Source organism: Woronichinia naegeliana WA131 (assembly GCA_025370055.1).
Lineage (GTDB): Bacteria > Cyanobacteriota > Cyanobacteriia > Cyanobacteriales > Microcystaceae > Woronichinia > Woronichinia naegeliana.
On sequence record CP073041.1, the window covers coordinates 5,132,761 to 5,190,431 of the forward strand.

The following is a 57,671-nucleotide window of genomic DNA, read 5'->3' on the forward strand; positions in this document are numbered from 1 at the left end:
TGGACTTAACGGGAAAAGTCAGGATGCGACTTGTACACCAGCAGATATAAAATATCCAACGGATATAGGAATATTGAATGATGCCAGAGAAAAAACAGAAAAAATAATAGATAAGCTGTATGAAGAAATAAAAGAGAAAAGGAAAGAAAAGCCGAGGACTTATAGGGAAGTGGCAAGAAAAGAGTACTTAGCCATAGCAAAAAAACGTCGTGTGTCAAAAAAAGAAAGAAGAAAAGGAACAAAAAAACAACTAGGATATATAAAAAGAAACTTGTCTCATATAGAAAAAATGATAGAAGAGGGAGCAAAGTTAGAAAAACTAACGAAAAAAGAGCAAGAAGAGCTTGTAACGATAGGAAAAGTGTATGAGCAACAGTTAGAAATGTATGAAAAAAAGACAAATAAAGTAGAAAACAGAATTGTGAGTGTAAGCCAACCTCACGTGCGTCCAATAGTGCGTGGAAAAGCGGGAAAAGCAGTAGAGTTTGGAGCTAAAATATCGGCAAGTAATGTGAATGGCTTTGTCTTCTTAGACAAATTAAGTTGGGATAATTACAACGAATCGGGAGATTTACAAGCGCGAATAGAAGAATATAAAAGGGAAACAGGATGTTATCCGGAATCGGTTCATGTGGATAAAATCTATCGAACAAAAGCGAATCGAGCTTATTGTAAAGAAAGGGATATAAGAATGAGTGGTCCCCGATTGGGAAGACCGCCGAAAGAGGTGAGCAAAGAAAAAAAGAAAGAGGCACGCTCAGATGAAAGAGTGCGTAATGCCATTGAGGGTAAATTCGGACAGGGAAAGAGGAAATTTAGTCTTGGTCGAGTGATGGCCAAACTACCTGAGACCTCGGAAACGGTAATTGCGATGAACTTTTTGGTAATGAATCTTTCTACTCTACTTCAGAAGACAAAAAGTAAAAAGTTGTAGAGTCGTTTTTCTTGTGAAAAATGGTGTTAATTTTCCTCTCTTTTGTGAGGAGTGATTTGTGTTGACCTTTTTAGACAGAAAGGAACAATAGATTAAACAAAATCTGTATTTTGATTTGTTTCCATAAGGATAAGTTATCTATGCTTTTTCAGTCCATACTTCCCTAACCCACATTTCTTTCGTTTTTTGACTTTTTCAGCAAGCCCTAAATAGTTCTGGCTCTTGGCTGCTGATACTAGTAGTCTAAGGCGTAAGTTAAGATACTATTATTAGGCAACCGATAAAAAGATAAATATAGGTATATAGGAGAAAAAGTCATGCCCCGATTAGCCCCCAAAGAGTTAAAGTTGGAAGCAAAAAAACGAGAACATCTAGAAAAACTGATAAATCGTCATACAACAGAGCAGCAAATTGCCTTAAGGGCAAAAATAGTGCTTCTGGCAGATGAGGGGGGAGCATCTCACTTATGCAATAAGTATTAATACTTATGGGCAGAAAAATAAGACTTTGAACTTTATCGAACTTTATCAAAAAAAGAAATGAGAGTATAATAGTCGAGACCCACTTTCCAAAATCTATCCCAATTGAGGAACAATCTCATGTTATCAGTGTTATCAGAAAATGAAAAAAGGATTCAAGAGTTATGTCAAGAGTTGGGAGAATGTCTCTATCAACAATCTCAAGTTAAAACATTTAATAATTTGGGAGAAATAGAGGAGACTGTCAGAGACTTAATGATTCAGTATGTCAACCCAGAAATAGGTATTTTTTTGTCAAAACAAGTACCGAGGAAACCACAGGTCGGATACGAACAGTAAAAAGTATGGCTCTCCCCTTGTCTGTGTGTAATGTTATGTTACGAGTTAAAGCAAGCTAACAATTTAAGCCGTAGATGCTCAAAATTAGCAAATCCATAACTTTTCCTTTTTATTAATTTAATTTTTGTATTCATCCCTTCCGTTAATCCATTAGTTGTATGGTTTTCAAAATAATTGCATATACCTGTCAAATGAGTTTTCAGCATACCCACACTTTTTTTATAGAATAGGCTCGCTGTTCTCATCCATTTTTCAAATTTTCTCCTTGCACCATTTGTCGTTCTTGAATGCTCATAAATATCTCTAATCTCTTCCTTCATTTCATACGCTATTCCTAAACAAGGATACATTTTCAATATCTCTTCTAACTCTTCTCTTTTTTCTTCTTTTAACTCTTCTTTATTTTTCCATAATAGGTATGTTAAACCCTTTTTATGGATATTCATTTTCTTTCTCAATTTATTTAATTCTTCATTTATATTTTTCATTACATGAAATCTATCATAGACGATTTTAGCATTTACAAATAACTCCTTTATTGCTGACGTAAATCCCTCCCACATATCCACACTTACTTCCTTTACATGGGTGCGACCTTTAGTTGATAAAAGCTGTTGTAATCAGGGTTCTACAGGGAACCCATATTGATCAAGTTTTGCCCAAAATTGACTCCATCGTTCCTTGGTCAATACCAAAGCTCGTAGGCTCAAAATAATTCCTGCTCCTTTTTCCTTCCATCGCATCCCTGAACAACATAATCGTTGTTTGACCAACGTCTTACAAGCTGCTTCCGTAACACCTGAACCAATCGGATACTTTTTCTCTAAGTATTCAGCATAATCCATTTGATGCTGATGATTCTCGTAATAAGTAATCGCCGCTTGTAGTTTCTCGGTAAGATTCTTAGAATGACTTTTTTCTTCTTTGACTTCTTTCATCAGATTTAGCAGTTCTCCTGCTTTTCCTTTTTCATGCTTGAGTTCTCGACAATTTTCAGTCAACCATTCTTTTTGTTTTGACACTGTATTAGGATGCAACGCTTCTGCCAAGGCACCTAAGTAACCAGAGGCATGATAGAAATCTAATATCTGTTCTTCCGTTTGCTTTTCTAAAAACTTCCAATTTGATTCTGCCCCGTCTGCTATCCCGACCAATGTTGCCTCTGGATAACGGTTTTTCGCTCGCTCAATTTCTCTTTCTAATCTAATCAAATCATTAAAATCATTAAGGGATAACGTTGATCGAGGTTTTGCCCGTATCCCCTGCACTTCAAAATAATTAATCTCAAATAGCAAAAAACTCCAGTATCCTAGAAGGTATCTTACGCCAACCAAATACTCGGAGTTTTTGTGCCTGACCAACTCAATATCGGTCAAAAATCTAATGTTCCCATTGTATCTTTTATTCATCAAGATGGATATACATTCTTAGAATCCCTCTCTGAAAAAGATAAGCCTTGGGATAAGCATCGGAAAAATGCCGACATCATCTCTAATTATTACAAGCAAGGGGGAATGGATTCTCACGCCGAGAGGGTTTCCCTTTGCTCTCAATTACTAGAATTCAAACTGGTTCCCGATAATAAGACAGGTCAACAGAGGTTAAAGTTGGCTTCTGCTAAATTCTGTCGGGTTCGCCATTGTCCGATCTGTCAGTGGAGACGATCGCTCCGTTGGAAGGCAAAAGCCTACGAGAATCTACCAAAGGTAGTTACTGATTATCCTGATGGGCGTTGGATTTTTCTGACGTTGACCATGAAAAATTGTGAGTTGACCGATTTAAGAGAGACATTGCATCATCTTAATCAGTCTTTTAGACGGTTAACCCAGTTGAAGGCATTCCCTGGGATAGGTTGGATAAAGTCGGTTGAGATTACAAGGGGACGCGATGGGCAATCAGCACATCCTCATCTCCATTGTCTAATCCTGTTGAAGGATAGCTATTACAAGGAAGATTATCTATCCAAGACTGATTGGATCGCTTTATGGAAGCAATGCCTTCGAGTTGATTATTCTCCAATTCTGGACGTAAAAGCTGTTCAGGCTGAAAGTTCACCAGTGGGGTTGATTGCGGAAATCTTAAAGTACCAGTGCAAGGAAAGTGACCTTGTGGCTGATTGTGATTGGTTTTTGGAGTATGTTAAACAGGTACATGGTACAAGAGCAGTCGGGGTTGGCGGTGTTCTTCGGGACTATTTCAGAGAATTAGAAGAGGAGCCAGAGGATTTAATTGGCCATGATGAGGAATCAACGGAAGAGACTGAAGGCCCGTCTCTCTATTTTCGATGGAATAGGAAAATCAAAAAATATGTCATGGTTACGGCGACCGCGATAGGGATTGTCTGTAAGATTCCCGAAAAGGGATATGACGACACCACCTAACACCACTAAAACATGACTCTTTCTATACTCTAAACGGCTAAAAAATGGACTTATAAAAAAGGACTAAAATCCATTGCTAATAAGGCTTTTAGCCATTTTGAAAAAGTTAAGTTCTAACCCGTTCAGAGTATAACACTGGCTTTATCCATGTATTTCATGGATAATTTTTGCTATACTTTACCATGTATTACATGACATTTTCCATTACTTATGATAATGATGGTGTAACATAGTCAATATAGGAGAAAGAAAATGCCTAGAGGTGGTAAGCGTGTTGGCGCAGGAGGAAAGTTTAAGTGGAATCACGGGAAAACAAGAGTTATCAGGGTTCCCGATTCACTCGCTAATGATATTTTGGAGTTCGCTAGGCGATTAGACGCAAGCGACTATGATTGTGTTACAGAGACAAAAATCATTGATTTGTCAGGGGTGTCAGTTTTCACAAAGAATGGCAAGTCCTGTATATTTCTCAGTGATCTACTATTTTTGGGTTATGAGATTAAGCCAGATAAATTAACGGAAAGAATTATCTCTGAAGCTTATAAAGACCAGTTAATCAAAGGAATTTAGAGTATGAACACTAGAATTAAGACTATAGAGCGCAAAATTGAGGGAATTGCCATATATCAGCGAGAAACAGATGGATATGTCAATGCAACCCAGATATGTAGGGCTTGCTGAAAAAGTCAAAAAACGAAAGAAATGTGGGTTAGGGAAGTATGGACTGAAAAAGCATAGATAACTTATCCTTATGGAAACAAATCAAAATACAGATTTTGTTTAATCTATTGTTCCTTTCTGTCTAAAAAGGTCAACACAAATCACTCCTCACAAAAGAGAGGAAAATTAACACCATTTTTCACAAGAAAAACGACTCTACAACTTTTTACTTTTTGTCTTCTGAAGTAGAGTAGAAAGATTCATTACCAAAAAGTTCATCGCAATTACCGTTTCCGAGGTCTCAGGTAGTTTGGCCATCACTCGACCAAGACTAAATTTCCTCTTTCCCTGTCCGAATTTACCCTCAATGGCATTACGCACTCTTTCATCTGAGCGTGCCTCTTTCTTTTTTTCTTTGCTCACCTCTTTCGGCGGTCTTCCCAATCGGGGACCACTCATTCTTATATCCCTTTCTTTACAATAAGCTCGATTCGCTTTTGTTCGATAGATTTTATCCACATGAACCGATTCCGGATAACATCCTGTTTCCCTTTTATATTCTTCTATTCGCGCTTGTAAATCTCCCGATTCGTTGTAATTATCCCAACTTAATTTGTCTAAGAAGACAAAGCCATTCACATTACTTGCCGATATTTTAGCTCCAAACTCTACTGCTTTTCCCGCTTTTCCACGCACTATTGGACGCACGTGAGGTTGGCTTACACTCACAATTCTGTTTTCTACTTTATTTGTCTTTTTTTCATACATTTCTAACTGTTGCTCATACACTTTTCCTATCGTTACAAGCTCTTCTTGCTCTTTTTTCGTTAGTTTTTCTAACTTTGCTCCCTCTTCTATCATTTTTTCTATATGAGACAAGTTTCTTTTTATATATCCTAGTTGTTTTTTTGTTCCTTTTCTTCTTTCTTTTTTTGACACACGACGTTTTTTTGCTATGGCTAAGTACTCTTTTCTTGCCACTTCCCTATAAGTCCTCGGCTTTTCTTTCCTTTTCTCTTTTATTTCTTCATACAGCTTATCTATTATTTTTTCTGTTTTTTCTCTGGCATCATTCAATATTCCTATATCCGTTGGATATTTTATATCTGCTGGTGTACAAGTCGCATCTAACAATAACTTTCCTTCATTTTCTTTTTTTTCTGACGCTACACCCGTCGCTTTTTTTTCTATTTCTTTATTAATTTTATTTAGGGCTTGCTGAAAAAAGCTGAAACCTTTACGGAGAAAAATAGTAGGCGAATTAAGAACCGCTAGAATGCACGAAAATAGGGTAGAATGCCTCAAAACCATTGCATTAAGAAGAGAGAAAGCAGATGTACCGAAAGCAACAGTACTCAATTGAAACACCAGAAAACTTGAAAAATCTGTTCGGCGGGCAGTTAGACGAAGAAAATCGTTGGATAGAAATGTCAAAAATGATTCCCTGGGAAGAATATGAGGAAGAATATGCAAAAAACTTCACAGAAAAAAAAGGAGCCCCAGCCAAATCATTTAGAATGGCATTAGGAGCATTAATTAGGGCTTGCTGAAAAAAGCTGAAACCTTTACGGAGAAAAATAGTAGGCGAATTAAGAACCGCTAGAATGCACGAAAATAGGGTAGAATGCCTCAAAACCATTGCATTAAGAAGAGAGAAAGCAGATGTACCGAAAGCAACAGTACTCAATTGAAACACCAGAAAACTTGAAAAATCTGTTCGGCGGGCAGTTAGACGAAGAAAATCGTTGGATAGAAATGTCAAAAATGATTCCCTGGGAAGAATATGAGGAAGAATATGCAAAAAACTTCACAGAAAAAAAAGGAGCCCCAGCCAAATCATTTAGAATGGCATTAGGAGCATTAATTATCAAAGAAATTTCAGGAAAAAGTGACAGAGAAACAGTAGAACAAATAAAAGAGAACCCTTATTTACAGTACTTTATAGGAATGGAAAGCTATAGTAGCAAAGAAGCATTTAATGCGTCAATGATGGTTCATTTTCGTAAAAAAATAGGAATGGAATAAATAAATAAATAAAATTAATAAACTGGACAGTGGGAAGTTCTCGAGGCGTGTAAGTGGAGAAAAGAAAATCGGACATCCGATACAAAAGAGTGCCGTTATGTCCGAAACTGGCTGATATAAGAAAATCGATAGCCAGTGCTATCTATCAATTATGCAACTATGTCAGCGACTAGAGCAAATCCTAGAGAATCTCCGTCCAGCCTTTAGCCGAGAAGCAACGTTCCAATGGTTTATCCTGTTAGTCTGGGGGGGTGCGACCTTTAGTTGATAAAAGCTGTTGTAATCAGGGTTCTACAGGGAACCCATATTGATCAAGTTTTGCCCAAAATTGACTCCATCGTTCCTTCGTCAATACCAAAGCTCGTAGGCTCAAAATAATTCCTGCTCCTTTTTCCTTCCATCGCATCCCTGAACAACATAATCGTTGTTTGACCAACGTCTTACAAGCTGCTTCCGTAACACCTGAACCAATCGGATACTTTTTCTCTAAGTATTCAGCATAATCCATTTGATGCTGATGATTCTCGTAATAAGTAATCGCCGCTTGTAGTTTCTCGGTAAGATTCTTAGAATGACTTTTTTCTTCTTTGACTTCTTTCATCAGATTTAGCAGTTCTCCTGCTTTTCCTTTTTCATGCTTGAGTTCTCGACAATTTTCAGTCAACCATTCTTTTTGTTTTGACACGGTATTCGGATGCAACGCTTCTGCCAAGGCACCTAAGTAACCAGAGGCATGATAGAAATCTAATATCTGTTCTTCCGTTTGCTTTTCTAAAAACTTCCAATTTGATTCTGCCCCGTCTGCTATCCCGACCAATGTTGCCTCTGGATAACGTTTTTTCGCTCGCTCAATTTCTCTTTCTAATCTTTCTAGAAAACTCTTTTTTCCATACTCTGGTGCCGCACCTAGATAGATTGTATGTTGACGTTCGCCTTCACTATCGTATAGGGAAACGGTTCCCACCATTGCTTCACGGTAGCCATCCTCACACATCAGCATACAGGTTCCATCTAATCCTATTCCCACTGTTGCAATTTGGCTATCCTCCTTGGGCGGGGCATAACTCCACGCTTCTTCTTTTGCCTGTACCACACTTCCTACTGCTTCACTCAATCTTTGGATATAGGATAGCGCTACTTTTCTACCATGATTTTCTAATAAATCATTTTTCGCCTCTTTGCCTGCCATCCCTGACATTTTTGAGGATACCTGTTTTGCCAATAATGGCGTTGATGTTATGATTATCCTTGCTTCTCTTTCTAAGGGGCAATACGTTTTTCCTCAAAGGTGAACGCTGATATACATGACGATTCACTATAACCTCACCATAAGGTGTTTGATATTCTTTCGGTTGCTCTCCCTTACTCTTCCAGATTTCTTCACCGATTTTTAAGGGTGAACCATCTGTATCTAAATATTTCAAGGCTTCTTTGCTGGCGATGCAACCTACTTCGTTTAAGCCTTTTTGAATATTTATTTCTGTATCCAACATTGAACGACTGAGTTCTAATGTTAGTTCTATTTTTATCTTTGAACCCTCTACATTAATTAGTTTTGCTGTCATCATTGTTTCCTCTTTGTCACTTTTCATCTCATGTTAACACTTGTCTTTTCCTTCATCAACTAAAGGTCACACCCGTCTGGGGAGTAGTGCTCAACAGCCAACCCAGCGCAATAACTAGCTATGTCAATGCCATTGGCTGAACAGAGAGCTACTACAATCAGGCTCTACATTGGTTTGATTCCAAGGCGTTTAGGGTCGAAGGACTAACTTTACAATGGTCAAAGTGGCTAAGTCAGCATGAAAGTCTATACAGAATTAAAGGGAAACGGGTGTATGTGGGTGATGGCATCAAAGTGGGGAAAGAAGGACGCAAGATGCCAGGTGTAAAACGACTACACCAAGAATCGGAAGATGTGTCCAAGCCAGAGTGGATAAGGGGTCATTACTTCAATGCCTTGAGTATTTTGGTGGGAGTAGGGAAAGCCTGCTTTGCCTTGCCCTTAGTGTTGCGGCTAGACGATGGCATCAAGTCCAAAGCAACCGAGAAGGGGGAGGGAAAAGGCAAAAAAAAGGTGAAGACGAGCCTGGTGACAAAAATGGCTGACCTTTGTGTTACTGGGTGCGACCTTTAGTTGATAAAAGCTGTTGTAATCAGGGTTCTACAGGGAACCCATATTGATCAAGTTTTGCCCAAAATTGACTCCATCGTTCCTTGGTCAATACCAAAGCTCGTAGGCTCAAAATAATTCCTGCTCCTTTTTCCTTCCATCGCATCCCTGAACAACATAATCGTTGTTTGACCAACGTCTTACAAGCTGCTTCCGTAACACCTGAACCAATCGGATACTTTTTCTCTAAGTATTCAGCATAATCCATTTGATGCTGATGATTCTCGTAATAAGTAATCGCCGCTTGTAGTTTCTCGGTAAGATTCTTAGAATGACTTTTTTCTTCTTTGACTTCTTTCATCAGATTTAGCAGTTCTCCTGCTTTTCCTTTTTCATGCTTGAGTTCTCGACAATTTTCAGTCAACCATTCTTTTTGTTTTGACACGGTATTCGGATGCAACGCTTCTGCCAAGGCACCTAAGTAACCAGAGGCATGATAGAAATCTAATATCTGTTCTTCCGTTTGCTTTTCTAAAAACTTCCAATTTGATTCTGCCCCGTCTGCTATCCCGACCAATGTTGCCTCTGGATAACGGTTTTTCGCTCGCTCAATTTCTCTTTCTAATCTTTCTAGAAAACTCTTTTTTCCATACTCTGGTGCCGCACCTAGATAGATTGTAGGTTGACGTTCGCCTTCACTATCGTATAGGGAAACGGTTCCCACCATTGCTTCACGGTAGCCATCCTCACACATCAGCATACAGGTTCCATCTAATCCTATTCCCACTGTTGCAATTTGGCTATCCTCCTTGGGCGGGGCATAACTCCACGCTTCTTCTTTTGCCTGTACCACACTTCCTACTGCTTCACTCAATCTTTGGATATAGGATAGCGCTACTTTTCTACCATGATTTTCTAATAAATCATTTTTCACCTCTTTGCCTGCCATCCCTGACATTTTTGAGGATACCTGTTTTGCCAATAATGGCGTTGATGTTATGATTATCCTTGCTTCTCTTTCTAAGGGGCAATACGTTTTTCCTCAAAGGTGAACGCTGATATACATGACGATTCACTATAACCTCACCATAAGGTGTTTGATATTCTTTCGGTTGCTCTCCCTTACTCTTCCAGATTTCTTCACCGATTTTTAAGGGTGAACCATCTGTATCTAAATATTTCAAGGCTTCTTTGCTGGCGATGCAACCTACTTCGTTTAAGCCTTTTTGAATATTTATTTCTGTATCCAACATTGAACGACTGAGTTCTAATGTTAGTTCTATTTTTATCTTTGAACCCTCTACATTAATTAGTTTTGCTGTCATCATTGTTTCCTCTTTGTCACTTTTCATCCCATGTTAACACTTTTCTTTTCCTTCATCAACTAAAGGTCACACCCGTGTTACTTACGCAGAGGCAGGGAGTTATGTAATTTTGGATGCTTATTTTGCTTGCGAACCAGTGCTCAAAAGTTTTCGCCAGAACGCCTTGCATCTAATCACAAGAGTGCGTTGCTCCACCGTCGCCTATGCCCCCTTTTGTTCCGTGCCGACGCTGACGGGGAGAGGACGACCACGGATTTGGGGGAGTTCGATAAAACTAGAAAAGCTGTTCGCTCTGGCGGCGGACTTTCCGACAGCTAAAGTCTGGCTCTATGGTCAACAAGTCACGGTTTCTTATCAGTGCTTTGAGTTCCACTGGGATAGTCCCCATCAGCTCGTCAAGTTTGTTCTGACCCAATTGCCTAACGGACGACGACTGATTCTGCTTTCTACTGATCTCTGTTTGACTGGACCTGAGATTATTGCCGCTTACGGTCTCCGATTTAAGATTGAAGTCACTTTTCGTCAATTAGTCCATCTTTTGGGCAGCTTTGCCTATCGTTTTTGGCTTAAGAGTCTTCCTACTTTACCTACCTGGCCCAGCAATCTTATCCTCAGTGACTATCCACAAGCTGTTCAGACTCAGATTTTAAACAAGGTAGAAGCCTTTGAGCGTTTTGTTAACCTTAATGCCATTGCTTTAGGGCTACTTCAAATTCTCGCCTTAGAGTTACCCCAGGGGATTTGGGCTAATTTTCCTCGATGGTTTCGGACATTACCATCCCATGGCTACCCTAGTGAACGGATTGCTCAACTAGCCCTTCAACATCAAGCCCAAATGATTTTTCCTCAAAGTCCACCCAGTCTGCTTTTGCCTAAATTCCTTACCGCTAAACTTGCCTCTTCCTCAAGCCCTGATATGCTTACTTTCGTCGCATAGTCATTACCTTATCTGGCATCCATAAACTTCCCACTGTCCAGTTAATAAAGAAATAGAAAAAAAAGCGACGGGTGTAGCGTCAGAAAAAAAAGAAAATGAAGGAAAGTTATTGTTAGATGCGACTTGTACACCAGCAGATATAAAATATCCAACGGATATAGGAATATTGAATGATGCCAGAGAAAAAACAGAAAAAATAATAGATAAGCTGTATGAAGAAATAAAAGAGAAAAGGAAAGAAAAGCCGAGGACTTATAGGGAAGTGGCAAGAAAAGAGTACTTAGCCATAGCAAAAAAACGTCGTGTGTCAAAAAAAGAAAGAAGAAAAGGAACAAAAAAACAACTAGGATATATAAAAAGAAACTTGTCTGATATAGAAAAAATGATAGAAGAGGGAGCAAAGTTAGAAAAACTAACGAAAAAAGAGCAAGAAGAGCTTGTAACGATAGGAAAAGTGTATGAGCAACAGTTAGAAATGTATGAAAAAAAGACAAATAAAGTAGAAAACAGAATTGTGAGTGTAAGCCAACCTCACGTGCGTCCAATAGTGCGTGGAAAAGCGGGAAAAGCAGTAGAGTTTGGAGCTAAAATATCGGCAAGTAATGTGAATGGCTTTGTCTTCTTAGACAAATTAAGTTGGGATAATTACAACGAATCGGGAGATTTACAAGCGCGAATAGAAGAATATAAAAGGGAAACAGGATGTTATCCGGAATCGGTTCATGTGGATAAAATCTATCGAACAAAAGCGAATCGAGCTTATTGTAAAGAAAGGGATATAAGAATGAGTGGTCCCCGATTGGGAAGACCGCCGAAAGAGGTGAGCAAAGAAAAAAAGAAAGAGGCACGCTCAGATGAAAGAGTGCGTAATGCCATTGAGGGTAAATTCGGACAGGGAAAGAGGAAATTTAGTCTTGGTCGAGTGATGGCCAAACTACCTGAGACCTCGGAAACGGTAATTGCGATGAACTTTTTGGTAATGAATCTTTCTACTCTACTTCAGAAGACAAAAAGTAAAAAGTTGTAGAGTCGTTTTTCTTGTGAAAAATGGTGTTAATTTTCCTCTCTTTTGTGAGGAGTGATTTGTGTTGACCTTTTTAGACAGAAAGGAACAATAGATTAAACAAAATCTGTATTTTGATTTGTTTCCATAAGGATAAGTTATCTATGCTTTTTCAGTCCATACTTCCCTAACCCACATTTCTTTCGTTTTTTGACTTTTTCAGCAAGCCCTATTTATTAATTCCATTCCTATTTTTTTACGAAAATGAACCATCATTGACGCATTAAATGCTTCTTTGCTACTATAGCTTTCCATTCCTATAAAGTACTGTAAATAAGGGTTCTCTTTTATTTGTTCTACTGTTTCTCTGTCACTTTTTCCTGAAATTTCTTTGATAATTAATGCTCCTAATGCCATTCTAAATGATTTGGCTGGGGCTCCTTTTTTTTCTGTGAAGTTTTTTGCATATTCTTCCTCATATTCTTCCCAGGGAATCATTTTTGACATTTCTATCCAACGATTTTCTTCGTCTAACTGCCCGCCGAACAGATTTTTCAAGTTTTCTGGTGTTTCAATTGAGTACTGTTGCTTTCGGTACATCTGCTTTCTCTCTTCTTAATGCAATGGTTTTGAGGCATTCTACCCTATTTTCGTGCATTCTAGCGGTTCTTAATTCGCCTACTATTTTTCTCCGTAAAGGTTTCAGCTTTTTTCAGCAAGCCCTATGTAAGGCACATCTGGAGATAACGGGAGAGAGAAAAGATACGTCCAATTGGCTACAAACAAAAATGGTACAGTCCGCCATCAATAAGCTTTCTCTCGTTACAGGAATTCCTGTAACGGAATTAATAGAGGTAAAGCAAGGTGGCAAATATCAGGGGACATGGATACATCCCCGTCTTGCTGTTCGTTTTACGATGTGGGTCAACGATGATTTTTCTTTGTTCGTAGAAGACTGGATTCATTCTTGGTTGGGTTCTGGCTATACTCCTGCTCAGATGGAAGCAGATATAGACAGGATTGCTATGCGCGATAAATTGAAAAATTCTAGCAGGACAGCACTGACAGATCAGGTAAAGTCGTTTTTAGAGGCATCCAACCAATACAACCCACGTTCTAAAGAAACAGGGATATTCTTTGGACGAGTCCACAACGAAGTCAATCTTGTTCTTACAGGAGAGAAGGCTTCTGACATGAGGCAAAGGCTGGAGTCTTCTTTAGGTAAGCCTGTTAGTGAAAATGAATTACTTCGTGATTATTTTCCTATTACTGATTTGGCTGATTATGCTGCGATTTGTCAGACAGCAGCAAACAACATAGAAAACGGGATGCACCCCATAAACGCCATAAAAATGGCCGCCAAGCAAGTTTTGCCTCCGAACCATGTTCCAAATCCAATTGACTTTACTGAAAAAATAAGTTTTGCAAGGTATCGCTTAGAGCAAGCTAGACGAGGACGGTTCTATCTTGAAGATGAAAAATAATAAATAATCAAGTAATACATGGATAGTGCTATCCTTTCGGTAATCAATCCTCTGACTTTCATGTATTACTCGGTATGACCCGCATTCGTGGTGACAACGGTAAATTTATTCAAAAGTCTAATGAGCTTCGTCCTGTCAGAAGCATTCGGGCGACAGATTCAACATGGGAAATGCTAGGAAATATAGCCGACAAACAGCGTATTACAAGGGCAGATTTGATTGAACATTTTGCATTAAACCATGTATTACATGAGAGTTTGGAAAAAGAAAACGAGAAACTGAAAGACGAGATGGCAGTATTGCGACTTCAGCTATCGGACATGGAGGGTAAGACTTCTTTCTCTAATCATGGAAATCCTCAACAACTAGATATGTTTTCAGGTATTAAGCAACTTGATCGTGATCTGCTACATCAGCTTCGAGATCGGGTTCTTGGGATGAAGATTTTGTCGGTTGGGGAACAATCCAAGTATTACAAGGAGACCGTAAAGGTGCTTAATAAGTTTATTAGCCTCCTGTTGAAAGAACTCTAGCCTTTTGCCATGTCTCTTTGATGCGGATCGAGACCTGTTTAAGTAGTTCGTTTCTCGTAGTCAAGGGAGTGTTGTAGTGAAGTCCTAGACCTTCAAAAGTCTATTCTGGTAGTCGCCAAGCTCTGTACTTCCCCCGATATGTCGGTTGGAAAACTCATTCAGGAATCTGCGATAATCAGGACAATACGCTCTGGTGGAGACCAACGTAGGAACCGACATAGAGCCTCCATAGTCCGTAGCCACTCGGCAGGAGGCTTGTCAATATTTGCTTCTTTACCGCCAAATTTACACCGCATTTGGCGGCCTTTAGAGCGTCAGCGCGACTAGAAAGATTAGAAAGATTAGAAAGAGAAATTGAGCGAGCGAAAAAACGTTATCCAGAGGCAACATTGGTCGGGATAGCAGACGGGGCAGAATCAAATTGGAAGTTTTTAGAAAAGCAAACGGAAGAACAGATATTAGATTTCTATCATGCCTCTGGTTACTTAGGTGCCTTGGCAGAAGCGTTGCATCCGAATACAGTGTCAAAACAAAAAGAATGGTTGACTGAAAATTGTCGAGAACTCAAGCATGAAAAAGGAAAAGCAGGAGAACTGCTAAATCTGATGAAAGAAGTCAAAGAAGAAAAAAGTCATTCTAAGAATCTTACCGAGAAACTACAAGCGGCGATTACTTATTACGAGAATCATCAGCATCAAATGGATTATGCTGAATACTTAGAGAAAAAGTATCCGATTGGTTCAGGTGTTACGGAAGCAGCTTGTAAGACGTTGGTCAAACAACGATTATGTTGTTCAGGAATGCGATGGAAGGAAAAAGGAGCAGGAATTATTTTGAGCCTACGAGCTTTGGTATTGACCAAGGAACGATGGAGTCAATTTTGGGCAAAACTTGATCAATATGGGTTCCCTGTAGAACCCTGATTACAACAGCTTTTATCAACTAAAGGTCGCACCCACTGGAAGAAGCAGATATTAAACCTCATCAGTCAGGATACTGGCTGAATCCCCCCCCTGACCCAAATTTTGAAGAAAAAGTGAGTGATATCTGTCAAGTCTATGAGAGTGCAATTTTAGGAGAGGAAAAGGGAGAAAAGACTATTTGTCTAGACGAGATGACGGGAATTCAATCATTAGAGCGGAAAGCACCAGGCCGTCCGATGTCTCAGGGGAAGATTCAAGGTCGAGAATTTGAATATATTCGTCACGGCACTCAAACGTTAATAGCCAGTTTTGATGTGGCCAAGGGTCAAGTAATCTGCTCTACAGTCGGAAATACTCGCACAGAGGCAGACTATTTAGGGCTTGCTGAAAAAGTCAAAAAACGAAAGAAATGTGGGTTAGGGAAGTATGGACTGAAAAAGCATAGATAACTTATCCTTATGGAAACAAATCAAAATACAGATTTTGTTTAATCTATTGTTCCTTTCTGTCTAAAAAGGTCAACACAAATCACTCCTCACAAAAGAGAGGAAAATTAACACCATTTTTCACAAGAAAAACGACTCTACAACTTTTTACTTTTTGTCTTCTGAAGTAGAGTAGAAAGATTCATTACCAAAAAGTTCATCGCAATTACCGTTTCCGAGGTCTCAGGTAGTTTGGCCATCACTCGACCAAGACTAAATTTCCTCTTTCCCTGTCCGAATTTACCCTCAATGGCATTACGCACTCTTTCATCTGAGCGTGCCTCTTTCTTTTTTTCTTTGCTCACCTCTTTCGGCGGTCTTCCCAATCGGGGACCACTCATTCTTATATCCCTTTCTTTACAATAAGCTCGATTCGCTTTTGTTCGATAGATTTTATCCACATGAACCGATTCCGGATAACATCCTGTTTCCCTTTTATATTGGGTGCGACCTTTAGTTGATAAAAGCTGTTGTAATCAGGGTTCTACAGGGAACCCATATTGATCAAGTTTTGCCCAAAATTGACTCCATCGTTCCTTGGTCAATACCAAAGCTCGTAGGCTCAAAATAATTCCTGCTCCTTTTTCCTTCCATCGCATTCCTGAACAACATAATCGTTGTTTGACCAACGTCTTACAAGCTGCTTCCGTAACACCTGAACCAATCGGATACTTTTTCTCTAAGTATTCAGCATAATCCATTTGATGCTGATGATTCTCGTAATAAGTAATCGCCGCTTGTAGTTTCTCGGTAAGATTCTTAGAATGACTTTTTTCTTCTTTGACTTCTTTCATCAGATTTAGCAGTTCTCCTGCTTTTCCTTTTTCATGCTTGAGTTCTCGACAATTTTCAGTCAACCATTCTTTTTGTTTTGACACTGTATTCGGATGCAACGCTTCTGCCAAGGCACCTAAGTAACCAGAGGCATGATAGAAATCTAATATCTGTTCTTCCGTCTGCTTTTCTAAAAACTTCCAATTTGATTCTGCACCATCTGCTATACCGACAAATTTTGCCTCTGGATAACGGTTTTTCGCTCGCTCAATTTCTCTTTCCAATCTTTCTAGAAAACTCTTTTTTCCGTACTCTGGTGCCGCACCTAGATAGATTGTCTGTTGACGTTCTCCCTCACTATCGTATAGGGAAACGGTTCCCACCATTGCTTCACGGTAGCCATCCTCACACATCAGCATACAGGTTCCATCTAATCCTATTCCCACTGTTGCAATTTGGCTATCCTCCTTGGGCGGGGCATAACTCCACGCTTCTTCTTTTGCCTGTACCACACTTCCTACTGCTTCACTCAATCTTTGGATATAGGATAGCGCTACTTTTCTACCATGATTTTCTAATAAATCATTTTTCACCTCTTTGCCTGCCATCCCTGACATTTTTGAGGATACCTGTTTTGCCAATAATGGCGTTGATGTTATGATTATCCTTGCTTCTCTTTCTAAGGGGCAATACGTTTTTCCTCAAAGGTGAACGCTGATATACATGACGATTCACTATAACCTCACCATAAGGTGTTTGATATTCTTTCGGTTGCTCTCCCTTACTCTTCCAGATTTCTTCACCGATTTTTAAGGGTGAACCATCTGTATCTAAATATTTCAAGGCTTCTTTGCTGGCGATGCAACCTACTTCGTTTAAGCCTTTTTGAATATTTATTTCTGTATCCAACATTGAACGACTGAGTTCTAATGTTAGTTCTATTTTTATCTTTGAACCCTCTACATTAATTAGTTTTGCTGTCATCATTGTTTCCTCTTTGTCACTTTTCATCTCATGTTAACACTTTTCTTTTCCTTCATCAACTAAAGGTCACACCCTTTATATTCTTCTATTCGCGCTTGTAAATCTCCCGATTCGTTGTAATTATCCCAACTTAATTTGTCTAAGAAGACAAAGCCATTCACATTACTTGCCGATATTTTAGCTCCAAACTCTACTGCTTTTCCCGCTTTTCCACGCACTATTGGACGCACGTGAGGTTGGCTTACACTCACAATTCTGTTTTCTACTTTATTTGTCTTTTTTTCATACATTTCTAACTGTTGCTCATACACTTTTCCTATCGTTACAAGCTCTTCTTGCTCTTTTTTCGTTAGTTTTTCTAACTTTGCTCCCTCTTCTATCATTTTTTCTATATCAGACAAGTTTCTTTTTATATATCCTAGTTGTTTTTTTGTTCCTTTTCTTCTTTCTTTTTTTGACACACGACGTTTTTTTGCTATGGCTAAGTACTCTTTTCTTGCCACTTCCCTATAAGTCCTCGGCTTTTCTTTCCTTTTCTCTTTTATTTCTTCATACAGCTTATCTATTATTTTTTCTGTTTTTTCTCTGGCATCATTCAATATTCCTATATCCGTTGGATATTTTATATCTGCTGGTGTACAAGTCGCATCTAACAATAACTTTCCTTCATTTTCTTTTTTTTCTGACGCTACACCCGTCGCTTTTTTTTCTATTTCTTTATTAATTTTATTTATTAATTCCATTCCTATTTTTTTACGAAAATGAACCATCATTGACGCATTAAATGCTTCTTTGCTACTATAGCTTTCCATTCCTATAAAGTACTGTAAATAAGGGTTCTCTTTTATTTGTTCTACTGTTTCTCTGTCACTTTTTCCTGAAATTTCTTTGATAATTAATGCTCCTAATGCCATTCTAAATGATTTGGCTGGGGCTCCTTTTTTTTCTGTGAAGTTTTTTGCATATTCTTCCTCATATTCTTCCCAAAGAATCATTTTTGACATTTCTATCCAACGATTTTCTTCGTCTAACTGCCCGCCGAACAGATTTTTCAAGTTTTCTGGTGTTTCAATTGAGTACTGTTGCTTTCGGTACATCTGCTTTCTCTCTTCTTAATGCAATGGTTTTGAGGCATTCTACCCTATTTTCGTGCATTCTAGCGGTTCTTAATTCGCCTACTATTTTTCTCCGTAAAGGTTTCAGCTTTTTTCAGCAAGCCCTATTTAAGCCATATCCAAAAAACCATTGCCACCAGCCCTGATGTAGCAAAATGGCACTTGAGCATGGATTGCCTAAATACCCATCAGTCAGAATCTTTGGTTCGCTATGTAGCAGAATTTGAGGGACTTAATCTTGAATTAGGAGAGAAGGGCAAGAGTGGCATCCTTCAATCAATGGCGAGTAGAGCAACTTTTCTCAGTGACCCCAATCATCGAATTGTTTTTCACTTCACACCGAAGCATTGTTCATGGCTCAATCAAATTGAGATTTGGTTTGGTATTTTAATGCGTAAGTTACTGAAACGAGGAAATTTTCTCAGTCAAGATGATCTAAGAACGCAAATTCTTGAATTCATCGACTATTTTAACCGCACTATGGCGCATCCGTGTCAACTTAAAGGAATGGGTTCCCAAATTTGTTGATTGAGAGCGGCCTTTTCTCGATGTCGCTTTCTCTCAGCTTTGACCAAACCAAATAACTTAGCACGTTCAGCCAGATAGGTTACTGTATCAGGCTTTTCTCCTCTAGCAATAGCCTTCGCTACATAGTATAGACTCCGAAACACCATCTCTACTGAGATTTTTTCTTTCGGTTGATTTAGAGCAATCGCCACTTCCCCTACCAATTGATTTAAGACCGTATAGAAAATCAAAGTGCAAATAATCTGGATTTGGACACCATTCTTATTCCCTACCCATAAATAGGCTAGTCCTAAAAGTCTTTTCGTTAATAAAAAGGCTTCTTCGATTGTCCATCGTCTTCGATATAAATCACAGACCTCTTCGGCGGACAGTTGTTCGGGAGACAACACATTTGTTAAATACTGATACCAGATTGTTCCCCATAATACTGAGACTAATCTCACCGGATGCTTGCAAGGATTAGAACGGTAATTTCCCATAATGATAATCTCATCTCTGTAATGACTACCTTGAGACAATACTTGTTTGGTTTTGTAAGATGTACCCGCTCTAAATCTGGTTAGAAAAAACTTTTTAGCTTCTGTTAACAAATCAAACCACACAAAGCTAAAAAATCCCATATCTACGAGAATTAAACCATTTTCTGGTAATTTAGCTGCCAATTCTTCACACCATATTTTATCATTTGATTTATCATTTTCTGTGTACCATAAAGTAACGGGTCTTTGGGTAAAGGCTTCCACTACCATCATTATTTTACCCCCCAATTTACTCTTTTCTTCTTTACTTATTTTCATATTTTTCCTTATCTGCTCTAGCGTTTAGCCATCTGCTATCCACACTGCACTAAACTTTTCTCTTATTTTTTCCCATTTTTCTCCTACTTGGAGCTTCTTCCCTTTTTCGGCTGCTTTTTCTAACACTCCTTTTAGTAATATTGCAAATATTTCGGCTGGCACATTCATCATTCTTTTTGATACTGCCTGTTTGCTTACTTTTAATGATGCTACCCATAGCAATCCCTCTTCCTCTAACAGTCTTACCGCTTCACTTATACCCGCTATTTGACGATACACTATACTTAACACTAATGCCACCATTACTGGTAAATTTAGCACCCTATCTCTCATCATTTTCTCATGAGTTCCCTGTAAATATTTTAATGGTGTAAACATTGTGGGTTCTAGTAATTCAAACAACTCTTTTGTTATTTCAGGGATTTCTACCCCTGGCTGATTTGTCTTACGACGTAAGTCTGGGTTTCCTTTTCTCCGAGGATGTTGTCTTGCCATTTGTTTTTTGCTCACTTTTTTATATACTAACCTTTTTTTCAGCCTACTCTTACTTCCGCCTGCTTTTAGGCTAATCTTTTGTGAGTAGGCATTTTGGCTTAAGTTGACACCAATGACTATGGCGAAGCCCTTTCGATGGACGTATCGGGGGAAGGTTTTGGCTGCTTAAATTTTATAGCACCCAAACTTACGCCTTGGACTACTGGACTACTAGCCATTTGTTGGATTCCTTTTCCTCTATTGGTAGTTTCTGGTAGTTTCTTTCCTCCTTACTGGGGCGCGATTCTTCACGATTCCACAATTGCACCGAACTTATTCCCAAGGGAAAGCCATTTTCGCCATTTAGTACTAGCGTCGGATGCAGAAAAAAGCCTATGTCTCGGTTATTTCCCACTACTCCCTGCCCTTCTGTCTTCAGTCGTCCTCTGTGTGCCTCCAAGTTAATTTCACTCGTATCATTTACTGCTAATACGTGTAAGCCTTCTACTTGCTGCTCACAATGCTCTGATAAGCTTTGTATTAGCTCTGATACTGTCACCTTGTCATTCTCCAAAAAGCGGTAGTAACCTACTTGCTCGGCACGGTTTTTGCTCATTTGACGGATGTTTACCGATTGCTTCCGTAACATTGCGACCTACAATTCCGCCCCCTTTTTACTAAGCGTGGGTCTCCAAATGCTTTTCCTTTTGCCTGTTCAGCGTGAATGAGTATCGGGTTGGTCATTTTTCAGTCCTCTTTTTAGTGGTTTTTCCCTTTTTCTAGTTTACACTCGACTTGTGTGTACACAGTAGCCCCAAAGGAAGGGAAAAAAGGCACAAAAAAAGAGAAGACTACTCTGGTCACCAAAATGGCGGACCTTTGCGTTACCTACGCGGAGGCAGGGAGCTATGTAATTTTGGATGCTTATTTCGCTTGCAAACCAGTGCTCAAAAGTTTTCGCCCAGCAATTCCAAATTCAAATGGTATAAATAGAGACAGAAAAACTTTGACCTATAGGAAGTTATGAATAAAGAGAAAAGTGTCTACTGATTTTGCAGAGAGAAAGATGGAAGTAAACGACCTAAGTTTTGACGGAATCGTTCACTGTTTAAACGAGGTCATTGGGAAGATAGATGACCCCCGTTCGGTTAGTAATGCAACGAAATATAGTCTAAGAGAGGCGATACTGGGGGCATTTGCCGCCTTTTTTATGCAAAATGAGTCATTTTTAGAGTACCAACGTCAGCTTAACAGCCGTTGTGGGCGAGATAATGCTCAGAGCTTGTTTGGACTAGAAAAAATACCAACAGTAGAACAGATTCGCAACATTGTGGATGGGGTAGCAGCGAGTAGTCTATTCCCTTTGTTTGGGTTAATTTACCAAGCATTGAGGAGCATGGGATTCTTGAAAGCCTATGAAATATTGAGGGGAAATCTTCTAGTAAGCTGTCATCAGTTTAACTTGCAATAATACTTGAGCCCTTGTTTTTGATTTTACGTCCCCAACATATTGTCAATCCACCTTCATTAAGAAGTTTATGGATGAGAGATTCTAATTCTTCAATTGATTTGAATAATTTATTTGCAATATATTCTTTTGCTGAATGCCATACCAATTCCATTAAATTATAATCGGGACTATAGGGGGGTAAAAACTCCAAAATAATGTTTGGCATTTCTTCCGTGCTCTCGTCTAGAATTTCTTGCTTTTTGTGGAAGCTCGCATTATCTAAAATAATCACAATCTTCGGACCATTCTTTTCAAAGTCTTCTTTTTTATTTCCTTGTTCTATCCATTCTCTTTGTATGTCTTTGTAAAATTTTAATAATACACTCTTGAAGTTCTGAGAGTTACCAGTGGGAATCAAATCAACCCACCGTTTTTTGTCAGTATATCTAATACCACCCATTACATTGACTCTTCCTTTTCTTCTATCTCCCCTCACTTTTTTACGCTTTCCTTTTTTTGTCCAATGTTTTCTCCGTATTACTCTTAAGCTGAAGCCACTTTCATCCCAAAACCATATCTGGATTGATTCTGGCTTTTCTTTCAAAAGCTTCTTGTACTCTTCAACTTTCTTTCTAAATTCCTCTCTTTTTTGCTCATCTTTTTTATCTTCTAGACTATATTTTGCCCAGATGTAGACAAATCGCTTTTTTTTAAGCATATTTCTAAGTTGTGTATTTCCTAACAATATACCCGTTTCTTTTTCCATATGAGTTGATAGTCTTGCTACTGTCCAACGTCCAAATTCATATCCAAACTCTTCAGGCTCTTTGATTATTATCTCCGTCAATTTCTCTATGTATTCTTCTGTTACTTTCCTGTGATTTCCTTTTTTTCTTTTGTCTCTTAAGCTTTCTATCTCTTTCGGATTTCCATTATTGCACCAGTACCACACTTGTCGTTTGCAACATCCTAATAATCCTGATATTTCATCATACGTTTTTCCTTCATTTCTCAGTAACATAATCAATATTCTCTCTCTTGTAACTGCGTGCTCTTCCGTTTTAAGGGCTTTTTGTAGCTCTTTCTTGGTCTTTTGGTCTAAGAAGTTTAACGTCAGCATAGTCATACAAAAAAGTAAGTCTATATATTCTACCTTATATCCACTTAGAGTGATGACAGCTTAGCAATGGATGGGACAAATTACTACAGTTCGGAAAAAGTAAATTGTCCATGCTGTTCAACCAAAACGTCAAAACAGGGAAAAGTCACCTACTTCCATCAGGCATTATTGCCCGTGATTGTTTCCCCAGACCATGAATCAGTTTTTTCCTTACCCCCTGAATTTATTACCCCTCAAGACGGGTCTGAAAAGCAAGATTGTGAGCAAAATGCGGCGAAACGTTGGATAAGTAACCATGCTAGTTTGTTTGCGGGACAGAAGATAACTCTGCTAGGGGATGACTTGTACAGTCGTCAGCCCACTTGTCAGCACTGTCTCGACCACAATTTCAACTTTATCTTCGTCTGTTTACCGACTTCTCATCCCACACTCTATGAATGGTTAAACTATTTAGAAGCTAATGGAGAAGTCAAAACCACTCAACACCGACGTTGGAATGGGAAGTATTTCGAGATTTGGGGTCGTGTTCTAAACCTGTGGAAAAGAGTAATAATAAATAGGGCTTGCTGAAAAAGTCAAAAAACGAAAGAAATGTGGGTTAGGGAAGTATGGACTGAAAAAGCATAGATAACTTATCCTTATAGAAACAAATCAAAATACAGATTTTGTTTAATCTATTGTTCCTTTCTGTCTAAAAAGGTCAACACAAATCACTCCTCACAAAAGAGAGGAAAATTAACACCATTTTTCACAAGAAAAACGACTCTACAACTTTTTACTTTTTGTTTTCTTTTTTGTCTTCTGAAGTAGAGTAGAAAGATTCATTACCAAAAAGTTCATCGCAATTACCGTTTCCGAGGTCTCAGGTAGTTTGGCCATCACTCGACCAAGACTAAATTTCCTCTTTCCCTGTCCGAATTTACCCTCAATGGCATTACGCACTCTTTCATCTGAGCGTGCCTCTTTCTTTTTTTCTTTGCTCACCTCTTTCGGCGGTCTTCCCAATCGGGGACCACTCATTCTTATATCCCTTTCTTTACAATAAGCTCGATTCGCTTTTGTTCGATAGATTTTATCCACATGAACCGATTCCGGATAACATCCTGTTTCCCTTTTATATTCTTCTATTCGCGCTTGTAAATCTCCCGATTCGTTGTAATTATCCCAACTTAATTTGTCTAAGAAGACAAAGCCATTCACATTACTTGCCGATATTTTAGCTCCAAACTCTACTGCTTTTCCCGCTTTTCCACGCACTATTGGACGCACGTGAGGTTGGCTTACACTCACGATTCTGTTTTCTACTTTATTTGTCTTTTTTTCATACATTTCTAACTGTTGCTCATACACTTTTCCTATCGTTACAAGCTCTTCTTGCTCTTTTTTCGTTAGTTTTTCTAACTTTGCTCCCTCTTCTATCATTTTTTCTATATGAGACAAGTTTCTTTTTATATATCCTAGTTGTTTTTTTGTTCCTTTTCTTCTTTCTTTTTTTGACACACGACGTTTTTTTGCTATGGCTAAGTACTCTTTTCTTGCCACTTCCCTATAAGTCCTCGGCTTTTCTTTCCTTTTCTCTTTTATTTCTTCATATCGCTTATCTATCTGGAGAGTGCGAAGTTCTCTGTCAGACATTTTGACAAAATGCCTAAAAGCCTTGCATTGAAAGCCTTTCAGCGATTGTGAGTCTGGAAGAGGGGTGAAGGACGTTAGGGGCTGAAACCCTAGTAAACTCGTTGATTTTCCTAGAACTTCGCACTGTCCAGTTATCTATTATTTTTTCTGTTTTTTCTCTTGCATCATTCAATATTCCTATATCCGTTGGATATTTTATATCTGCTGGTGTACAAGTCGCATCTAACAATAACTTTCCTTCATTTTCTTTTTTTCTGACGCTACACCCGTCGCTTTTTTTTCTATTTCTTTATTAATTTTATTTATTAATTCCATTCCTATTTTTTTACGAAAATGAACCATCATTGACGCATTAAATGCTTCTTTGCTACTATAGCTTTCCATTCCTATAAAGTACTGTAAATAAGGGTTCTCTTTTATTTGTTCTACTGTTTCTCTGTCACTTTTTCCTGAAATTTCTTTGATAATTAATGCTCCTAATGCCATTCTAAATGATTTGGCTGGGGCTCCTTTTTTTTCTGTGAAGTTTTTTGCATATTCTTCCTCATATTCTTCCCAAAGAATCATTTTTGACATTTCTATCCAACGATTTTCTTCGTCTAACTGCCCGCCGAACAGATTTTTCAAGTTTTCTGGTGTTTCAATTGAGTACTGTTGCTTTCGGTACATCTGCTTTCTCTCTTCTTAATGCAATGGTTTTGAGGCATTCTACCCTATTTTCGTGCATTCTAGCAGTTCTTAATTCGCCTACTATTTTTCTCCGTAAAGGTTTCAGCTTTTTTCAGCAAGCCCTAAATAAATGTAAATCTTAAAATTGGTGTGCCATGCTATTCAAAGCAATTGTTTGCCCAAGTTGTCAAAGTACGGATATTGTGAAACACGGCCCCTCTGGGGAGGGGAAAGAGCGTTACAGATGTCGTAATACAGAATGTAAGCGTTGCACATTTATCTTAAACTATACTTATAAAGGTTATTTGCCAGAAGTAAAGGAAAAGATTGCCGAAATGGCAATGAATGGTAGTGGCATAAGGGATACAGCCCGTGTGCTGAGGATTAGTCCATCAACAGTGATTAGTGAACTAAAAAAAAGAGTCTAGTTTAGTATTCGTCAACGAAAAAAAACTAGCAGAACTGGAACCCAGTCAGAGTATTGTAACGCTCTGCCAATGGAATGACGTGGAAGCAGAACTCGACGAAATGTGGGGTTTTGTGAAGAGCAAAAAAGAGCAAAGATGGTTATGGCACGCTATTGCTCATAAGACAGGTGAGATATTAGCTTATGTTTTGTCTGGTCACAAAGACGAAGCATTTCTAAGGCTAAAAGAGTTGTTAGAACCTTTTGGTATTACTCAATATTATACAGATGGATGGGGGGCTTACGAACGACATATTGAGCCAGCATTGCATGAGGTGGGTAAGTATAATACTCAAAAAATCGAACGAAAGCACTTGACATTGAGAACTCGAATAAAGAGATTAGCGAGAAAAACGATTTGTTTCTCCAAATCTATTGTGATGCACGATATTGTCCTTGGATTATTTATCAATCGCTTTGAATTTGGATGTCTTATTTAGATGTGCTTCCACAGATTCAGAACACTACCCAATCAGATTCCCCTGCGAGACCAACAGCCTGCTTTGTTGGTTAACTGGTGTGAGCTAAAAATCTACCGCGAATCCGATGCTCAACTTCTTTATCACAATAGTTGGATTACCAATCATTTTCTCACCCCTCACATCGTTCTTGATGTCTGTCGTGCTGGACGGACTCGTTGGCGTACTGAGAACGAGAATCACAATATTCTCAAAAATCGAGGCTATCACTTAGAGCATAATTTTGGGCATGGTAAACAACACCTCGCCTCTGTTTTGCTTACCCTGAATTTGCTGGCTTTTCTCTTGCACACGGTTTTAGGTTTGGTTGATGAACGTTACCAGAGAATTCGCGTCCAACGCGGCACTCGTAAGGGATTCTTTCAAGATATTCTCTCTTTGACCAAATATCTGTTCTTTGAAAGCTGGCATCATCTTTTAGAATCAATGTAATGCTCTATTTAGTGATTGATCAAGTTTGTTTGCAGGTTACTGACTCTCTAAGAGACCGAGATTGGAGGAGGGAATGCAAAAAAACTCAGAGATTAGGTTAATATCTCTTGTATCCATAAAAACAAGATCATGTCTGTATCCTATGTTACCGTTTGAATTTGGAATTGCTGATTGATGACACGCCCTAGGTCGTTTACTTCCATCTTTCTCTCTGCAAAATCAGTAGACACTTTTCTCTTTATTCATAACTTCCTATAGGTCAAAGTTTTTCTGTCTCTATTTATCCCATTTGAATTTGGAATTGCTGAATCTCAAGAGCAACCAGTTCAAGCCTTATAATAGGAGCTTAGTTTCCATTTATTATGCTGAAAATTTAAGGACTGGGATCATGGGCATTGAAAGCTTAAAAGGACGGGATATATTGGCGATCGCCGATCTCAGTGCCTCGGAGATTGCTGATATTTTACAATTGGCGGCTCAGTTAAAAAGTGGTGAGAAGACCCCCCATTGCCGAAAAATCCTGGGGTTACTGTTCTATAAGGCTTCCACTCGTACCCGTGTTTCTTTTACGGCGGCAATGTATCAGTTAGGCGGTCAAGTCTTGGATCTTAATCCCAGTGTGACCCAGGTAGGACGCGGCGAACCCATTAAAGACACAGCTAGAGTCTTAGATCGTTACATTGATATTTTGGCGGTGCGAACCTTTAAACAAGCTGACCTGCAAACTTTTGCTGAGTATGCCAAGATTCCGATTATCAATGCTCTCAGTGATCTAGAGCATCCCTGTCAAATTTTGGCCGATTTACAAACCATTCAAGAATGTTTCGGTCAAGTTTCTGGTCTCACTGTCACCTATTTAGGCGATGGCAATAATGTGGCCCATTCTTTAATCCTGGGTGGGGCTATGATGGGCATGAAGGTACGAGTGGCGACTCCCGATGATTACAAACCCGATGCGGCGATCGTGGCCTTAGCAGAAAAATTAGCGGCTCCAGGGGCGGAAATTGTTTTAACGGATGATCCGGTGGCGGCGGTAAAAGGTTCCCATGTTCTTTATACCGATGTGTGGGCCAGTATGGGACAGGAAGATTTAGCCGATGCTCGTATTCCCATTTTCCAACCCTATCAACTCAATCAAACCCTCTTAGAGCACGCTGATCCTGATGCCATTGTTCTACACTGTTTACCCGCCCATCGCGGCGAAGAAATTACGGAAGAGGTGATTGAAGGTTCCCATTCACGGGTCTGGGATCAAGCAGAAAATCGGATGCACGCTCAAAAAGCCTTGATGGCCAGTTTGTTAGGGATTGACTAATTTTCCAAAGCTCATGAGCATCCCAAATATTCAAAAGGGCCTGTTACTATACTGCCAATTTTATGAGGTTGGGGATGAAATCCATCTAGAGAATATTTCGTCCTATATTGTTCAACCCACTTCCCTGCGACAACCGACTGTTCGAGTCCGACGAGCCGAAAGTATCCAGATTGCGAAACCGCCTGTCCAAGTTGAATTGGGTTTTCTCGCTTTGCCCGAACTAAGTATTGCCCTTGAGGGACGGTTACGGGCAACTATCTATGATTTGGGCGCGATCGCCTTAACTTTAGAAATTCTGTTAGAGAATCCCACTCATTGGACAAAAATTGCTTCTCTCATGGCCATGTTACAGGATACGCCCGTCCCCTTAAAAAGCAGTTTTGCTAAACAACTTGAGGCATTAGAAAAGGTTATTTATCCCCTGATCAAAAAGCCCAATCGCTCAACCATTGTGGAAGATTACAGCATCTTAGTAATCGAAGCACTAGCCGATTCCCCTATTGAGATAACCGAATTAGGACAACATCCTTTGGTTTTGGCGGCTTTATTAGGAGAACAGGAACCTTTAAGTGAAAATGCAGCTGGATTAATCAGTCAGATGAGTTATTATCCTCAAGATTTGGCCCTATTAAGTTGGAATGGAGCTTTACTGATCGAACCCGATAGACAAGCAACGGCAACCGTTTTAGCCTTACTCGAATTTGCGAATGTAGAGCTATTGTTAATGCGTTCTTATGATGCAGCACTAGAGACAGAACTATCTTCCTTCTATCGACGTTTACCCAAACAACCACCCCGATTTACTTTTCCGTTAGTGCGACGTTATAGTCATCTGCTCTATGATTTACAGCGATTAGTGGCAGAATTTACGGAATTTACAGAGCGGGTTGATAATGGGTGCATCCCACTTAAGATAATACATTGACACTCAAAAGAGGAGAGTGATTGAGATAAGCACATCGTAGCCGAAGAATACGAGAAACATTATGAAGATGCCAACGTGCTCCCGACAATTTAACCCTAGCTCCCACCTGTTTAATCTTAGACTCCACATCACCAGAACCAATCACAATACCAAGCTGTTGATAGTATTGGTAATCAGGGATACGCTGATAATGCTTCGTCAAATAGGCTTGAAAATTCTTTGCCCTCTTGCTTTTGACTCCATCAAACGCATCTATTGCCTTGTTCACAAAACCCCGCCACAGTAAATGCTCCACTGCTTCTAGCCGTTTGAGAGAGCCACCCACTTTGAACAGATTCTCCTTGAGATGATACCAATCCAACACCTCTCGTCGTATCAGCCACGATTGAGTGGCGAAACTCTCTACCGCATTCCAGATTCCGGGATGACCATCTCCCAAAAAGGTCACTATTGGGGACAAAGGTTGAACATTGCTCCAATTCTTTAAGCCCTCTGGGTCTTGGAAAAAGGCTTCACAGACATTGCCATGAAGAGGTACACAGAAAACGGAGTTAACCGAAGTTAAACAGCGTCAACTGCTTTATATTCGCTCCCTGATTGACCGTTAGAGGCTTGCGCTTCCTTGGTTCTAGGGTCTGGGACTTGCCTTTGTCCGTTTTCGCCTCGAATAATTGGCCCTGTAAAGGAGTCAAATTATCCAGAAACTTCCGAGTTCGTTCTAGTAATATTTCCTTTGCCTTTTTATAGCTAAGGAAACGGGGGATTTCAACATCCTCCATTCTTGCTAGAATGTTGTCAGCCGCGTTGATGTCCGAGTGTAATACGACCCCATCATGTCCGATAAACCGATCCCCCGAACGAGTCCCTGTGAGAGTCCCGAACCGAGAATCGAGTTGTGACGTATAGGCACTATTAACAGCAACAATCGCGCAACCTACGCGAGTTGAAACCTGATTAAGAGCATCGGCAACAATGCCTTTACACCAAGAAGAAACGTTTCTTTTCATTCGTTTTGTTCTTGGTTTTTTATTGCAAATTTGCTCTGTCAAATCTTCAAAGGCTATCTTAACTGCATTTTGCATGAGTTGATGGGTAGCGGTAAAGACAAGGGTTTTAATCTGTCCCTTGAAACGGGATTCTCGTTTGTCCCATTTCTGTTTACCCAAATTGTTACGATTAATTCTATCTGCCTTAGCGGTATCTCCTTTTTGGATTGCTTTATCAGCAACAGATTTTAATTTGTTGCGCTTAACTTGTTTGGCTGTACGATAATCAGTTGCTTTCGTTTGCAAAGAACCAAAATTATCACCTAGAAGTTTTCCCCCATCATTAGAAGAAGTAGCATAAACTTCGGTGTAACCTCTATCGCAACCCATTGTTAAACCATCGGTTTTAGGCTCTGCCTTTTGAATATCGGTTGTATAGTGAATTTCCCATATACCAGCCCTTTTTAGCAATCGCAATTGACAGATAACTTCGTGGGGCAATGTGGTTGTAGCTTTTATAGTTTTCCCTTTTTTTAAGCCACCAAAACGAAGCCAAACCACTCCACTCCATTTTTGTCAATTTGTGTATCAAACGCTCTGAGAATAATTTGATTGTCAACCTTCGTGTGTCCACGATGCCAATATTTACAGACAAGAGAACATAGTTTAGGGTGATTAAGCCAATCACGACTTTCTAGGGTTAATTGTAATAGTAATACCCCTTTCCTGGAGTAATACGTTTGATAGGATTGTCCCAGGGCCTTCATTACTTTTTCAATACAGGAAGCCTGCACTAGATGAATATCGTCTATTACATCGTAAAGAGTTGAATCCCATAACTTCGCTGGTAGATCGTATTTTTCTCGAAAGGGGCGTAGTTGCTTGTCAATCTCAAATTTAGAGATTCCCCAAGCTTTTAATGAGCCAAATTCATTCCACAAGTCACAACGAAGTTGACCCAATCGAAGCGCGATGGTATCCAGTTCTTCCGACTTCCACTTATTCAGTTCTTGAGTTCCTAGAATAGCAATCCTAGTTACCGTCAGTTGACCTTTTACCTTGCGTTTCATTGAGTTAACTTCCTCTTTTATTATAGCGATTCACATTGCTTGGTTGTTGAATTTATTGTAGATATATTTTGTTCATCCTCAATCTTTTTCTTGTAAGTACGAAGAAAATAGAGCTTGGAACTAAAACAGTGCATTATGCTCATAAAATCGTGCATCAATTCTTCTTGAGGAGATAGTTTATTGTTGTTGATTACCGTGATTTTGCAATCGTGAAGATGGCAGAACCATTCCACAAAATCAAATCCAAATCGGCAAAGTCGGTCTTTATGACCAACAACAATCTCACCTATTTCTCCTTTTGATACTTGAGTCATTAATTTCAGGAAACCTTTTCTTTTCCAGTTCATACCACTGGCAATGTCCTTGACAACCCGTGTCTCTGGGTAGGCTTTCCCCAAAAAGTCAATCTGAGTTTCAAGATCGTTGACTTGTGTTCTCGTACTTACGCGAGCATACAAGACCCGTTCTTTCTCGATAGAGATCGACTCCTCGAATGCCGATTCAGGGTATCTGCGATGCCCACCAGGAGAACGAATACAAGGGATTTTCCCTTGATCTGCCCAGTCAGATGTTGTTCTTGGGTGATAACCATACTTTTGATAAACTTGGGTTGGGGTTAGGTACTTCATTTGATTTATCCTATTTGACCCCATTATACTTCGTTATTCAATGATTAGGTGTGCTGACTCACCAGTTTATAATCTCGCCACTGTCCCCCTTCCTTCTCCTCGCCCCGCAGACAAATCTTTCCCCCATCTATACTGACCCCCGCACTCTCTGACTGAGCTTGAGCTAAGGGCAGTTCTGTCCGTTCTACCAAGCGATGTAAACTGCTATGTCCTACTTTTATCCCCATCAACTCCTCTATATCTTCTTCTGCTTGTTGGTAGGATGTTTTCGCACTGGCTCTTAGACAGCATTTCTCTAAACCTGGACTTAAGACGATTTTTGGCGACACCTTTAGTTTTCTGGCTTGTTTTTGGCTTATTTCCACTTCTCCGACTAGGGTTTTGATTTTTCGCTTGTTTCCAGACCGTTTTTTTCCCCCTTCTGAAAAAAAAACTCCCCCATTGTTGGCCCCACAATTTCTAACATCTGGGTTCTGACTTCTACTTCGATGCTTCCAAAGTCCTTCTGTTTCTCTGGTTCCGTATATTTGCGCAGGATACGGGCTGATTCGGTGAGATGCTGTTTTAACAGTGCTTTTTCTTCTGGGGGAATCGGTAACATACTTTTTTCGCTCATCAGTTTTTTTCCATTTTACCCCAGATTCTATGTACTACTTTATCCGGGATATACCCGTTGATAATGCTCTCAAAGTGACCGATGATGTCTATTGGAATCGCTTATATAGTAAAGCCCTCAATGTATTGCGAGTTGATGTGTGGCGATCGGGCGTTGAACATAAACTAACCTTGCTGCGCGAGACCTATAGTATGCTTCATGATGAAGCGGACACCGAACGGGCTTCTGCTTTAGAATGGACAATTGTTATCTTAATTGTGTTTGAAATCGTGACAGCTTGGTTTAGACACTAACAATATTATAGTTGGCCACGTACCTGATTTTAAAAGCTTGTTATTTAAGTTATCATGAAAACAAACATTGGAACCCAATTTAAGGCTAAATTAATGGTCTCTATGTCGATCCGTTATAAAAAGTGTCACTATGCTTTCTTCCTTGCCCTAGGTATTTTGTTAATTCCACTGCCAGGAAATTCTAAGCTATTTCCCCTGACTGAATCTGCTATGACTAAACCGGCGATCGCTGTCCGACAGCCTAATAATTTAAAGGGAACGATTTGGCAATTAGTCAGTTGGGATAATCCGGCCTTTGTCCCAGGGAGTGAAATTATTCTGCGCTTTACCGATCAAAATGTAAACGGTTCAACGGGCTGTAATCGCTATCAAGGCGACTATCAGGTTAAAGGCAACCAATTACAGATAGGCGCGATCGCTAGAACTCGCATGGCCTGTGCTGACAATTTAATGCAGCAGGAAATGGCCTATCTTAAAGCCCTGGAAACCATACAAAGCTATACGCTAACGACCGATGGCAAACTCGAAATTCGCTGTGGCCAGACTGGGCCGTCTCAGGTGCTGCAATTTGTCAGAGTGGAAACCACAGCCGCCAGTTTAAACCCTAGCAATAATCCGACTTCAATGACATTAGAAGGCACGGCTTGGCGATTAATTCGCATTGGTTCTGCCAGTCTTCTTAAAGAAAGACCAGCGACTCTCTCGTTTAAAAATAATTCCATCTCTGGTACGGCTGGATGTAATCGTTTTGCTGGCAGCTTTACCCAAAAAGACGATCAGTTATCGATCAGTTCTGAACTCATTTCTACCATGATGGCCTGTCCTGAACCCTGGATGGAGCAGGAACAAAAGGTTCTTAGCATCTTGAAAGTCGTGACCCGTTATAGCATCGATGAGCAAGGACAGTTACTGCTCTACAGTGGCGACAATGGTGACAAACCTGCTCTGGTACTGGTGCCGTTAGATACGAACTTAGAGACAAACAAGGGGTCGAAGGTGCATTGAGATGGTAGCTATTATTTACTCGGATGATTTTCTTAAGCATGAGACCGGTTCTTTTCATCCTGAATCTCCTGCTCGTCTCACAGCCATTGTTCAAGCTCTAAAACAGACTTCCTGGCATGAGCAATTGGCCTGGCAAAGCCCGACTCCCTTGGAGCAACGGGATGTTTTGCCTGCTATTCAAAAACTTCATACGTCCACCTATATTGAACGGGTAAAAGCGATCGCGGCCAGTGGGGGCGGAGGATTGGATGCGGATACGCCGATTTCTCCCCAAAGTTATGAGGTGGCCCTATTAGCGGTCAGTGCCTGGTTAGATGGGGTGGATTATGTGCGGAAACACCAAAAACCGGCTTTTGTTTTAGCTCGTCCTCCTGGACACCATGCTATTAGTAATCGGGGAATGGGATTTTGTCTGTTTTCTAATGCGGCGATCGCGGCCTATTATGCTTTAACCTTGCCAGGCATAGAACGGGTTGGTATTTTGGATTGGGATGTGCATCACGGCAATGGTACGGAATCTTTGGTGGAAGATAATCCTCACATTCTCTATTGTTCTATTCATCAATCTCCAGCTTATCCAGGCACAGGACGGGAGGGCGATCGGGGTAAACATGACAATATTTTGAATCTACCCATGCTGCCAGGCAGTAATTTTAGGGATTATCAACCGATTTTTGAAAACCAGATTTTGCCTTTTTTTGCCGCGTTTCAACCGCAATTGATGATTGTTAGTGCGGGTTATGATGCTAATCGGGCTGATCCCTTAGCGGATATTAATTTGGAACCGGCGGATTATGGTCAGTTTAGTCGTTATTTGTTGCCTTTAACCTCTCATTTACTGTTTGGTTTAGAGGGAGGTTATGATCTTGATGCTCTAGCTCTTTCTGTGGTAGAAACGATCGCGCCTTTGTTGTCAATCTAAGGGCAGGGGAAAGTCGGAGGATTTTTTGGACACTGGATAATGGGTTAAGGTCTTATTATGGTACAAATACAATCTCAGCCTCTAACGTTAGCCGAGTTTCTGAATTTACCAGAAAGCAAACCAGCAGTGGAGTATGTGGACGGAAAGATAGTTCAAAAGCCAAGGCCCAAGGGTAAACATAGCACGATTCAAACGGAGTTATCTTTCACCTTAAATGCAATTCTTAAACGTCAAAAAATTGCTTGGGCTTTTACGGAGTTGCGTTGTACGTTTGGCGGTCGATCTATCGTTCCAGACATCGCTATTTTCACTTGGGATCAAATTCCCTGTGATGAAAATGGTGAAATTTCTGATAATTTTTATCTGGCTCCTGATTGGACAATTGAGATTTTGTCTCCCGAACAAAGTCGAACGAAGGTTATCAAAAATATTTTGTCTTGTCTGGCGGATAGGACGGAAATGGGTTGGCTAATTGATCCCCAAGAACAGTCAATTTTTGTTTATCAATCTCAGCAATCGCCCGAAATTTTTGATCAATGGGAATCGGTGTTATTGTTACCCAGTTTTGCGAAGCAGATCACACTCAGTTTAGGCGATGTTTTGGGATGGTTGATTAAATAATACTCGATGTAAAAGATTGATGATCTGAGTCTGTCCTACGCTATACTCATTTTAGTTAAGGGCTTTAGGATGACAGTAATGGGGTCAAAGGCGATCGCGGTAAAGGAACATAAGAATAAATGTCCTGAATGTCTGCATCTGGAGATTTCGGGAGAAGTTATCGCGCCTGAGTCTAAGGGGATTTTTCCGAGTCGCAAAAAGTCTGAGCCAGAGGCGATCGACCTATTTGTGCGGATTAATTTTAATGAGCAGTGGGTTGATTTTAACTTTGGGCGGGTTAAGTTTGGCTTGCAGGGGGGAGATTTACGCTTAAAGCTAGAAAATGGCAAAATGCCTTCTGAGTTGAGAAATAAGTATTTAAAAAAGGTGTTGGAAAGGGAGTTAAGTGTTGAACGTCAATCAGGGGGAGAACAGGAAAGAAAATCTCAAGTTAAAGGGTCTTTGGCTCCCGATTTATCGAAGGCGGGCTTAGAGGGAGTGGGGGAAGATCGTCAAAAAGATTCCCGTTCGGATAAGTTTCAGCTTAAAATTGCTCAGATTAGTCACAAGGGAGCGGCTGATCAGCCTGTGTGGGTTTTTGAGAACAAATCGGGAGAGCCTATTTTGATTGGGGAATTAGCTGATTACTTGGGTAAAATGTTAATTGAGGGCATTCCCTTGAGTGTTGAGGCGACCTTTACCACTGAAATGCGTCAGGTTGTACATACAGGTTTAGAAAATTTGTTTAAAGATGATATTTCAGGTCGAAAATTGAAGGCATTTGAGTTAGGAGTCGCTAAGTTATTTTTAAAGCATAAAACCCAACCCTATCTGAGTCGGCAGGTATTGCGTTATGAGTGATGCAGATTTTATTCGGGAAGTTGAGGAACTGTATCAGCGTATTGCCGAAGCAGATACCAATGATTTTGTTGAGTTGGCCAAAATGGCGGGTTTGGATATTAAAACGGATTTAGTCGGGGCTGACCTGAGTGGGGCTAACCTGAGTGGGGCTAACTTGACTGGGGCTGTCCTGAATGGGGCTGTCCTGAGTAGTGCTGATCTTGGTGGAGCTAACCTGAGCGGGGCTTACCTGTGGGAGGCTAACCTGGGTGGGGCTAACCTGAGCGGAGCTGACCTGAGCGGGGCTTACCCGTGGGAGGCTGACCTGAGTGGGGCTGACCTGAGTGGGGCTAACCTGAGTGGGGCTTACCTTATTAGAGCTAACTTGAGTGAGGTTAATTTTAAAAATACCCGCATGGATGAAAAAACAATTATTGCTGATAAATGGTGTTTAGTTTGGGAAATAGTAAATATTGAGCAGAGCAATAGAAGGCTAACTGGCGTTGATTTTAGTTATGCGAATTTAAGTAACTCTTATTTAGTCGGCGCGAATTTGAATGGCGCGAATTTGAATGGGGCTAATCTGAATGGGGCTAATCTGAATGGGGCTAATCTGAATGGGGCTAATTTTAAAAATACTCAGATAGATGAAAAAACAATCATTGCTGATAAATGGCGTTTAGTTTGGAGAATTGTCAATTTTGTAAAAGAACAGAGACAATTAACTCAAGTTGATCTTAGTGAAGCTAACCTAAGCGGGGCTAACCTAAGTGGGGCTGACTTGAGTGGGGCTGACTTGAGTGGGGCTAACCTAAGCGGGGCTAACCTAAGCGGGGCTGATCTAAGTGGGGCTGACTTGAGTGGGGCTGATCTAAGTGGGGCTAACCTAAGTGGGGCTAACCTAAGTGGGGCTGACTTGAGTGGGGCTAACTTAAGCGGGGCTAATTTTAAAAATACTCAGATAGATGAAAAAACAACTATTGCTGATAAATGGCGTTTAGTTTGGGAAATAGTAAATACTGAGCGGAGCAATAGAAGGCTAACTGGTGTTGATTTTAGTTATGTGAATTTAAGTAGCTCTTATTTACTCGGCGCGAATGTGATTGGAGCTAATCTCAGTCAAGCAGATTTAAGGAAGGCAAATTTAAGTGATGCAGATTTGAGTGGAGCTAACCTAAGTGGGGCTGACTTGAGTGGGGCTAACCTAAGCGGGGCTAATTTTAAAAATACTCAGATAGATGAAAAAACAACTATTGCTGATAAATGGCGTTTAGTTTGGGAAATAGTAAATATTGAGCGGAGTAATAGAAGACTCACTAGCCTTGATCTTAGTTATGCGAATTTAAGTAACTCTTATTTAGTAGGAGCGAATGTGATTGGAGCTAATCTCAGTCAAGCAGATTTAAGGAAGGCAAATTTAAGTGATGCAGATTTGAGTGGAGCTAACCTAAGTGGGGCTGACTTGAGTGGGGCTAACCTAAGCGGGGCTAATTTTAAAAATACTCAGATAGATGAAAAAACAACTATTGCTGATAAATGGCGTTTAGTTTGGGAAATAGTAAATATTGAGCGAAGTAATAGAAGACTCACTAGCCTTAATCTTAGTTATGCGAATTTAAGTAACTCTTATTTAGTAGGAGCTAACTTAATTGCTGCTAATTTGACTGGGGCTATTCTAACTGGAGCAAATCTAACAGAAGCTGATCTCAGTGGTTCTAATTTAAAGCAAGCTAATTTAAAGCAAGCTAATTTAACTGGAGTTTCTTTTAATAACGCAATTGTTAAAAATGCACGTTTTGGGTCGAATACAGGAATGTCTAGAACATTAAAACAAGACCTTATCGCTAGAGGTGCAATTTTTGAAGATGCTCCACCAGGTGATAGAAGTAGAGTTTTAGTTCCTGCTGGCAAGCGTTAATTTTTAACCTTAATTTCTACTATTTTCATCAATTTAGCCATGACTACCGACACTCTAACCGAACAAAGAATCTTAACTCAAATTCGTCAACTTTCCCCTGACGCAATCCAAAAACTTGAGGAATTTATTGATCAACTGTCTCACACTGATAATCCATCCCCATCTGACGATCAAACCGAAAAAAAATCATACTGGTACGAATTAGCCTCAATGTTTGACGACGATCCTTACTTCGATAAATTTGTTGAAGCAATGGCCGAAGAACGTCGCCGATTAGCAATTGAAGAAATGGCTGCTTATGAAGAAGAGGAAATTGCAGCCGCATGACCCAATATATTCTAGATACCGATCATGTAACCGCCCTTCAGCATAAAAATCCTCGTGTTCTTCAGCGTATTGACTTAATTGATAAATCTCAAATATTTGTGACTGTTATTACTCTGGAAGAACAAATTAAAGGACGTTTCAACGTAATCAATCGTAGCAATAATAATCCTCAAGAATTACCTCTGGCTTACTATGGTCTCCATAAAACGTTTGACTTTTTTATCAAAATGAATTTATTGGATTTTGATCATCGAGCTTTAACTCATTATCAGAACCTCAAAAAACAAAAAATACGCATTGGTTCTCAAGACTTAAAAATAGCAGCAATAGCCCTTACTCATCAGATGATCCTAGTAACTCGAAATACTCAAGATTTTTGCCAAATTCCTAACTTAACCCTTGAAAATTGGACAATTTGATAAATCTTATCCTTTGCCGAGCGTAAGCAAATCACAAAAATTATTCCCCTTTTATTGTATTTTTACCATGATTACCCTAACCCTAACCGAAGAAAAAATTATCACCAAAATTCGTCAACTTTCCCCTGACGCAATCCAAAAACTTGAAGAGTTTATTGATCAACTGTCTCAACCTAAAAATAACCCAGATCAATATCTCACCTCCGCCGCGTCTAAACTTTCAGAATCTATCTTAGCTAAAATTTTGGATAATGCGGAAGATGCAGAATATGACATACTTTAGAAATAATGTAATTTCTCTTTATTGATTTAAAAATCACACAATCAAAACAGCTTTGTTTAATTTATCTGTTGTAAAATTATGACAACCATCACCCTTGAAGTCAATCCTGAAATTGCCGCCGCTTATCAAGCCGTATCCTCTGCCGAGCGCGAGCAAATCACAAAAATTGTTACCCTTTTACTCCAAAACCCAGCCGAAAGTGATCTTGCTTTCTTACGAAGAATTATGGATGACATTAGCGATAAAGCTGAAGCAAATGGTTTAACCCCAGAAATTTTAGAATCAATTCTCAATGATCCCTAAACCCAATCTTGTTTTAGATACTAATATTATTGTCAGTGCCATTCTTTCTAAAACAGGGAAAGCACGTCAAGCCCTAGATAAAGCTCAAGATATTAGCCAAGTTTTGATGTCAACTTCAGTTTTAGAAGAAATAGAAACAGTTTTGCTTAGACCTAAATTTGACAAATATATTAGCCAACTAGAACGACGTTTTTTCTTAACTAATTTCCTAAAAACGGTAGAATTTATTGTAGAGAAAGAAGTTATCGTAGTTTGTCGTGATCCCAAAGATGATAAAATTCTCAACTTAGCCCTAAGTGGACAGGCTGAGTATATTATTAGTGGTGATCAGGATTTACTGGTTTTAAACCCATTTCAAGGCATACAAATTATCACAATAGATACTTTTCTGAAAATTAGCTAAATTCCTTAAAAAATTATGACTATTGATCCCAAAATAGAACAAAGACTTTTAAGTAAAATTCGTCAACTGTCCCCCGACCAATTACAAAAAATAGAGGAACTTATTGATCAAATTTCCCAGGTTGATGATTCATCTATCGCTAATTATCACCTTGAAAAGAAATTATCTTTGCTTGAATTAGCATCAATGTTTGACGATGATCCTTTCTTTGATGAATTTGTTGAGGCTATGGCCGAAGAACGTCGCCGATTAGCAATTGAAGAAATGGCTGCCTATGAAGAAGAGGAAATTGCAGCCGCATGACCCAATATATTCTAGATACCGATCATGTTACTGCTTTTCAACATGGTAATCCTCGTTTTCTTCAGCGTATGAAATTAGTTGATAGCTCCCGAATATTTGTAACCATTATTACTTTGGAAGAACAAATAAAAGGATGTTTTAAAGTCATCAATAATCATAATAACAATCCTCAAGAATTACCTCTTGCTTATTATGAACTTCATAAAACTTTTAGCTAAATATGGTTCTCCTGAACAAAGAGTGATAATTAAAGCTTATCATGAAAAGCAAGCTAAAAAACGATTTCGCATATTATCAAAGTTCATAAATCCATAAGCTTGACGCTTGATTAGTTTAAGACGATTATTGATGCCTTCCATTGCCCCATTCGTCGTTCGACTCAAAAAGTAGTTACAAATAGAGTCCAAATTCCTACGAATTGTGCTAATTACATCTGTATAAATGCTCTTTGCATTCTCTAACCATTCTGTAAATTTTAATCTTCCTTCTTCCTTATCATTTACTTTTTCATATATCTCTCTAAATGACTCTTTATATTCATACGCTTTACGCAAACGAGCAGATTGCTTTAACACCAATTCTAGTTTTTCTAACTCTTCCTCTTTTAGGTCTTCTTTATTTTTTAATAATAGCCACTTTTCTCCCTTGATTTTTACATTCAATTTTGTCTGTTTACGGATTTTATTCAATTCTTCATTCAACGCCTTCATTACATGAAATCTATCTGTTACAATTACTGCATTCGGAAATACTTTTTCTATTACTTTAGGAAATCCTCCCCACATATCTACACTCACTTGTTCTACTCCTTCCCTCACCTCTAATTCTTTCTTCATCAGCACTTCGATGATTTTATCTTGTTGATGACTATCTATCACTTCTATTAATTCTCCTTTCTCTATATCTCCTAACACTGTTACAAAATTCTGATGACCTTTTCGTTTCGCTATTTCATCCATCCCGAGGTGTTTTACTCCTTGCCAATCTTTTTTTTTAGCTTCACATTGACGTTGGTAAATTCCATTCACTTGATCCCATGATAGAGATTCCTCTCTACCTACTTGTTCCACACTGCTCACATTTACTCGTCCATAAATATATTCTTCATACCTCACTGTGTATTTCCTACGGGCTTCCATAAATTCTAGATTTTCTGTAAAAAACCTTTGACAATCTTTACAGTAAAATTTACGACGAGGGACTTTCAGATATACCATTTGACCAGAGATAGACAAGTCCCTTACTAATACACTGTTCGTCTGATGTAATTCATCCGTTAAGCTACCACAATAATTACATTTGACTTCTTCCTCTTGACAACTCAGTATTAAAAACGCTTGTTTTCCCTCTTGAATCACATTTCTTATGTTTACTTTTGGTAAATTCAGAAGATTTTCCAGAAAAAATAACATTGATGTCGTCCTCATATAGTGTATCTTATTATACATCTTCTACCGCAAAGCCAGAAGAACCCTAAATATTAGGTATGAGTTCTGACAAATCCCCTATTTTAGTAGTGTTTGTCCCAGACATTATGGGATCAAGCTTGTATTTAAAAAAGACAAAGCAGGAGGTATGGGGCGAGGATATAGCCAGTAATATTCGTTCACTTCGCAAACATCCCAATAACCTGAAGGCTGATGATACCTTTGCGGGAAATGTCATTCGTTCGATGAATTTCTTGAATACTGTTGAGACTCAAGAAGTGTACGCTTATTGCCACCCCAAGATGTAATCTCCCTTTATGATATCTATGGTACATAGTACAAGACATTCTGCCCTTGATTCGATGGTTTGGCGTGAAGATATTACAGGAATATGTTGAAAACGCTCAACAAGTTCATGATAAGTTTAAGTCTCAAACTTTATCTATTAACATTAAGTGTATTTATTCAGATCATTAGATAACCCCAATTTATTATAGCAATTTTCATTCAAATGAGGTACGAATAAGGGGCTTAAACTCTTTGTTAGCAAGGCTTGTTAATACCTCACCAAAATGAAAAACGCTGTAAATGAACATACTAATGGACTGTTAAGACAGTTTTTCCCCAAGGGAACAAACTTTAAAATAGTTAAGCCAGAAGAGGTAGAAAAAGCTGTAAATTTAATTAGGGCTTGCTGAAAAAGTCAAAAAACGAAAGAAATGTGGGTTAGGGAAGTATGGACTGAAAAAGCATAGATAACTTATCCTTATGGAAACAAATCAAAATACAGATTTTGTTTAATCTATTGTTCCTTTCTGTCTAAAAAGGTCAACACAAATCACTCCTCACAAAAGAGAGGAAAATTAACACCATTTTTCACAAGAAAAACGACTCTACAACTTTTTACTTTTTGTCTTCTGAAGTAGAGTAGAAAGATTCATTACCAAAAAGTTCATCGCAATTACCGTTTCCGAGGTCTCAGGTAGTTTGGCCATCACTCGACCAAGACTAAATTTCCTCTTTCCCTGTCCGAATTTACCCTCAATGGCATTACGCACTCTTTCATCTGAGCGTGCCTCTTTCTTTTTTTCTTTGCTCACCTCTTTCGGCGGTCTTCCCAATCGGGGACCACTCATTCTTATATCCCTTTCTTTACAATAAGCTCGATTCGCTTTTGTTCGATAGATTTTATCCACATGAACCGATTCCGGATAACATCCTGTTTCCCTTTTATATTCTTCTATTCGCGCTTGTAAATCTCCCGATTCGTTGTAATTATCCCAACTTAATTTGTCTAAGAAGACAAAGCCATTCACATTACTTGCCGATATTTTAGCTCCAAACTCTACTGCTTTTCCCGCTTTTCCACGCACTATTGGACGCACGTGAGGTTGGCTTACACTCACAATTCTGTTTTCTACTTTATTTGTCTTTTTTTCATACATTTCTAACTGTTGCTCATACACTTTTCCTATCGTTACAAGCTCTTCTTGCTCTTTTTTCGTTAGTTTTTCTAACTTTGCTCCCTCTTCTATCATTTTTTCTATATCAGACAAGTTTCTTTTTATATATCCTAGTTGTTTTTTTGTTCCTTTTCTTCTTTCTTTTTTTGACACACGACGTTTTTTTGCTATGGCTAAGTACTCTTTTCTTGCCACTTCCCTATAAGTCCTCGGCTTTTCTTTCCTTTTCTCTTTTATTTCTTCATACAGCTTATCTATTATTTTTTCTGTTTTTTCTCTGGCATCATTCAATATTCCTATATCCGTTGGATATTTTATATCTGCTGGTGTACAAGTCGCATCTAACAATAACTTTCCTTCATTTTCTTTTTTTTCTGACGCTACACCCGTCGCTTTTTTTTCTATTTCTTTATTAATTTTATTTATTAATTCCATTCCTATTTTTTTACGAAAATGAACCATCATTGACGCATTAAATGCTTCTTTGCTACTATAGCTTTCCATTCCTATAAAGTACTGTAAATAAGGGTTCTCTTTTATTTGTTCTACTGTTTCTCTGTCACTTTTTCCTGAAATTTCTTTGATAATTAATGCTCCTAATGCCATTCTAAATGACTTGGCTGGGGCTCCTTTTTTTTCTATGAAGTTTTTTGCATATTCTTCCTCATATTCTTCCCAGGGAATCATTTTTGACATTTCTATCCAACGATTTTCTTCGTCTAACTGCCCGCCGAACAGATTTTTCAAGTTTTCTGGTGTTTCAATTGAGTACTGTTGCTTTCGGTACATCTGCTTTCTCTCTTCTTAATGCAATGGTTTTGAGGCATTCTACCCTATTTTCGTGCATTCTAGCGGTTCTTAATTCGCCTACTATTTTTCTCCGTAAAGGTTTCAGCTTTTTTCAGCAAGCCCTAATTAATAATCGACCTCGAAAAAATCCTGACTATCAAACCCCCTATGAGGTATTCTATAATATATCATCAGACATTATGCACTTCAAAATTGAATAGGCCCTCGTTGGTTTGTAACAAGTACCATTGTTGGAGCCACTAAAATTATACAACTGCAAGAAAATTTACATGGTACTAACATTGAACTGGATCAGACTATTTTGACCGATATTGATCAAATTCATCTTTCTTCTCCCAACCCAACTGCTTAAATAAAAACTGAGATGAGTTCTGTGAACATATAAAAAATTTTTTTGAGGTTTTGAACTGTGAAATATAGGTATAGGGTAGAATAAATCACAGTCTAAATCCTGTGGATTCAATATCATGATCTTTTCTCTTTCCCCTATTAAATTTGGTACAGATGGTTGGCGCGGTGTCATTGCCGCCGATTTTACCTTTGAACGTGTGGCTTTGGTAGCGGCGATCGCGGCCCAGGTGTTAGCGGATAACTATGGGGAAACAGGCAGCCGTAAAATTGTTGTTGGTTATGACCGACGCTTTATGGCCGAAGATTTTGCCCAGTTAGTGGCTCAGGTGGTGCAAGAAGCCGGATTCAATGTGCTTTTAGCCAATGGTTATGCTCCGACACCAGCCTTTAGTTGGGCGGCTAAACAAGAAAATGCCCTGGGAGCCTTGGTTTTAACCGCTAGTCATAATCCCGCCAAATATTTGGGATTGAAAGTCAAAGGAAGTTTTGGGGGATCGGTAGGGCCAGAAATTACTCAACAAATTGAAGCCTTATTGTCCAGTTTTACCCCAACGCCTACCACCCCAGGGACGCTAACAGAATTTGATCCCTGGCCAAGCTATTGTCAGGGACTACAGACAATGGTAGATGTGTCCCCTATTCGTCAGGCCATTGAAGCCGGAAAATTACGAGTTTTTGCCGATGTCATGCATGGAGCCGCCGCCGGAGGTCTAGAAAGACTTTTGGGCTGTGCCATTGAAGAATTAAACACGGAACGCGATCCCCTCTTCGGTGGAGCCTCTCCTGAACCTTTGGCCAAATATGTGCCGGAATTGTTACAAACGCTTAAAACAGCCGCCAGTCAGTCTGGGGACGAAATTCGGGTCGGTTTAATTTTTGATGGTGATTGCGATCGCATTGCGGCGGTGGATGGTCAGGGAAATTTCCTCAGTTCCCAGGGTTTAATCCCTATTTTGATTGATCATTTGGCCCAGCGTAAAGGCTTAAAAGGAGAAATTGTTAAAACGTTGAGTGGTTCAGATTTAATTGCCCGTCTAGCTGAACTCTATGATTTATCTCTCTTTGAAACGGCGATCGGTTATAAATATATCGGCGATCGCATGATGACAACCCCGGTATTAGTAGGAGGAGAAGAATCGGGTGGCATTGGCTATGGGAATCATATTCCTGAACGGGATGCCCTCTTATCAGCCCTCTACGTTTTGGAAGCGGTTACGGCCTCAGGAAAAGATATTAGTGAACTTTTTGGAGAATTACAGCAAAAAACAAATTTTTATAGCGAGTATGATCGCATTGATTTACCTCTTGCTAATATGGAAGCCAGATCCAAATTATTAGCTAGTTTAGAGACCAACCCGTTAACAGAGATTGCGGGTCAAGCTGTCACTAATTGCATTACTACCGATGGTTATAAATTTCGTATGACTGGAGGCGGTTGGCTGCTAATTCGTTTTAGTGGTACTGAACCTGTTTTGCGGCTCTATTGTGAGGCCTCCAATTCTGAGAGGGTACAAGCTGTTTTAGATTGGGCTAGGGATTGGGCCAATGCAGTCAGTTAAGGACAATTTTTTCTTGCTCTCGAACCCTGAGTTTAATGTTAAAATTTTCACAACCTCATCCCATCAATCTGTTATCATCAGACTCATTAGTTTTGATAATCTAAGTACAGGACAAAAAAGGTAGGGAGTCGAGAAAAAAAGAAAAATTGGGTAGAGTAAGGATTAAGAACAAGATAGCGTTGTAACTGTTTGTAATGAGGTTCTATTAGAGCATCTTCCCAAAATCCAACGGCTAACTCTTTTTTTAGGAACAATGGCAAAAAATTGGGCAATCTGTATCGGCATTAATCAGTACAATAATCTTTCTCCCCTCAATTATGCGGTGAGAGATGCAGAAGCAATGCGCGGCTATTTCACGGAAGTCGGTTTTGATCCGCTAAATAATCTTCCAGAATTTCCCCTAAACAGAGAATTTGAGGTGTTACTGGAGGGACAGGTGTCATGGGTTCAATGGGTTCGCTGCCTGTACTTTCAGATCCTAATGTCATCTTTTTGCCGTTATCATTTCAAAGAATAAAAGACAGGTATTTTCAGACAATGGACATTCTTTTTAACTCCCTACAAGTTGGCCCGCTCACTTTGCCCAATCGTATTCTGATGGCTCCTCTAACTCGTTGTCGAGCTTCTGCCGATCATGTTCCTAGCGATTTAATGGCTGAATATTATGCCCAACGAGCCAGTGCTGGCTTAATTATCGCTGAAGCCACCATGATTATGGCCGGTAATTCCGCTTTTTGGACAGAGCCAGGCATTTATTCCCTCGCCCAGATTGAAGGTTGGCAAAAAACGACCCAGACAGTACATAAGGCAGGTGGTAAAATCTTTCTCCAACTCTGGCATGGTGGCCGAGCCTGTCATCCCTTGCTCAATAATGGCTTACAACCCGTTGCGCCTAGTCCCATTCCCATCACTGGTGACGAGGTTCACACGCCAGAGGGTAAAAAAAGCTATGTGACCCCCCGTGAACTCAGAGACGATGAACTTCCCCATATTATTGCTGGCTTTAAGATTGCGGCTGAAAATGCCAAAGCAGCCGGATTTGATGGGGTAGAAATACATGGAGCCAATGGCTATCTGCTAGATGAATTCCTGCGCGATGGTTCCAATCAAAGGACTGGCCCCTATGGCGGTTCCCTCGCAAACCGAGGCCGTCTGCTTCTAGAAGTGATGGAAGCCGTTTGTCAGGTCTGGGGCAGCGATCGCGTTGGCCTGCGGATTTCCCCCTTAAACAGTTACAACAGCATGATCGATAGCGATCCAGTGGGACTTTCTATCTGGCTAGCCGAGCGTCTCAATGGGTTGAATCTAGCCTATCTCCATGTGATGCGTGGTGATCTCTATGGGCAGCAAAACGGCGATGTGTTAACGCCTATTAGGGAGCATTATCAGGGTGTTCTCATTGGCAATATGAATTACACGTCTGAAGAAGCTGCTTCAGCCATTAGTGAAGGGAAGTTAGATGCTGTTGCCTTTGGTAGTAGCTTTTTAGCCAATCCCGATTTACCCAAACGAATTAAGTTAGGGGCCTCCTTAAACGCACCGAACCCTGCCACTTTCTACGGAGCGGGGCCAGAAGGTTATACAGACTATCCCACCTTAGAGGCATAGCTATTAGCGGTTTAGGTGAAGCTCAAAGGTCTTTTTTAGGCTTTTTGAGCTTATGGTTGCTGGTCTAAACCTGGCGTTGCAAAACGATGAATTCAGTGAAGGCACTATCTACAATTTGTCAAAACTCCAGAGATTGCCTACACTAATGAGGATACAACCTTTGGTGTGAGCGCAGTTACCAGTAATCGCAATGAAAAAGACGCTGTTTTTAAGTCCCCCGTCCTTTGATGGCTTCGATGGTGGTGCAGGAGCGAGATATCAAGCTAAACGGGAAATTACCTCTTTTTGGTATCCCACCTGGTTAGCTCAACCGGCGGCCTTGGTTCCGGGCAGTAAACTCATTGATGCGCCGCCCCATAATCAAACCGTTGACGATGTGCTGGCGATCGCCCAGGATTATGATTTAGTCATTATGCACACTAGCACCCCGTCCTTGGCCAATGATGTCAAATGTGCAGAAACCATTAAAGCGCAAAAACCTGACACCGAAATTGGTTTTATTGGTGCCCATGTTGCCGTTTTACCAGAGGAAACCTTAAAAGCAAATCCGATCATTGATTTTGTTTGTCGGAATGAATTTGACTACACTTGTAAAGAGGTAGCAGAAGGTCGTCCCTATGCAGAAATCACGGGCTTAAGCTATCGAGAAAAGGATGGAAATATTAAACATAATCCTGAACGGGAATTAATTCATGATTGGGATGCCATGCCCAGCGTTTTACCCGTTTATGCGCGCGATTTAGAGATTAAGAAATATTTTATTGGTTATTTACTACATCCCTATATCTCTTTTTATACGGGTCGGGGTTGTCCAGCTAAATGTAGTTTTTGTCTTTGGCCCCAAACCATTGGTGGTCATAATTACCGTGCTAAAAGTCCTGAAGCAGTGGGTCGGGAAATGGCAGAAGCTAAGGCGATTTTTGGGGATTCTGTCCGTGAATATATGTTCGATGATGATACTTTTACCATTGATAAACAACGGGCGATCGCGATTAGTGAGTATTTGAAAAAATTAAAAGTGACCTGGAGTTGTAATGCTAGAGCAAATTTAGATTACGATACCCTCAAAACCCTACGAGATAACGGCTTACGCTTATTATTAGTTGGTTTTGAATCAGGAAATCAGGAAATCCTCGATGGCATCCGTAAAGGAATTAAGCTGGAAGTTGCCCGTAAATTTATGGAAAATTGCCGTAAATTAGGCATTACTGTTCACGGAACCTTCATTATTGGACTCCCCAACGAAAGCCAAGAAACCATCGAAGAAACGATTCGTTTTGCTTGCGAAGTCAGTCCCCACACCATACAGGTATCTATTGCGGCTCCCTATCCAGGTACAGAGTTGTATCGTCAGGCTCAAGCCAATGGCTGGTTTACCAACAATAATCAAAATTTGATTGCAACGTCAGGGATTCAACTTTCGACCTTAGAATATCCCAATTTATCGACTAAACAGATTGAAGATGCGGTAGAAAGAATGTATCGGCAATTCTATTTTCGCCCGCAAGCGATTATTCCCATTGTCAAGGAAATGCTTGGCGATCCGCAAATGTTAGTGCGACGATTACGAGAAGGGAAAGAATTTTTTGCCTACCTCAAGGAACGTCATCAGGGCGCAGTTGTTTAATTGGGAATCAATCTTTTTTGAATCTCTTTAGAGATTGTTTTTAACCACTAGTTCCCAAAAAATCTGACCTTAATACTCCCTTTGAATGCCTTAGTAAAGATGCTTAAACTCGGTAGCCAAGAACATAAAAAATTATTCTGCCAACATTTTATTGATAGCCATCTCGACTATGAACCGGAAACACTTCCTTGGCCAACGTTAGAAGGTGAAGCTCTAGAACGTTTACAGACTATTCCTTTTTGGAAAGAGGCTCTCTACACCGAACGCAAAGCCGGCATTATGGTCAGTCGTTTTGCCCGAACCATTGAAGATCCAGTTCTCAAAGAAGCGATCGCCCTTCAAGGACGAGAGGAAACCCGTCATGGTCGTTTAATTGGCTATTTAATTAAACACTATGGCATTGCAATTGAAGAACCCGAAAATGCTGAAATTTCCGATAATATTGAACTGGCTTTTACTGACTTTGGCTTTGAGGAATGTCTAGACTCTTATTTTGCCTTTGGAATGTTTGATATTGCCCATCAAGCAAAGTACTTACCCGAAGAAATATTCCAGGTATTTGACCCGATTTTAGATGAAGAAGCCCGTCACATTGTTTTCTTTGTCAATTGGTTTACCTATTTACAAATTCAACGGGGCCAAGTTTTCGCACCCTTACGATCATTCAAAACAGGTTGGCATTATGGCCGGGCCCTTAAGGGGTTAATTGATGTTTTTGGCGGTGTGGCAGAACGAGATGATCAAGCCTTTACAGCAACGAGTGCAACCATGTTTATGGATGATCTCACTCCAGAGTTATTTTTGCAAACTTGTTTAGCTCAAAATGCGCTGCGTATGAGTAAATTTCCGCCGGAGTTATTGCAACCGGAGTTATTGCCAACTCTATCTAAATTGGCATTAGGCATTTTGCAACTGTTACCGAAACCACAAAAAACAGCGATCGCTTAATCTTGACGAGTATTACTTTTAAGGCGGCGATCAAGTCTTTAAAATGTTCTTTACTCATTTAATTTTTAGCCATGCAGTTGCTTGATTAAGTGATTTAATTCGGGCAAAATCAGTTTTTCCATGGCCAATTGAACTGCTTTTGTTGATCCTGGCAAAGAGAATACGAGTTTAGACTGATACGTGCCTGCAACTGCACGGGAGGCGATCGCCCTGGAGCCAATTTCTTGATAGCTTAAAAAGCGAAATAATTCTCCGAAGCCGGGCAAGGTTTTTTCTAGTAATTCTTGTAGCACCTCGTAGGTCGTATCACGGGGAGAAATGCCGGTTCCTCCATTACAAAGAATGACATCTAGTTCAGGCATAGACCCTAATTGCTGTAGGGCTGCTCGAATCTGGTTAGGGTCATCGGGCAAAATTTGATAGGATTCCAGATAATGGCCAGCCGCTTGTAAGGCTTGTTGCATGAACTGGCCGCTGCGATCGCTGTCTGGGGTACGAGTGTCACTAATGGTCAGCACCGCACAACGAATCGATAAAAGGCTTGAATCTGGATGGGGAAGCGGAGGCATGATAATACCTATAAACTACCTGTGAACGATCTATAAAACTATCAATACAATCAGGGGCGATTACCTAACTTTAATTAGGGCTTGCTGAATAAGTATAGAACCCTTGCCGGATAATGCTTTCAAGCATTTTAAAAACGATCAGGTGCAAGGTTATGGCCTTTGGAGGCTCAAAGCCCATGCACGTCGTTGGAAAACTGGGGGTTGAAATTGGAAACAACTCTCTGAAGTCACCATTTTTCGCGTCCTGTGGCATCTAGGTTCGTTTTGTGGACTTTTTCAGCAGACCCTAATTAGGGCTTGCTGAATGGTGCGACCTTTAGTTGATAAAAGATAGTGTAATCAGGGTTCTACAGGGAATCCATATTGATCAAGTTTTGCCCAAAATTGACTCCATCGTTCCTTGGTCAATACCCAGCAATTCCAAATTCAGAATGTAGCTAAAGATACAAAATCCCTGAAGTGGTTACGGTCAAGGGGTTTAATGCCAATATTTAGAATCAATGTAATGCTCTATTTAGTGATTGATCAAGTTTGTTTGCAGGTTGCTGACTCTCCAAGAGGCTAAGATTCGAGGAGGAAGTACAAAAAACGTCAGAAATCAGCGAAATCTCTTTTAACTGCATAAAAGCGAGATAACGTCTGTATCTTATGTTACTGTTTGAATTTGGAATTGCTGGGTCAATACCAAAGCCCGTAGACTCAAAATAATTCTTGGTGTAAAATTTTCGTTGATTACATCTGACGCAAGCTCGAAAGCCCTATCGTACCGTTTCACAGGATAATCTATCAACGAATTATTTACAGGTAGAAATAAAGTAGGTAAACTTGAACAATGAAAATCTTCCAACCTCAACATACAGGAACAATTGAAAACAAAAGAGGAGACTATTAAGGAGTTGACTGATAATCATCGTCAACTTCAAAAAGAGAAGGATAATCTTCTTTCACCGTCTGGATGGCTTTTCCTAATTTTAGCGGGATTGGCAATTTTTCTTTATGACCAACATCAATCAACACTTTCACCTACAGAACGAGTTGAGAGGGATATGATAGAATGGCGCATAAGACAAACCTACCCGTACCAAAGATAAAGAGCGCGGAGATAGATTTCTTACAGACTAAAAAAGATACTGAGAACACAGCTTAGTTTGAGCCTGAGTATCGGTAATTAATCGTTTCCATTCCTTTTTGTTTTCTTCCCATTTACCAAGTTCCTCTAATTCTTTAAAAACTTTGTAACGGTTTTCCCAAAGAAAGATTCTCCATTCTGATTGAACTCCCCTTGAACAAAAAATGTGATCAGTAAATTCTTCAACAAGTGCGTAGGCAATTTGGTTTGGCAATGCGGATAAAGGTTCCAATGTTTGCTTACATCCATCTAATACTTCGTCACGGGTTGCTTCTAGATTTTCTTTAACATCTTCAGCATTGTTGATGTCTGTTTTAGAGTTTTGATCAGGATAAAGCTCCGTCAGATGTTTTCGGATTTCCCGAAGAACAAGCCCTGCGAAAGAAACATCATATTGCTCGAAATAGTTAAAAATATATCGTAGATTATCCTGTTTATTGGCAGGTAGCTGTTGTTTTATTTCCTCAAAGAATTTAGAGCCTGTCGCTTCGGATAAGCCCATCAATTTGCCTTCTTCTCTTAACTTCTTAGCAACATCTTCTTTAATTTTGTCTAATAATGTTTGTACATCCAAATCTAACCCAAGTAGATGACGAGAAATATCCGTCCTTATTTCAGAAAGGTAGGAATCATAAGTCGGCCGAAAACCATCTTTTGCAGAGCTTCTTCTTTTGATTTTTTCTATATTAGGTAATGTATTTTTACAGCAGTCATCTAACTTGCTTTCTATTTTCTGTTTAAATTCCTCATCTACTTCATTTTCATTACATTTATTCTTAAGGTCATTCCGAAATTCTATTAGACTATTCGTAATGTCTCCCCACCAACCACTATGACCATCATCGCCGATGAATAAGTGTTCAAATTTTGCATCTTCACCAGAAAAACGATCCAGGACATTCTGATATTGTATTAAACTCATTTCAATACTATCTAAAAGATTTGAAATCGAATGTTTGACTGATTGACAATACTGACGATCTAAGTCCTGAATCTTTTTCTCTAAATGCTCAAGAATAATATTGAAGACTTTGTAGGCTTCTTGTGGATCAGAGCAGTTAATAATTCGGTAGTCAACCGCTTCAAATTTTCTGTCTTTCTGAAGAGTATCACAACCTTCTTGATTATCTCCCTGCAAGTTAAGAATGATAAAAACTCTTTCACTAAAGTTATTGAGAGCATTTTTAGCATTGTAGTACAAATCCTGAAAGCTATCTTTCCATAGAAAGCGTTTCGTTCCAGGAAGATAAAGAAACATAACCGCGTCAACATCCCTTCCTATTGTTTCTAGCATCAGTTCTTCATCACCCAAACGAGTATCACCCATCCCTGGCACATCAACCAACGTAATCTTGTCGTTGATGTTGAGGTTCATGGTCGCATCTTTGAACTGACAAAAGAACTTAGCTTGCCGCACAACCAAATGCTTGAAATTTGTCAGCAAGCCATTTGCGTTTCGTTTTTGAGTAACCCACTCTTCAATCTCTTCTTTTTTTATAATCTCTATCTTTTTAGAGTTTTGATTACTCTCAAGCAGAGACTTGTATTGCTCCAGCGTATAATAGTAGTCATTCAGCAAGTGCTTGTACATTTGCTCCTCTTTCTGTCCCTTGATGCGAGCAGGAGTTTCTTGAGATAATGCTTGAGACTTAAAAAAGTCCTCCAAACTATTTGGGGGATTGCCTAACTCCAATTTCTGGTAGTACGGCTTGATCACCTCATCTAAAAAAGTTTCTGACGTATGGAGTTCTATTTCTGCCTTGACTTCGGTTTGGTCAGGCAAGTTCTGAATTTTGCTACGAACAGCAGTACAAGCTCCACCTGTACGAGCCGGAATGACTTCATTTCCCAGACCACTCAAGCTTTGCAACAATGTACTCTTACCCGCCCCAGTCTCCCCAATAACACCGATATTCAGGGTATCTCGATCAAAGCGTTTTGCTAAGATATTAAGTTGTTTACCCTGTTTGACAAGTTCAGCTAACTGTTTTCTCAAATTCATTTGAGAAAGTTCTTGTTTGATCTCCGCTTCATCTACTGAAGATTCCAATCTTGCGCGATAGTTCTCAAGTTCAGCCAATGACCGACAAACAACTCCCATTCGCTCTGAAGTCCGTTTTAGTTCTTTAGCAAAAGGTTTACGACTATTGATTATGTTCTCAATGCGCTTATCTCTAGGCATTTCTTCAATACGCTCATCTCTAGGCATTTTTGAATCCTCTGTGAAAGATGTTTACCTTCTGACCTGCTTATTAGGATAGCATACTGACTTGAGAGAAATAGCGATCGCTCATTTCAAGTTCCCTTCCCTCAGAGAAACCCATTATCTATCTGCTGATATTAGCACTTTTTCTACTTAAAATCATCTCTACTCAAACGGCAAACCAGAGCAAACGCATTTTAATTTTTAACGATAGATTAGGTAAAGGTTTCGGCTATCCTGACTGATTCTGTATAGAACACACTAAAAAGATTAGCACATAAAGAGTCTAGAATTTAGAGGCGATCGCCCTGGGGAACTAGTTAGTCAACATTCAGAGTTGTATTCCTTAACACTTCCCCCTGTTGTAGATGGGTTCCATTAACCCAATCCCCACCAGATTGTACTCTTTTACCGGCTAATTGCACTTCTGTTAATAGCAATAGACCGTCTCCCGTTCGCACAACCGGCCCCCAGTTTTTGAGAATGGCGACCACTTCCCCTGGCTGACCGGTTAACCCTTGCAAATCAGGCCAATGCTTAACTAACTCCTGAAACCTTTCTGGCAATTGGGGCCAATAATCTTCTCCCAAAGGAATTGTCGCTAAAACTTTTAACGTTTGTTCCCGAAAGGTTGTCCAACCATTGGCATAAAAACCCCGTACCTGGTTATGAATCGCGATCGCCGATCGCTGCCAATCTAGACTGAAATCAGATTTTTTGAGTAGAGGTGCATAGGTAGCGGCTTGAGAATTTTGGGGAATCGGCGTTATCGTTCCCTGTTCTAACTGGCTTAAGGTTGCTAATAATAAATTCGCGCCATCCTCAGCTAATCTTGCCCCCAAACTTTGAATATTATCTAATAGCTGAATTGGGGTCGAAATCTTGAGTAAACTGGCTCCCGTATCCATACCCTCATCCATCAACATGGTCGTGATTCCTGTTTCGCGATCGCCGTTATACAAAGCCCATTGCATGGGAGCGGCTCCTCGATATTGGGGCAAAAGAGAACCATGAACATTAATACAGCCAAACTTGGGAATAGCAAGAACTTCTGGGGACAGAATTTGACCATAGGCAACCACAACAAAAACATCGGCCTCGGCGGCTTTTAAGGCGGCAATGGTTTCTACATCCTTTCTCAGTCGAGCAGGTTGCCAAATGGGAAGATTCTCGGCCAAAGCCACTTCCTTGACTGGAGAGGGAATCATTTGTTTGCCCCGCCCCCGTCTTTTATCCGGCTGAGTCACCACCCCCAACAGCGATCGCCCCTCAGATTGGAGAAGGGCATTGAGAGTGGGAACAGCAAATTGGGGGGTACCAAAAAAGATGACTCGCATGAAGTTGTCTCTGTTGCTTTACCCCAAAAAGTATAGTGTCAATCAAGGTAAAAGCCTATTAATTATAGGGCGAGGCTTTGGCATTCCAACTCTAATACCCTAACTAAGCTCTCATTACCGGCCTCTTTTGCCGACTCAATCCGTCTTTCTAGATTCTGACGAATATTTTGCAAATGCAGTTGAGCCGTTTCATTAAGCGGTTGGGAAGAAGACTGATAAAAATTTAAGGTGGGGCAGAGGGTTAAATTGTCTTCCAGTGAGTAGGGATTAAGCAACTGATCCTGACTGACTTTTGCTGACGTAGCATGGGCACGAATTGTCTCATTGACATCCCCCCGAATTTGACTCAGGCTCGATTGGGGGATATGTCTCGGTAAGGAATAATGGTCGTCTGAGGTAAGCATCGGTTTAGTTAGATCCGCCGTTTGCAGAACAGGATTGGTATAAGGTTTATAAAAATTGCGATCAGGACGGGAAAAAGGCATAATTATGGCGATTTCTTCAGCTTTTTTTAAAATTTTTGAGATGTAAAGAGCCTCAATTAAGGAGATGAGCCGTTAGGATTGGAGCGACAGACTGGCATAAGCCAGCGACTGGGCAAAAAAGTTTAAATTCTTAGCCCTCAACATCCTAGCGGATTTTAATAAAAAAGAAGAAGAATCTGTATTAATGATTACATTTTACCGAAAATCAGCCAGGAATGTCAGGGTATCCTGAAACGGCAAAGATTCTTTAGCTAGTTCGATGGGAAGCCCCACGCTCTACCGACAGGTGAGCGATGGGATGAAAGTCGAGTTAATCGAGTGGCTCAATGCCGCGAAGATTAACAAAAAGTGTTATTATTTGGACAAGGCAATAAAGAACCTGATTGCCATAAGGGTTGATTTCCTTCCCGTAAGATGTCTGATAAGCCTCTGATTGTTGGCACTTCTTCAATGAAGAAGATTCGATCAATAACAAGCGACTCCGTTGCATGGTTCAAATAGGATGAAAAAGAAATTTCAAAAAGTGGGGTTGGGCATCGTCTCACTATAAAACGCTCCAGTCCAGTTCCATCGTAGAACGACTTTCTGGTGGGAGAAGCCCACACTGTACCGCCTAAGCGGTTAGTGCTGGGAGTATGTCACAAATACTCGTTGCCTTTAGAAAAATCACTAAAAATGATCTATCCAGTGGTTAAGAGAGAGAACTATTGGGGAGCTTGAATGCCACGAGCACTAGCAAAATCGATCAATTCCTGCTGCAAAGTTGGAGCCGAAGTTCCACTAACGATATACAACTTAAAATCCTGACCCGTGCTCAGATATTGACCATAGGAAGAACTAGACTTCATAAACGGTTCGTAGGATTTATCACCGGCTGTGAAAACTTTAAAGAAAGGAACCATAATGCCGTTGCGATAACTATGCAGAAGATCGGGACTCGGTAAAGTTAAGTCTCCCATGGAATCTATGAGGTTACTCAAACCGGCATCCAGTTGGGAAAAATCCACATGGGCTTGACCATCAGCTAGGGCAAAATACTTCGTCTCACTGCCTAACCAGGGAAAAGAGCGAACTTGTTCTAGGACAAAGGGCGTAGCCGGATCATAACTTCCCCCCGCAATGATAATAGGGACTTTTACCTTGCCAAGACCTGTGCGCCCAAAAACGGCATTGTTGACCGGATTAACCGCCGCAACTGCCTGGACTCGTGGGTCTCGAAAGTCGTAATTTCTTTGAGGTAATTGCAGGGCGCGACATTGCAGTAACAGGGCTGTATTGGGAAAGGCATTATTGGGATGACATTCTCTATTGAGATTTTGCCAATCAATTTCTGCTCCAGCAACGGCCATAGCCCCATAGCCACCAAAGGAGTGGCCTCCAACTCCCACAGAAGTTAAGTTTAAGCGTCCCCCAAATTCCCCAGCATTACGTCGTTCTAATTCATCAATGACAAAACTAATATCCTTAGGACGATCAATAAATTCATTTCTTTCAAACACCTGACGACTTAAGCCATTGAACAAATCCTGGGCCTGTTGGTAATCACTGCCTGGATGCTGAGGTAAGGCGACGACAAAACCATAGGTGGCAAGATGTTCTCCTAAACTATCAAAATCCTCTGGACGTGAAGCTAAACCATGAGAAAAGATCACCACTGGGGTTTGGCCGGCTTTCCAACGTTGGGGCTTAAAGACATCCACATAAAAATGGCGATCGCGACTAGTGTCATGTAATTGCCAAACTTCCTTGGGAGCAACACCGTAAGGTCCGGGCTGACGGGGATCGGGCAATTGGGAAAAATTGACAGGGGGTTCCGTTTTTGCCTCTACACTGGAGAGGGTAGCCATTGTTCCGATAAACTTTTCTGTAGCCTCAATTAACGCTTGTACTAACTTCGCCCGTTCTAAAATTCGTTCTCCCTGAAGCTGCACATCCGTCGGTAATTGCCGTAGAAAATTGATCGCGGTTAATCCCTTGGGATCTAGAGAGGCACTAATCAAGGCTCCTCGCAAGGCATATTTACCGTTACGCCCCCCAGGAATCGTCACCAAATTCCCGATCTGAGTTAAAAAAGCTTCTCCAATTTCTGTATTGAGAAAACGCGACATTTGGATCGGATCGATCTTGGCTTGGGTATTAAGAAGATTTCTATATTCCTTTTTTTCCGCTTCGGTGACACCCACCACGTTGAAGTAAAACTGCAAGTTTCCATCTACCACTCCTTCCTTGGCAAACCGTTCTAAAGAAGCAATCCGAATCGAACGATGATAGGGACTAAAGGTAATAAAAATTCTCTCCGCCGCTTTGACTGGCAGACTGGTCAACAGAGTAGAAATAAGACCTAGTAGAAGGGGACGATGCCAAGAAGAACGTAGTTGAGCCATAGCGGAAATGAGATTCAAAAATTTGCTTTTGAGAAGGTATCTGTAAAAATTGACCAGTTGACCGCGATCG

The 57,671-nt window shown here is 40.0% G+C and carries 49 protein-coding genes and 20 pseudogenes; 42 read left to right on the plus strand and 27 right to left on the minus strand.

Annotation, left to right across the window (positions count from 1 at the left end; genetic code table 11):
* Nucleotides 1-22: 22 nt before the first annotated feature.
* From KA717_25660 to KA717_25670, 3 genes and pseudogenes are all read left to right on the plus strand, one after another.
* A pseudogene (locus KA717_25660) lies at nucleotides 23-934 on the plus strand (IS5 family transposase).
* A gap of 317 nt (nucleotides 935-1,251) precedes the next feature.
* Nucleotides 1,252-1,416 (plus strand): hypothetical protein, encoded by a 165-nt coding sequence (locus tag KA717_25665; protein ID UXE59256.1) that lies wholly within the window; start codon nucleotides 1,252-1,254, stop codon nucleotides 1,414-1,416.
* 126 nt (nucleotides 1,417-1,542) lie between these two features.
* A pseudogene (locus tag KA717_25670) lies at nucleotides 1,543-1,775 on the plus strand (ISKra4 family transposase).
* 15 nt (nucleotides 1,776-1,790) lie between these two features.
* Here the strand turns inward: KA717_25670 and KA717_25675 are convergent.
* Together KA717_25675 and KA717_25680 are read right to left on the minus strand one after the other, a co-directional pair.
* Nucleotides 1,791-2,336 (minus strand): annotated as a pseudogene (locus KA717_25675) (transposase).
* A gap of 36 nt (nucleotides 2,337-2,372) precedes the next feature.
* Nucleotides 2,373-3,020 carry a hypothetical protein gene (locus KA717_25680; GenBank protein ID UXE59257.1) on the minus strand — a complete coding sequence of 216 codons (648 nt, stop codon included), beginning with the start codon at nucleotides 3,018-3,020 and terminating at the stop codon, nucleotides 2,373-2,375.
* A gap of 81 nt (nucleotides 3,021-3,101) precedes the next feature.
* Here KA717_25680 and KA717_25685 point away from each other — a divergent pair, with 81 nt between their 5' ends.
* A complete protein-coding gene (locus KA717_25685; protein UXE59258.1) occupies nucleotides 3,102-4,133 on the plus strand; it encodes a protein rep in 1,032 nt (343 codons plus the stop codon).
* A 252-nt stretch (nucleotides 4,134-4,385) separates the two neighbouring features.
* On the plus strand, nucleotides 4,386-4,703 hold the full coding sequence (locus KA717_25690) for a hypothetical protein (GenBank protein ID UXE59259.1): 318 nt from the start codon (nucleotides 4,386-4,388) through the stop codon (nucleotides 4,701-4,703).
* Between the two features lie 327 nt (nucleotides 4,704-5,030).
* Here the strand turns inward: KA717_25690 and KA717_25695 are convergent.
* A pseudogene (locus tag KA717_25695) lies at nucleotides 5,031-5,966 on the minus strand (IS5 family transposase).
* Between the two features lie 161 nt (nucleotides 5,967-6,127).
* Here KA717_25695 and KA717_25700 point away from each other — a divergent pair.
* Nucleotides 6,128-6,331: pseudogene (locus KA717_25700) on the plus strand (IS5/IS1182 family transposase).
* A gap of 124 nt (nucleotides 6,332-6,455) precedes the next feature.
* A pseudogene (locus KA717_25705) lies at nucleotides 6,456-6,815 on the plus strand (transposase).
* A gap of 286 nt (nucleotides 6,816-7,101) precedes the next feature.
* On the opposite strand, the pseudogene KA717_25710 reads toward KA717_25705, so the two are convergent.
* Nucleotides 7,102-8,383, minus strand: a pseudogene (locus KA717_25710) (ISKra4 family transposase).
* A gap of 269 nt (nucleotides 8,384-8,652) precedes the next feature.
* Between KA717_25710 and KA717_25715 the strand changes: the two are divergent.
* The gene (locus KA717_25715; GenBank protein ID UXE59260.1) at nucleotides 8,653-8,955 is read left to right on the plus strand and encodes a hypothetical protein; all 303 of its coding nucleotides are present in this window, start codon (nucleotides 8,653-8,655) and stop codon (nucleotides 8,953-8,955) included.
* Nucleotides 8,956-8,974: 19 nt separating this feature from the next.
* On the opposite strand, the pseudogene KA717_25720 reads toward KA717_25715, so the two are convergent.
* A pseudogene (locus KA717_25720) lies at nucleotides 8,975-10,256 on the minus strand (ISKra4 family transposase).
* 109 nt (nucleotides 10,257-10,365) lie between these two features.
* Between KA717_25720 and KA717_25725 the strand changes: the two are divergent.
* Together KA717_25725 and KA717_25730 are read left to right on the plus strand one after the other, a co-directional pair.
* A complete protein-coding gene (locus tag KA717_25725; protein ID UXE59261.1) occupies nucleotides 10,366-11,193 on the plus strand; it encodes a hypothetical protein in 828 nt (275 codons plus the stop codon).
* A 46-nt stretch (nucleotides 11,194-11,239) separates the two neighbouring features.
* A pseudogene (locus tag KA717_25730) lies at nucleotides 11,240-12,199 on the plus strand (IS5 family transposase).
* A 225-nt stretch (nucleotides 12,200-12,424) separates the two neighbouring features.
* Here the strand turns inward: KA717_25730 and KA717_25735 are convergent.
* Nucleotides 12,425-12,796, minus strand: a pseudogene (locus tag KA717_25735) (transposase).
* A 23-nt stretch (nucleotides 12,797-12,819) separates the two neighbouring features.
* Between KA717_25735 and KA717_25740 the strand changes: the two are divergent.
* The 4 genes from KA717_25740 to KA717_25755 all read left to right on the plus strand — a co-directional run bounded on the left by KA717_25740 (nucleotide 12,820) and on the right by KA717_25755 (nucleotide 15,585).
* Nucleotides 12,820-13,680 carry a KilA-N domain-containing protein gene (locus KA717_25740; GenBank protein ID UXE64781.1) on the plus strand — a complete coding sequence of 287 codons (861 nt, stop codon included), beginning with the start codon at nucleotides 12,820-12,822 and terminating at the stop codon, nucleotides 13,678-13,680.
* A gap of 74 nt (nucleotides 13,681-13,754) precedes the next feature.
* Nucleotides 13,755-14,213: a hypothetical protein gene (locus tag KA717_25745; protein UXE59262.1), complete on the plus strand. Its 459-nt coding sequence runs from the start codon at nucleotides 13,755-13,757 to the stop codon at nucleotides 14,211-14,213.
* Between the two features lie 296 nt (nucleotides 14,214-14,509).
* Entirely contained in the window at nucleotides 14,510-15,136 is a 627-nt protein-coding gene (locus KA717_25750) for a hypothetical protein (protein ID UXE59263.1), read from the plus strand.
* Between the two features lie 113 nt (nucleotides 15,137-15,249).
* Nucleotides 15,250-15,585 (plus strand): hypothetical protein, encoded by a 336-nt coding sequence (locus KA717_25755; protein ID UXE59264.1) that lies wholly within the window; start codon nucleotides 15,250-15,252, stop codon nucleotides 15,583-15,585.
* A 134-nt stretch (nucleotides 15,586-15,719) separates the two neighbouring features.
* On the opposite strand, the pseudogene KA717_25760 reads toward KA717_25755, so the two are convergent.
* The 3 pseudogenes from KA717_25760 to KA717_25770 form a co-directional block, all read right to left on the minus strand.
* A pseudogene (locus tag KA717_25760) lies at nucleotides 15,720-16,049 on the minus strand (transposase).
* A 48-nt stretch (nucleotides 16,050-16,097) separates the two neighbouring features.
* Nucleotides 16,098-17,379, minus strand: a pseudogene (locus KA717_25765) (ISKra4 family transposase).
* A gap of 74 nt (nucleotides 17,380-17,453) precedes the next feature.
* Nucleotides 17,454-18,476 (minus strand): annotated as a pseudogene (locus tag KA717_25770) (IS5 family transposase).
* Between the two features lie 147 nt (nucleotides 18,477-18,623).
* On the opposite strand from KA717_25770, the pseudogene KA717_25775 reads away from it, so the two are divergent.
* A pseudogene (locus KA717_25775) lies at nucleotides 18,624-18,899 on the plus strand (transposase).
* 89 nt (nucleotides 18,900-18,988) lie between these two features.
* On the opposite strand, the pseudogene KA717_25780 reads toward KA717_25775, so the two are convergent.
* Both KA717_25780 and KA717_25785 read right to left on the minus strand, forming a co-directional pair.
* Nucleotides 18,989-20,314 (minus strand): annotated as a pseudogene (locus KA717_25780) (IS4 family transposase).
* A 211-nt stretch (nucleotides 20,315-20,525) separates the two neighbouring features.
* Nucleotides 20,526-20,942, minus strand: a pseudogene (locus KA717_25785) (IS4 family transposase).
* A gap of 390 nt (nucleotides 20,943-21,332) precedes the next feature.
* Here KA717_25785 and KA717_25790 point away from each other — a divergent pair.
* Nucleotides 21,333-21,764 (plus strand): hypothetical protein, encoded by a 432-nt coding sequence (locus tag KA717_25790; protein ID UXE59265.1) that lies wholly within the window; start codon nucleotides 21,333-21,335, stop codon nucleotides 21,762-21,764.
* On the opposite strand, the gene KA717_25795 is transcribed toward KA717_25790, so the two are convergent.
* Nucleotides 21,751-22,863, minus strand: coding sequence for an IS630 family transposase (locus tag KA717_25795; GenBank protein ID UXE64782.1), 1,113 nt, complete (start codon nucleotides 22,861-22,863; stop codon nucleotides 21,751-21,753). The two genes, KA717_25790 and KA717_25795, sit on opposite strands and share 14 nt — an antisense overlap.
* Before the next feature lie 66 nt (nucleotides 22,864-22,929).
* On the opposite strand from KA717_25795, the gene KA717_25800 reads away from it, so the two are divergent.
* Nucleotides 22,930-23,433, plus strand: coding sequence for a hypothetical protein (locus KA717_25800; GenBank protein UXE59266.1), 504 nt, complete (start codon nucleotides 22,930-22,932; stop codon nucleotides 23,431-23,433).
* A gap of 195 nt (nucleotides 23,434-23,628) precedes the next feature.
* Here the strand turns inward: KA717_25800 and KA717_25805 are convergent.
* Both KA717_25805 and KA717_25810 read right to left on the minus strand, forming a co-directional pair.
* Nucleotides 23,629-24,477: pseudogene (locus KA717_25805) on the minus strand (transposase).
* Nucleotides 24,478-24,628: 151 nt separating this feature from the next.
* Nucleotides 24,629-25,167 (minus strand): annotated as a pseudogene (locus KA717_25810) (transposase).
* Nucleotides 25,168-25,472: 305 nt separating this feature from the next.
* Here KA717_25810 and KA717_25815 point away from each other — a divergent pair.
* The 5 genes from KA717_25815 (at nucleotide 25,473) to KA717_25835 (ending at nucleotide 28,784) form a co-directional block, all read left to right on the plus strand.
* Entirely contained in the window at nucleotides 25,473-25,595 is a 123-nt protein-coding gene (locus tag KA717_25815; GenBank protein UXE59267.1) for an IS1-like element transposase, read from the plus strand.
* A 79-nt stretch (nucleotides 25,596-25,674) separates the two neighbouring features.
* Nucleotides 25,675-26,073 (plus strand): IS1 family transposase, encoded by a 399-nt coding sequence (locus tag KA717_25820; GenBank protein ID UXE59268.1) that lies wholly within the window; start codon nucleotides 25,675-25,677, stop codon nucleotides 26,071-26,073.
* Nucleotides 26,074-26,139: 66 nt separating this feature from the next.
* Nucleotides 26,140-26,544 (plus strand): hypothetical protein, encoded by a 405-nt coding sequence (locus tag KA717_25825; protein UXE59269.1) that lies wholly within the window; start codon nucleotides 26,140-26,142, stop codon nucleotides 26,542-26,544.
* A 388-nt stretch (nucleotides 26,545-26,932) separates the two neighbouring features.
* Nucleotides 26,933-27,859 (plus strand): ornithine carbamoyltransferase, encoded by a 927-nt coding sequence (gene argF, locus KA717_25830; protein ID UXE59270.1) that lies wholly within the window; start codon nucleotides 26,933-26,935, stop codon nucleotides 27,857-27,859.
* A 13-nt stretch (nucleotides 27,860-27,872) separates the two neighbouring features.
* Nucleotides 27,873-28,784: a hypothetical protein gene (locus tag KA717_25835; protein ID UXE59271.1), complete on the plus strand. Its 912-nt coding sequence runs from the start codon at nucleotides 27,873-27,875 to the stop codon at nucleotides 28,782-28,784.
* Here the strand turns inward: KA717_25835 and KA717_25840 are convergent.
* From KA717_25840 to KA717_25865, 6 genes are all read right to left on the minus strand, one after another.
* The gene (locus tag KA717_25840; protein ID UXE59272.1) at nucleotides 28,768-29,232 is read right to left on the minus strand and encodes a hypothetical protein; all 465 of its coding nucleotides are present in this window, start codon (nucleotides 29,230-29,232) and stop codon (nucleotides 28,768-28,770) included. The genes KA717_25835 and KA717_25840 overlap by 17 nt on opposite strands.
* Nucleotides 29,233-29,335: 103 nt before the next feature.
* Nucleotides 29,336-30,331 (minus strand): transposase, encoded by a 996-nt coding sequence (locus tag KA717_25845; GenBank protein UXE59273.1) that lies wholly within the window; start codon nucleotides 30,329-30,331, stop codon nucleotides 29,336-29,338.
* Nucleotides 30,304-30,840 carry a hypothetical protein gene (locus KA717_25850; protein UXE59274.1) on the minus strand — a complete coding sequence of 179 codons (537 nt, stop codon included), beginning with the start codon at nucleotides 30,838-30,840 and terminating at the stop codon, nucleotides 30,304-30,306. Before KA717_25850 ends, KA717_25845 begins: the two co-directional genes overlap by 28 nt.
* 20 nt (nucleotides 30,841-30,860) lie before the next feature.
* Nucleotides 30,861-31,469 carry an IS607 family transposase gene (locus tag KA717_25855; protein ID UXE59275.1) on the minus strand — a complete coding sequence of 203 codons (609 nt, stop codon included), beginning with the start codon at nucleotides 31,467-31,469 and terminating at the stop codon, nucleotides 30,861-30,863.
* 44 nt (nucleotides 31,470-31,513) lie between these two features.
* Nucleotides 31,514-31,834 (minus strand): hypothetical protein, encoded by a 321-nt coding sequence (locus KA717_25860; GenBank protein UXE59276.1) that lies wholly within the window; start codon nucleotides 31,832-31,834, stop codon nucleotides 31,514-31,516.
* A gap of 8 nt (nucleotides 31,835-31,842) precedes the next feature.
* Nucleotides 31,843-32,085 carry a hypothetical protein gene (locus tag KA717_25865; GenBank protein ID UXE59277.1) on the minus strand — a complete coding sequence of 81 codons (243 nt, stop codon included), beginning with the start codon at nucleotides 32,083-32,085 and terminating at the stop codon, nucleotides 31,843-31,845.
* A 74-nt stretch (nucleotides 32,086-32,159) separates the two neighbouring features.
* Between KA717_25865 and KA717_25870 the strand changes: the two genes are divergently transcribed.
* From KA717_25870 to KA717_25930, 13 genes are all read left to right on the plus strand, one after another.
* Complete coding sequence (locus KA717_25870; protein ID UXE59278.1) at nucleotides 32,160-32,378, plus strand: hypothetical protein; 219 nt, start codon at nucleotides 32,160-32,162, stop codon at nucleotides 32,376-32,378.
* 102 nt (nucleotides 32,379-32,480) lie between these two features.
* The gene (locus KA717_25875; protein ID UXE59279.1) at nucleotides 32,481-33,383 is read left to right on the plus strand and encodes an META domain-containing protein; all 903 of its coding nucleotides are present in this window, start codon (nucleotides 32,481-32,483) and stop codon (nucleotides 33,381-33,383) included.
* A 1-nt stretch (nucleotide 33,384) separates the two neighbouring features.
* The gene (locus KA717_25880; protein ID UXE59280.1) at nucleotides 33,385-34,305 is read left to right on the plus strand and encodes a histone deacetylase; all 921 of its coding nucleotides are present in this window, start codon (nucleotides 33,385-33,387) and stop codon (nucleotides 34,303-34,305) included.
* A gap of 57 nt (nucleotides 34,306-34,362) precedes the next feature.
* On the plus strand, nucleotides 34,363-34,926 hold the full coding sequence (locus KA717_25885) for a Uma2 family endonuclease (GenBank protein UXE59281.1): 564 nt from the start codon (nucleotides 34,363-34,365) through the stop codon (nucleotides 34,924-34,926).
* Between the two features lie 69 nt (nucleotides 34,927-34,995).
* A complete protein-coding gene (locus KA717_25890) occupies nucleotides 34,996-35,766 on the plus strand; it encodes a hypothetical protein (protein ID UXE59282.1) in 771 nt (256 codons plus the stop codon).
* Nucleotides 35,759-37,663, plus strand: a complete 1,905-nt coding sequence (locus KA717_25895; GenBank protein ID UXE59283.1) for a pentapeptide repeat-containing protein — start codon at nucleotides 35,759-35,761, stop codon at nucleotides 37,661-37,663. Before KA717_25890 ends, KA717_25895 begins: the two co-directional genes overlap by 8 nt.
* Nucleotides 37,664-37,702: 39 nt before the next feature.
* The gene (locus KA717_25900) at nucleotides 37,703-37,990 is read left to right on the plus strand and encodes a hypothetical protein (GenBank protein UXE59284.1); all 288 of its coding nucleotides are present in this window, start codon (nucleotides 37,703-37,705) and stop codon (nucleotides 37,988-37,990) included.
* Complete coding sequence (locus tag KA717_25905; GenBank protein ID UXE59285.1) at nucleotides 37,987-38,409, plus strand: type II toxin-antitoxin system VapC family toxin; 423 nt, start codon at nucleotides 37,987-37,989, stop codon at nucleotides 38,407-38,409. Before KA717_25900 ends, KA717_25905 begins: the two co-directional genes overlap by 4 nt.
* Before the next feature lie 67 nt (nucleotides 38,410-38,476).
* The gene (locus tag KA717_25910; GenBank protein ID UXE59286.1) at nucleotides 38,477-38,692 is read left to right on the plus strand and encodes a toxin-antitoxin system, antitoxin component, Xre family protein; all 216 of its coding nucleotides are present in this window, start codon (nucleotides 38,477-38,479) and stop codon (nucleotides 38,690-38,692) included.
* 78 nt (nucleotides 38,693-38,770) lie between these two features.
* A complete protein-coding gene (locus tag KA717_25915; protein UXE59287.1) occupies nucleotides 38,771-38,995 on the plus strand; it encodes a hypothetical protein in 225 nt (74 codons plus the stop codon).
* The gene (locus KA717_25920; protein ID UXE59288.1) at nucleotides 38,985-39,398 is read left to right on the plus strand and encodes a putative toxin-antitoxin system toxin component, PIN family; all 414 of its coding nucleotides are present in this window, start codon (nucleotides 38,985-38,987) and stop codon (nucleotides 39,396-39,398) included. The genes KA717_25915 and KA717_25920 overlap by 11 nt, the downstream gene beginning before the upstream one ends.
* Before the next feature lie 15 nt (nucleotides 39,399-39,413).
* On the plus strand, nucleotides 39,414-39,701 hold the full coding sequence (locus KA717_25925; GenBank protein UXE59289.1) for a hypothetical protein: 288 nt from the start codon (nucleotides 39,414-39,416) through the stop codon (nucleotides 39,699-39,701).
* Nucleotides 39,698-39,919, plus strand: coding sequence for a hypothetical protein (locus tag KA717_25930; protein UXE59290.1), 222 nt, complete (start codon nucleotides 39,698-39,700; stop codon nucleotides 39,917-39,919). Before KA717_25925 ends, KA717_25930 begins: the two co-directional genes overlap by 4 nt.
* Nucleotides 39,920-39,958: 39 nt before the next feature.
* On the opposite strand, the gene KA717_25935 is transcribed toward KA717_25930, so the two are convergent.
* Complete coding sequence (locus KA717_25935) at nucleotides 39,959-41,113, minus strand: ISL3 family transposase (protein UXE59291.1); 1,155 nt, start codon at nucleotides 41,111-41,113, stop codon at nucleotides 39,959-39,961.
* A gap of 74 nt (nucleotides 41,114-41,187) precedes the next feature.
* Between KA717_25935 and KA717_25940 the strand changes: the two genes are divergently transcribed.
* Complete coding sequence (locus KA717_25940; GenBank protein ID UXE59292.1) at nucleotides 41,188-41,436, plus strand: hypothetical protein; 249 nt, start codon at nucleotides 41,188-41,190, stop codon at nucleotides 41,434-41,436.
* 276 nt (nucleotides 41,437-41,712) lie between these two features.
* Nucleotides 41,713-41,814 (plus strand): annotated as a pseudogene (locus KA717_25945) (IS30 family transposase).
* A gap of 228 nt (nucleotides 41,815-42,042) precedes the next feature.
* On the opposite strand, the pseudogene KA717_25950 reads toward KA717_25945, so the two are convergent.
* Nucleotides 42,043-43,380: pseudogene (locus KA717_25950) on the minus strand (IS5 family transposase).
* Between the two features lie 488 nt (nucleotides 43,381-43,868).
* Between KA717_25950 and KA717_25955 the strand changes: the two are divergent.
* From KA717_25955 to KA717_25975, 5 genes are all read left to right on the plus strand, one after another.
* The gene (locus KA717_25955; protein UXE59293.1) at nucleotides 43,869-45,311 is read left to right on the plus strand and encodes a phosphoglucomutase/phosphomannomutase family protein; all 1,443 of its coding nucleotides are present in this window, start codon (nucleotides 43,869-43,871) and stop codon (nucleotides 45,309-45,311) included.
* A 253-nt stretch (nucleotides 45,312-45,564) separates the two neighbouring features.
* The gene (locus tag KA717_25960; protein ID UXE59294.1) at nucleotides 45,565-45,828 is read left to right on the plus strand and encodes a caspase family protein; all 264 of its coding nucleotides are present in this window, start codon (nucleotides 45,565-45,567) and stop codon (nucleotides 45,826-45,828) included.
* Nucleotides 45,829-45,848: 20 nt separating this feature from the next.
* Complete coding sequence (locus tag KA717_25965) at nucleotides 45,849-46,919, plus strand: alkene reductase (protein ID UXE59295.1); 1,071 nt, start codon at nucleotides 45,849-45,851, stop codon at nucleotides 46,917-46,919.
* 190 nt (nucleotides 46,920-47,109) lie between these two features.
* Complete coding sequence (gene hpnJ / locus KA717_25970) at nucleotides 47,110-48,546, plus strand: hopanoid biosynthesis associated radical SAM protein HpnJ (GenBank protein ID UXE59296.1); 1,437 nt, start codon at nucleotides 47,110-47,112, stop codon at nucleotides 48,544-48,546.
* 99 nt (nucleotides 48,547-48,645) lie between these two features.
* The gene (locus KA717_25975) at nucleotides 48,646-49,494 is read left to right on the plus strand and encodes a ferritin-like domain-containing protein (protein UXE59297.1); all 849 of its coding nucleotides are present in this window, start codon (nucleotides 48,646-48,648) and stop codon (nucleotides 49,492-49,494) included.
* 65 nt (nucleotides 49,495-49,559) lie between these two features.
* On the opposite strand, the gene KA717_25980 is transcribed toward KA717_25975, so the two are convergent.
* From KA717_25980 to KA717_26000, 5 genes are all read right to left on the minus strand, one after another.
* Entirely contained in the window at nucleotides 49,560-50,063 is a 504-nt protein-coding gene (locus KA717_25980; GenBank protein UXE59298.1) for a molybdenum cofactor biosynthesis protein MoaB, read from the minus strand.
* Between the two features lie 1,118 nt (nucleotides 50,064-51,181).
* Nucleotides 51,182-53,401, minus strand: coding sequence for a dynamin family protein (locus KA717_25985; GenBank protein ID UXE59299.1), 2,220 nt, complete (start codon nucleotides 53,399-53,401; stop codon nucleotides 51,182-51,184).
* Nucleotides 53,402-53,715: 314 nt separating this feature from the next.
* Nucleotides 53,716-54,732 (minus strand): methionyl-tRNA formyltransferase, encoded by a 1,017-nt coding sequence (gene fmt, locus KA717_25990; GenBank protein ID UXE59300.1) that lies wholly within the window; start codon nucleotides 54,730-54,732, stop codon nucleotides 53,716-53,718.
* A gap of 62 nt (nucleotides 54,733-54,794) precedes the next feature.
* Nucleotides 54,795-55,217 carry a hypothetical protein gene (locus KA717_25995; protein UXE59301.1) on the minus strand — a complete coding sequence of 141 codons (423 nt, stop codon included), beginning with the start codon at nucleotides 55,215-55,217 and terminating at the stop codon, nucleotides 54,795-54,797.
* Between the two features lie 704 nt (nucleotides 55,218-55,921).
* Nucleotides 55,922-57,601, minus strand: coding sequence for an alpha/beta hydrolase (locus KA717_26000; protein UXE59302.1), 1,680 nt, complete (start codon nucleotides 57,599-57,601; stop codon nucleotides 55,922-55,924).
* Between the last annotated feature and the right edge of the window lie 70 nt (nucleotides 57,602-57,671).

Excerpts from the sequence above, each read along its gene's own strand:
- hpnJ (UXE59296.1), top strand. The coding sequence starts at position 47,110 with ATGAAAAAGACGCTGTTTTTAAGTCCCCCGTCCTTTGATGGCTTCGAT.
- KA717_25865 (UXE59277.1), bottom strand. The coding sequence starts at position 32,085 with ATGAGCGAAAAAAGTATGTTACCGATTCCCCCAGAAGAAAAAGCACTG.
- KA717_25885 (UXE59281.1), top strand. The coding sequence starts at position 34,363 with ATGGTACAAATACAATCTCAGCCTCTAACGTTAGCCGAGTTTCTGAAT.
- KA717_25665 (UXE59256.1), top strand. The coding sequence starts at position 1,252 with ATGCCCCGATTAGCCCCCAAAGAGTTAAAGTTGGAAGCAAAAAAACGA.
- KA717_25905 (UXE59285.1), top strand. The coding sequence starts at position 37,987 with ATGACCCAATATATTCTAGATACCGATCATGTAACCGCCCTTCAGCAT.
- KA717_25925 (UXE59289.1), top strand. The coding sequence starts at position 39,414 with ATGACTATTGATCCCAAAATAGAACAAAGACTTTTAAGTAAAATTCGT.
- KA717_25875 (UXE59279.1), top strand. The coding sequence starts at position 32,481 with ATGTCGATCCGTTATAAAAAGTGTCACTATGCTTTCTTCCTTGCCCTA.
- KA717_25955 (UXE59293.1), top strand. The coding sequence starts at position 43,869 with ATGATCTTTTCTCTTTCCCCTATTAAATTTGGTACAGATGGTTGGCGC.
- KA717_25985 (UXE59299.1), bottom strand. The coding sequence starts at position 53,401 with ATGCCTAGAGATGAGCGTATTGAAGAAATGCCTAGAGATAAGCGCATT.
- KA717_26000 (UXE59302.1), bottom strand. The coding sequence starts at position 57,601 with ATGGCTCAACTACGTTCTTCTTGGCATCGTCCCCTTCTACTAGGTCTT.
- KA717_25960 (UXE59294.1), top strand. The coding sequence starts at position 45,565 with ATGGCAAAAAATTGGGCAATCTGTATCGGCATTAATCAGTACAATAAT.
- KA717_25855 (UXE59275.1), bottom strand. The coding sequence starts at position 31,469 with ATGAAGTACCTAACCCCAACCCAAGTTTATCAAAAGTATGGTTATCAC.
- KA717_25690 (UXE59259.1), top strand. The coding sequence starts at position 4,386 with ATGCCTAGAGGTGGTAAGCGTGTTGGCGCAGGAGGAAAGTTTAAGTGG.
- KA717_25980 (UXE59298.1), bottom strand. The coding sequence starts at position 50,063 with ATGCCTCCGCTTCCCCATCCAGATTCAAGCCTTTTATCGATTCGTTGT.
- KA717_25930 (UXE59290.1), top strand. The coding sequence starts at position 39,698 with ATGACCCAATATATTCTAGATACCGATCATGTTACTGCTTTTCAACAT.
- KA717_25920 (UXE59288.1), top strand. The coding sequence starts at position 38,985 with ATGATCCCTAAACCCAATCTTGTTTTAGATACTAATATTATTGTCAGT.
- fmt (UXE59300.1), bottom strand. The coding sequence starts at position 54,732 with ATGCGAGTCATCTTTTTTGGTACCCCCCAATTTGCTGTTCCCACTCTC.
- KA717_25880 (UXE59280.1), top strand. The coding sequence starts at position 33,385 with ATGGTAGCTATTATTTACTCGGATGATTTTCTTAAGCATGAGACCGGT.
- KA717_25910 (UXE59286.1), top strand. The coding sequence starts at position 38,477 with ATGATTACCCTAACCCTAACCGAAGAAAAAATTATCACCAAAATTCGT.
- KA717_25890 (UXE59282.1), top strand. The coding sequence starts at position 34,996 with ATGACAGTAATGGGGTCAAAGGCGATCGCGGTAAAGGAACATAAGAAT.
- KA717_25800 (UXE59266.1), top strand. The coding sequence starts at position 22,930 with ATGGATGGGACAAATTACTACAGTTCGGAAAAAGTAAATTGTCCATGC.
- KA717_25915 (UXE59287.1), top strand. The coding sequence starts at position 38,771 with ATGACAACCATCACCCTTGAAGTCAATCCTGAAATTGCCGCCGCTTAT.
- argF (UXE59270.1), top strand. The coding sequence starts at position 26,933 with ATGGGCATTGAAAGCTTAAAAGGACGGGATATATTGGCGATCGCCGAT.
- KA717_25995 (UXE59301.1), bottom strand. The coding sequence starts at position 55,217 with ATGCCTTTTTCCCGTCCTGATCGCAATTTTTATAAACCTTATACCAAT.
- KA717_25745 (UXE59262.1), top strand. The coding sequence starts at position 13,755 with ATGACCCGCATTCGTGGTGACAACGGTAAATTTATTCAAAAGTCTAAT.
- KA717_25850 (UXE59274.1), bottom strand. The coding sequence starts at position 30,840 with ATGAAACGCAAGGTAAAAGGTCAACTGACGGTAACTAGGATTGCTATT.
- KA717_25940 (UXE59292.1), top strand. The coding sequence starts at position 41,188 with ATGAGTTCTGACAAATCCCCTATTTTAGTAGTGTTTGTCCCAGACATT.
- KA717_25935 (UXE59291.1), bottom strand. The coding sequence starts at position 41,113 with ATGTTATTTTTTCTGGAAAATCTTCTGAATTTACCAAAAGTAAACATA.
- KA717_25795 (UXE64782.1), bottom strand. The coding sequence starts at position 22,863 with ATGCTGACGTTAAACTTCTTAGACCAAAAGACCAAGAAAGAGCTACAA.
- KA717_25965 (UXE59295.1), top strand. The coding sequence starts at position 45,849 with ATGGACATTCTTTTTAACTCCCTACAAGTTGGCCCGCTCACTTTGCCC.
- KA717_25975 (UXE59297.1), top strand. The coding sequence starts at position 48,646 with ATGCTTAAACTCGGTAGCCAAGAACATAAAAAATTATTCTGCCAACAT.
- KA717_25895 (UXE59283.1), top strand. The coding sequence starts at position 35,759 with ATGAGTGATGCAGATTTTATTCGGGAAGTTGAGGAACTGTATCAGCGT.
- KA717_25740 (UXE64781.1), top strand. The coding sequence starts at position 12,820 with ATGGTTTTGAGGCATTCTACCCTATTTTCGTGCATTCTAGCGGTTCTT.
- KA717_25900 (UXE59284.1), top strand. The coding sequence starts at position 37,703 with ATGACTACCGACACTCTAACCGAACAAAGAATCTTAACTCAAATTCGT.
- KA717_25835 (UXE59271.1), top strand. The coding sequence starts at position 27,873 with ATGAGCATCCCAAATATTCAAAAGGGCCTGTTACTATACTGCCAATTT.